Origin of the sequence: Sedimenticola selenatireducens DSM 17993, from assembly GCF_000428045.1 — a bacterium.
GTDB lineage: Bacteria > Pseudomonadota > Gammaproteobacteria > Chromatiales > Chromatiaceae > Sedimenticola > Sedimenticola selenatireducens.
Genome location: NZ_KE386616.1, coordinates 31,942 through 83,599, shown reverse-complemented (window position 1 = coordinate 83,599; position 51,658 = coordinate 31,942). Strand labels below are relative to the sequence as shown.

Here is a 51,658-nt window from a genome sequence, read left to right as displayed (position 1 = left end):
GTAGGTCGGGTTAGACCGTCAGGGCGTAACCCGACATCGGGGCATGCACAGCATAGATGGCCTGCAAGCGCTTCCCGGACCTAACACACTCTGGCTGCCAATTGTCCCCTGCCTGTCGGATTACGCTGCGCTAATCCGACCTACCGACTATAACGCCATAAAAAAATCCTTACTTTCCGGTTGTTGATATCCCCTCTGTTCCCCAGCAAACTACAGGGCACTGCAGTAAATCAGGAGTACCCCAAGGATGCGCACCTTCAGACTGGATGAGTACCGGATTGAGGATGAACCTTATTACCAGCCGACTGGTGATGAGATCGAGCTGTTTGAAGCGGCCTATCACAACCAGTTGCCGGTGCTACTGAAGGGACCGACCGGTTGCGGTAAGACCCGTTTCATGGAGTACATGGCATGGCGGCTCAAACGTCCGCTGATTACCGTCTCCTGCCATGATGATCTCACCGCCTCCGATCTGGTGGGACGCTACCTGATCAAGGGCGGTGAAACCACCTGGATAGACGGCCCCCTGACCCAGGCGGTCAAGGCGGGTGGCATCTGTTATCTGGATGAGATTGTCGAGGCGCGCAAGGACACCATGGTAGTGATCCATCCCCTGGCCGACGACCGGCGGGTATTACCGATCGAGAAGCTGGGCACGCTGATCGAGGCCGATCCGGAGTTTGCCATCGCCATCTCCTATAATCCCGGCTACCAGAGCGTGCTCAAGGATCTGAAACAGAGCACCCGACAGCGCTTTATCGCCCTGGAGTTCGACTATCCCGGGGCGGAACTGGAGACCGAGATCGTGGTTCGTGAATCGGGCCTGGAACGGCAACTGGCCGGGCGCCTGGTGAAATTCGCCGGCATGACCCGCAATCTCAAGGGCAGCGGCCTCGAAGAGGGAGCCAGCACCCGCCTGCTGGTGCACGCCGCCAAGCTGATGGCCGCCGGTGTCAACCCGGTCTCTGCCTGTCAGGGGGCAATTGCCCAGGCCCTGACCGACGACCCGGAGATGCTCGCCTCGGTGAATGAGCTCTCCTCCTCGCTATTCTGAGATGGCCTCCTCCGCCTCGCGCTCCCTGCCCGAAGTCCGGCAACTGCTCGATGAGCTGCTGGAGGTGGAGTTCTCCTTCCGCGACACCTCCGCGCCCGCGGCCGCCATCGCCAAACTCCCCGGCGTGCGTCAGGCACGCCTGATCAACTGGATTCAACGGATAGCCAGCACCCATGTTGAACTGGGCTATCAGGTCGCCTGCAAAGGGGTGGACGCCCAGGCACTGATGGAGCCGGATATCTTTGAGGCGTGGATATTTCACAGCATGGATTGTTACGATGCCGAGGGACTGCGCCCGGCGCTACTGGCCATCGAACAGTACCGGCAGTTTGCCGGGCAGCAGCAGGCACGAGCGCGCGGCGCCCTGCTGCAGGATCATGAAGGGGTGCTGAGCCATTTTCTGCAGGGGCTCTCGGGACGACCACTGAAACTCGCCCCATCGGACCGCATCTACACAGACACTGAAACCCTGTTCCTGCCGCCGCTGCTTTCACTGCTGCCGACCCCGGAACAGAACTTTCAACACTACAAGGTTACCTGCGCCCTGCTCTGGGCACAGATTCGCTTTGGCTCATTTCGTCCATTGCTGCAATTATCTTCACCAGAGCCGGAACTCCTGCAGCTCTATCACGCCATGGAGATGCTACGACTTGAAGCCTGTCTGCAACGTGCTTTACCTGGACTATTCAGAGCACTTGAGCAGATCAGACAGACGCTTGATGAGCCGCCGCTACCGGCGGAGTGGCAGCGGCTCCTGCCACAACTTTCGGCAGCGGACACCCGGGCAGAGGATGTAATTGCACTGGCGCTACAACAGCGTGGCCTGATCACCCCCTACACCCCATACAGTCATCAGGTCTCCCTGGAGCTGGACGCCGTGCAGGATTGCATGAACGCTCGAATTGAAAAAGAGAAGGCCCGGTTCAGAGTGTCCCTGAATACCCTGCTGGAAGAACTACAGCGCACCAGCCCAACAGAGCAGGAGTCCGAGCGCCGGTTCAGCAAACAACAGCGGGAAGACCCTGCTACACCGGAAGGTCTGAATATCCAAATCCTGCTGGATGACATGCCGGCGCCCCTGCCCGATCAGGTACAGGCGTTACAACGCTCCATTCTGCTCGATCTGGGTGATATTCCGGATGACTACCTGCAACCCGCCGGGCCTGGCGAGTACGACCCGGCCCTGCTTCAGGATCAGACCCGGGACGCGGACGATGTATGGCGCGGCAGCTATCACGAAGAGGGGGCACACCTCTATGATGAGTGGGACTTCCAGCGCCGTCACTACCGCAAACAGTGGTGCGCCGTCAGGGAGCGCGAGGTCACTCCACGCCATGACGACTTCACCGAACGCACCCTGGAGAAATACCACGGCCTGATCAAACATCTGCGCAAGACCTTTGAGGCGATGCGTCATGAAAACCGGCTGCTGAAACGCCAGCCCGAAGGGGACGATGTGGATATCGACGCCCTGGTGGAAGCGCTGTCGGACGCCCATCTCGGTTTCGAGATGACCGACCGGCTGCTGACCAGAATGCAGCGCAATGAGCGTAACATCGCCGTCATCTTCATGGTGGATATGAGCGGCTCCACCAAGGGCTGGATCAATGATGCCGAACGGGAATCCCTGCTGTTGCTGTGCGAGGCGCTGGAGAGTCTGGGCGACCGCTACGCCATCTATGGCTTCTCCGGTATGACCCGCAAGCGCTGCGAGCTGTTCCACATCAAGCACTTCGAGGAGCCCTACAATGAACTTGTCCAGGCACGCATCAGCGGTATCGAACCCCAGGACTACACCCGCATGGGCTTTGCTATCCGGCATCTGAGTAAAATACTGCAGACCACCGATGCCAGGACCCGTATTCTCATTACCCTCTCCGACGGCAAACCAGATGACTACGACAGCTACCGGGGGCAGTACGGCATTGAGGATACCCGACGCGCCCTGATCGAGGCACGTCGGGCCGGTATTCATCCCTACTGCATCACTATCGACGAAGAGGCGCGGGACTACCTGCCCCACCTCTACGGTCCCGCCGCCTACAGTGTGGTGGATGATGTGCGCACGCTGCCCGTGAAGGTTTCTGACATCTATCGAAGACTAACCACCTGACACCTGTTCTCCCACCAACGAGATTGACGGCCCGCCATCAGCCCGATATATTTGCGATTGGTTAATCACAAATCAATCCGCATGGGCAAGCCGACCGAGACCAGAAGAGCCGAGATCATCGAGGGCGCCCTGGCGGTTGCTGCCGAACGGGGCGTCAATACGGTCACTACCCAGGCCATCGCGGACCAGGTGGGCATTGCCCAGTCGACCATCTTTCGGCACTTCAAATCCCGCGACGAGATCTTCTCTGCCGCCGTTAACCGGACTGGCGCCACTATGCTGCAAACCCTGGAACCCTGCTTCAGTGGTGCCGGGTCGGCCGATCAGCGGCTTTGCAAGCTGATTCGGCTACAGCTTGAATATGTCAGTAATAACAAGGGATTACCAAGAATTCTTTTCTCGGACAGACTACATATAGAATCACCGGAACTGAAACAGAGTGTGCAGCGGGTAATGCGTAATTACACCTCCCGGGTCTCTCAGTTACTGCAGGAGGGCATGGATAACGACTGCTTCGACCGCTCGCTCGACCCGGACATCACGGCAAGCCACCTGGTCATGCTGATCCAGGGGTTGCTCATGCGCTGGTCGGTGTTTGATTTTGATTTCGATCTGGACTCGGAGTCACAGCCACTCTGGGAGTTCATCTCCCGGGCCGTCAGACCAAACTAAAATAGTTAACCAAATTGTGATTATGTAATCGCAAAAGGAGACAAAGATGTGCAAATTCTGCTGGGGCTCGCTCACCGCCCTGCTACTGGTCGCGGCCTTTTTTGGCTACAAATTCGTTTATCAGGGTGACACCGAGCCGATGAGCGACGGCCGGATCGCCATACAGTTGAACAGTAGCGAACGGGATCTGGTACTGGCAGAGATGCGTGCTTTCGTTGCCACGCTTCAGAGCATCACCCAGGGCATCGCCAGGAAGGATCTGGCGCAGGCTGCCGGCGCCGCACGTACCGCAGGCATGGCGGCACAAGGCGGCGTTCCGATATCACTGGCAGCAAAACTCCCCATGGAGTTCAAGAAACTGGGATTGGATACCCACCAGAAGTTTGACCAGCTTGCACTGGATGCCGAACAGATGGAAGACGGTAGCCACACCCTGACCCAGCTAAGTGAACTAATGCAGAACTGTGTCGGCTGCCACGCCACCTACCGCATAGCCATGGGCAACCCGCAGTAGAACTGCGCTGAGACAGAAAGGTACCAATCAATGACCGCCCCCCTTCTACTGCTGCTGCTCTTACTGTCCCTGATTCTGATCGGCTTCCTCTACCACAGAATACGGAAACAGCAGCAGATCAAACGGAAGAAAGAACAGGCCCGCCGCGAGGCCGAGCAAGGACTTGTCCCCTGCTTTACCTGTGGCATGAAGATACCCCGTGAGGGGGCGCTGGAGAAAAAGGGACGATACTTTTGCGGGATCAAAAAGGCGGAACGTACTGCCAACAATCAGGATTTCTCCTGATCATCTTCCAGTACAGGGTCATAATCCCAATCCCGCACACCCTGAATTATCAGATCAACATCCTTATCTGGAATTTGCAGCACTTGCAGCGCGATCGCGCCCAGACGCAAGCTCGCTTCAATAGCTTCCGGATAGGCGTGGGTAGCACCGGCATCAATAAGTTGGGTACTGGTCTCTAGATCACGTGCCCGCGCAATGACCGGTACTTGGGGGCAACTATTGCGCAGCACTGAGATTGCCCGTAATGCAGTAGATGGCTGATCAACGGTAATCACCACCAGTGAGGCATGTTCCACATGGGCAACAGCCAGCAGTTCAGGATCAGAAATATCACCATACACTACCGGATGGCCATCAGCCCGCCCCTGTGCCACCCGTTTTGGATCGGTATCAAAAGCCACAAACGAAACACCACTCGACTGCAGCAGCACGGCTATTGTATGTCCCACCCGCCCGTAACCACCGATCAGTACTTGCGGTTTGGATACCCCCAATAGTGAATCAGCTACACCTTGTGTCTTGCCAAGCTGAGGCCCGGCCAGCCTACCGGCAATGGCATGATTGAACTTGATCAGCAACGAACCCGCAACCATTGAAAAAAGAACAGAAGTAAGTGCTATCTGACCAATATGCACATCAATCACGCCGGCATCAATTGAAATCGCAAGAAGGGCAAAACCAAACTCACCGCCGACCGCCAATAATAGCGCCGTACGCCAAGTGGCCAAAATATCGATACCACTCTTACGCACCATCGCGGCGACGATCAAAATCTTGCTGATCAATATGAGCAGCATGCCCATCAAGGCCCAATGCCAAATACCCGGTATGGCTGTTGGGTCGATCATCATACCGATGCCAACAAAAAACAGCCCAAGCAGCACATCGCGAAATGGGCGTATGCTCGATTCCACCTGGTGCCGAAACTCTGTCTCACCCAGCATCATACCGGCAATAAAGGCGCCAAATGCCAACGACAGACCAAGACTGTTTGTTGCCCAGGCCGCAAGCAAGGCAACCAGCAGTACTGCCAGTGTGAATACCTCAGCCGTTCGATGTTTGGTAACCAGATGAAAAAACGGTCGTAGCAACCAGCGTCCAACAACAAATACCAGTACAAATGCCGTCAGCGCTTTTATTACGGCCCATCCAAGGGCACCTGCCAATACATCTATACCAACCGCCATGCCCAGCACGGGTATGACCACCAGAAAAGGGACAGCCGTGACATCCTGAAAAACGGACATGGCTAGTCCAAGCCTGCCGTGGGTGCTGTTTTCCTCGCCCTGCTCTGTCAATTGATTACCAATAATAGTGGATGATGACTGGGCAAACACCGCGCCTATCACAAACGCCACAGTGACCGGGAACCCAGCCAGCCAGACGACCGCACCGACCACCAGCGTGGTGAATACGACCTGCGCTGTCCCAAGTCCGAGAACCTGGTTGCGTAGACTGTGCAACTGGGGTAACGAGTAATTGAGGCCAATCGTGAACAGCAGGAATACCACACCAAACTCGGCCAGCGCTTTAAACTCCGGCACATGGACCACGGGCCCAATGGTATGCGGTCCGAGAATCAATCCTACCAGTAGGTACCCGAGGCTGGTTGGAATATGCAGACGTTGAAATGTGACGGCAACGGCAACCGCAACCCCCAGAAGCATGAGGATTTGTGCAAGATTATCCATCATGCTGAATACTCCTTAACAATAGAAAGCAGGTGCGATTCGGGCAGGACTCACCCGGTGGATGACACAATTGCGCACCAATGAGGATCACGAATATCGTTCCGTATCGAAAAGAGCTTCACCCAAGCAACATGAACGAACGCCTTTTTCAAGGATGGGTATCGCTATTCAATCCTCCAGTGTAACCGGTGTTTTAAACTCGGACGGTTTGATGGCAAGCACCGAACAATTGATCTGATTCAGGATCGTCTCGGCGGTGTTGCCCATGATGAACCCCGGGACACCCGTGCGCGCGACGGTTCCCATAACAATAACATCAGCCTTCAACTGTTCTGCCAGTTCAGGAATCTCTTTACGGGCCCCTCCCTTTATTAGATGGATCTGGGGATTGAGATATTCAGCAGCCCCCTTTCCCAATTGGCTGGTAACCTCGTGCACAACCCTATTCAATTTAATTTCACGCTGACGCCTGACTTGCTCTACATAGTTAATAATCTTTATTTCTGGTGTATGCATAAGCGCACCGCGCATAGCGCTCTCGCCGATTGCTTGCCAGGCATGCACAACATGCAACTCGGCAAAATCGGACAGCGCAAGTGAACACGCAATTTCAAGAATTTCCCGGTTCACCGCATCGCGTGAACTCAGTTCTGCCCGAGGATATCCGTCGTCGGTATCGACCGCCGCCAGAATGACGCGATAGGACTTTTTAATCTGAGGTTTGACCACCCAAACCGGACACGGACACTCACGTAACAGGTTCATATCATCACAGCCGAATAACCGATCAAACCAATCCAGCTTTTCGGGGACCTTGATGACCAGGTCGTGTCCGTTAGTGAGCACCTGGCGAATAGTTTCCATAAAACGGGTACCCTTCCGCACCGCTACTTTTATCGAAACCCGTTTGCGGTAAGGATCGACCAGCTCTTCCAACGCCTGCATGTCGGCAGCTACTATCGCGGACTGAAGATCAGCGGAAATAGGGCCTCCATCGGGCATACCAATACCGGCAGTAATGCGGTCAACCACATCAAGAACGGTGAGGCTGGCCTGATTATTCTCCGCCAGTGTGACAGCACGTTCCAGAGCAGCCGCGCAATCTTCTCTGATGTCCACTACACAAAGAATATCTTTAAATATATTCATGTCACTTATTCCATCAATCGGTATTGGTTAACTGGATTTGCCCGCGACTAAAAAAATCGACTGCAGCAAGATCACTGGCAGGATCTTCAGGCCAGTCTTCATGAATAAATAATCAGTCAAAACACATCAGAATCTTGACCCCCGCACAGATTGTTCTGGCATTGATTCAAAAAATATGGACGCGAATAATGTACCACAAACCATGATAGGATGCCCATCCAACGGTCACCAGCTCCAGGCCTTGGATGATTCCATCACCTGCCTTTTGGGCCACTCCAAAATCGGTAATAATGTCCCTGTGGCCCAGACCTAAAAACCCTGAAAGGAGCTGACTTGGAGACGCATGAGTTTTTTCTTTACCTGCTGGTCATTCTTCTGACGGCACGCATATTCGCAGAGTTGGCGACCCGTCTGCAGGCACCTTCCGTCATAGGTGAATTGTTCGCAGGCGTGGTGCTCGGACCCAGCATTCTGGGCTGGATTGAGCCGTTTGAAATCATCAAGCTGATGGCGGAAATCGGCATTATTCTGCTGCTGTTCGAGGTGGGACTGGAAACCGACGCCAAACGCCTGGTGCGGACCGGCACCAAATCCCTGGTGGTTGCCTTGATTGGTTTCGCATTGCCGCTGGCGTTGGGTTTTGCGCTGGGTTACTGGGTATTCGGCTTGTCGTCACTGGTGTCCCTGTTCATCGGCGGCACGCTCACTGCCACCAGCATCGGGATCACTATACGGGTACTGGCCGACCTCAAGCGACAACACGCTCCGGAGGGACAGATTGTGTTGGGGGCGGCGGTACTGGATGACGTATTGGGCGTGGTACTGCTGGCCCTACTCTACGAGTTCTCAATCGGAGGCGGTGTGAGCCTGATCAATGCCGGCAAGGTGTTGATATTTGTGGTGGCGTTTTTCGTACTGGCACCCATGGCCGCCAAGTTGATCTCACTGGTTATCCGGCGCTTCGACGCGGTTAGCGAGATCCCCGGTCTGCTGCCGACCACTATCGTATCGCTGGTGTTGTTCTTCGCCTGGCTGGCTCATGTTCTTGGGGCGCCGGAGTTACTTGGCGGCTTTGCCGCGGGACTGGCACTGTCGCGGCGCTTCTTTCTGCCTCTGGGCATTGTTCTGCACGAAGATGAGCGTTTTGCACACCGTATCGAGGAACAGATGAAACCGATTGTTCATCTGTTTACGCCGATATTCTTTGTGTTTGTGGGGCTTTCGCTCAATCTACGCGAGATCGATTGGGGTTCACCCTTTATCTGGATTTTTTCGCTTTCACTGTTCCTTGTGGCGATCACCGGCAAGCTCGCTGGCGCCCTGTTTATAAAGGAATCCTGGCCTGTACGTTGGGTAATCGGCATGGCGATGATACCGCGTGGCGAGGTCGGTCTGATCTTCGCCGAGTTAGGCAGGATCAGCGGTATATTCGATAATGAAGTCTATGCAGGCATGGTGATTGTGATAGCGCTCACGACACTGTTTCCGCCTCTGGTCATGGAGTGGTTCTACGGGCGTTACGGCGATCGCTTGCCGGCCTCTGCCCCCAGTTGACCGATATCTACTGAAATATTCAGACGACTTTCGGGAGCGGCCGCACGGACTCACCCGCCGCTGGCTGATTACCCATCCAGCGATCCATAACGGCACTCCTGGGCAGGCCACCAGCAACATGCGCTATTGTTCGGCACATATTTAGAATCCGGTCTAGACCAAGGACCAGGGCAGTTCCCTAAACCATCGCCACCCACACTTGTTCCCACCGGTGTACAAATAAATAAGGGCCTTTGGGGTTTGCAATGTGTTCGTATGCCCACTTTCCTGTCTGGCCCCGGTGGGGCTTCTAAGTTTTGTCAAATAGGCTTAACATGGACGCCTACAACACTACGGCGTATCGAGGATTGAGCTGGATATCCCATACGCTGTCCCGATTGGCGAGATTAACCCAACGCACTATCGGCGCCACGCTATTACCGCCACTGAGGCGGTGGGGTATTTGTGCGCGTGGACTTTAGTGAATAGAGCGCGTTGGATTATCTGGAATGAACCGATGAGCGAGAAAGTCTGATGGATAAACGACCAAGAATTATTCTGACATCTCAAGACCTGGACCGCCTGGAGGCGCTGCTTGATACGCTGCCGGCAGGCAGCTTTCCGGGCAAATCCGAGCTACAGGCGGAACTCGATCGCGCCGAGGTGGTTTCACCAGAGGCAGTATCGCCAGACGTGGTCACCATGAACAGCAAGGTGCGTTTTGCCCTGGAATCCGGAGAAGAGTTCTGTTTGACACTGGTGTATCCGAAGGACATGGATGGCAGCGCCGAACGTATCTCCATACTCGCACCAGTCGGCAGCGCGTTGCTGGGGCTGTCCGTGGGTGAACACATAGAATGGCCCCGACCGGGAGGTGGCATGATGAAGGTACAGCTCGTGGAAGTCATCTACCAGCCCGAAAGAGCCGGCGAATTTCATCGCTAGGAGACAATTCCAGCCTGACCATGGACCACATATCATTAGTTGGCGGCACTGAAGCATCTGTTGATCGGCGTCATGGTCCACCGGGCATCTTCTGCTTCAGCATATAACGTATACCCGACAGGCCGTACTTAGCCTGATTGCGGGTTGGCTCATCGTCTATGTACTGCGCGATTGACTATTTCAAACCAGTCTCGATGACTGGCTAAACAGGCAGGTGCGTCGCTATGAATGAAATTCGGAATATCCTCCTGGTTGTTGACGGAAAATACAATACTGAGGCATTGGTCGGCGAGGTTACCACTGTCGCCACTGACGCCGGTTCACAGGTCACGCTGCTGAGTGTTCTGGACACACCACCCGGCCATCATACGCTCACTGCAGAATCGGTTGATCTACACCAGTGGGTGGAAGAAGATCACCTGAAACAGATGAAAGAGATCGCCGCGAAACTCACCCAAGGCGGTGTCCAGGTAACAATGAAGCAGTGTAGTGGAAAACCCTACCAGGAGATCATTCGTGAAGCGGTCAGGGGGGATTATGACCTGATAATAAAACCCTCCGAGTATGAGAGCAGGGTTAAGAATATTCTCTTTGGGGGTACGGATATGCAGCTTTTCCGCATGTGCCCCAAGCCCATCTGGGCATTCAAACCGACCAGCAACACGGAGTTGCGAAAAATAATGGTAGCTGTCGATCTGCTGCCGGATGACCCGGAAAAAACCGCCCTTGCCGACAGGGTGCTCCAGTGGGGCAAGCACGTCTCCGGTCTGGTCGGCGCCCCGCTTGACGTGGTTCATATATGGGATCTCTATGGGGAAACGACACTACGCGGCAGGTCGGTTTCCGCCTATACAGTTGACAGGCTGGCGCAAAAGGAGGAGCAAAAGCATCGCCAGTGGCTGGATGATGCACTTGCAAAAAATGGCTTGGTGCAGGAAGAGGTACGGATACATTTCCATAAAGGAGATGCGGAAAAATTGATCCCTGATATAGCGAATACCATGGAAACGGATTTGTTAGTAATCGGCACCGTGGGTCGGACGGGGATACCCGGCTTTTTTATTGGTAATACCGCAGATTCCGTTCTACGCCAGATCTCCTGCTCAGTTCTTGCGATCAAGCCAGAAGGATTTTTGACCCCGGTCAAGCTGGATTAGTGGCTTCACCTAATGCCTGGCAGATGGACGGTCTCACTTCATGCAGTCGCGTACCCGCGATAACCGCCTGTCTAACTACAGCGACGGGTACGGGTTTAATTACATTACTTTGCTGATATACCCGAGCGAAGCCGACCGGGAGGCATCGCAACTCACAATATCCGTTTTACGGTCGTACTTGCGTCACTCACTCCGGGAAGCGAAATGATCTGTATTGTTGGTGGTTTACCGCATTCGTGAAAAACACAGAGCAGAACGACATCAAGATATCCTATTCGGGGTGTTGCTATTGACCACCCGGTCCTGGATAGTTGATAAGATAACCAGCTTGTTCAACCACCGGCAGATCAGACCGTACCCCGCCCAGACCGGCGGCAAGCCCCCGCACGACACAAAGAAGCCTGGAGCGAACCCGGTCTTGCAGCCGATTAATTTTCAAAAAAACAGACAACATCAAAAGAATTGACCGGATCATCGCCTTCTCTGCAATCCCATTGACCGGTATCATCAGGGTCTGTTTTCAAGAACCGGTGATTTTGTGCATCTGGATACTTTCATTTTTTCCGCCCTGTTGCTGCTGGCCGTCACATCGGTAGCGGTAACACTGTTCCGCCATCTGGGTCTGGGATCGATACTGGGGCTGCTGATCGCAGGGGTGGTGGTAGGGCCCCACTCGCCCGGCCCCTATGTCACGGCCCATGTAGAGGATGTGCGCCATTTCACCGAACTGGGGGTGGTGCTGCTGATGTTCGTCATCGGCCTGGAGATGCGCCCTACCCGGCTCTGGTCGATGCGGCGCTACCTGTTCGGCCTCGGTTCCCTGCAAATCCTGCTGGTGGGCCTGGCGATTACACTCTATGTCTCTATCGGTGTGAAGTCATGGCAAACCGCACTGCTGATCGGCCTTACCCTGTCACTCTCATCCACCGCCTTTGTGATGCAACTGCTGCAGGAACGGGGGGAACTGGCCAGTAAGCATGGCAGCGGCACCTTTGCCATCCTGCTGATGCAGGATCTGGCGGTGGTACCGCTGCTGGCCCTGGTGGCACTGCTGTCGAACAATACAGCGATCTCATCCAGCATACCGCTGTGGCAGCAGTTGCTGATTCTGGCCGGAATCTTTGCTGTGCTCTGGATATTCGGCCTGAAGATCGTGCCCATGGCACTGGAGTGGCTGGCGCGCCACGACAACCGGGAAGCCTTTCTGCTGGTTGTCTTGCTCGCCGTATTCTTTGCCGCCTGGATGATGCACCGGGCCGGACTCTCCATGGCGCTGGGCGCCTTTATCATGGGCATGCTGCTCTCCGGCTCCAGCTACAACATGCAGATACGCGCCTTCATCGAGCCCTACAAGGGCTTACTGATGAGTCTGTTCTTCGTCGCCGTGGGCATGTCCATTGATCTGGGAGCGCTGACCGAACGCCCGCTGCTGTTTATCGGGCATACAGTGGTTCTGATCAGTATCAAGCTGTTGGTGCTGTTCCCGCTGGCCATTGCCTTTGGCTACAGCCGGGGAGAAGCCACCCGTATTACCTTTCTGCTAGCCCAGGCCGGCGAATTCGGTTTTGTGCTGTTCGGCTCGGCACTGGCACTCAAGGTAATCGATGAGGAAATATTCATCATGTCAGTGGCGGTGATCTCCCTCAGCATGATGTTCACCCCACTGTTGATCCGTCTCGGTGATTGGCTGGCCCGGTATCTGGAGAAAAGCTCCCACGGATCGAGTGCACCCTCCAGGGAAGGGTTGGAACTTGAGGAGAGAAGTGTGCTGATTGGCGGCTATGGGCGCGTCGGTCACACAGTGGCGACGCTGTTACAAACCAGCGGTATACCCTTTATCGCCTTTGACACCAATCCGGCACACGTCAAGCGCGGGACGGCCAATGGACACCCGGTACTCTATGGCGACATCTCCGATCCCGAACTTCTGGCAGCCGCCCATGCGGAACGCTCATCCCTGGTGGTACTCACCATCGACCATGGTCCGACCGTGATGCGCGCGGTTTCCCACTTCCGAAACACCTATCCCCGCATACCGGTCATTGCCCGCGCCCGGGATCTGGAAGCCAGCGGCCAGCTGCTCAAGGCGGGGGCTACCCAGGCATTTCCCGAGGCGATTGAGGCCAGTCTCAGACTCGGTGCAGAGGCATTGAAAATGGTCGGTGCCTCCGAGGACAATGTGCAGTTGTTAATGGATGGAATCAGAAGCGGTGGATACCAGATGGTCCAGCAGGAGAAGAAGGTTAACCCGTCCCCCGGCAAGGTTGGGTAATGGTGAACCTAAAAACAGGGGTGGTTGATAGTGAACTACCCCAGGCTTGACTCAAGAGTCACGGCGCACTTTTTTTGACGTAATAATGGCGTAATCTCATCGGCCGGCAGCGGACGACTGCAGTAATAACCCTGAATCTCATCACACCCCTGGTCATGCAGAAAAAGGATCTGTTCCAGGGTCTCGACACCCTCGGCAATCACCTGGAGCCCCAGGGATTTGGCCAGCACAATCACAGCATTGGCAATGGCGGCATCTTCCTCATTATCCGGCAGATCGGAGACGAAGGCCCGGTCCACCTTGAGCTTGTCCAGAGGGAATCGTTTCAGGTAACTGAGTGATGAGTAGCCGGTTCCAAAATCATCGATGGCCAGGTAGACACCAAGCTCTTTCAGGGACGCCAGCAACTGGATGGAACTGTCGGCATCCTGCATCACCATGCTTTCGGTAATCTCCAGTTCCAGATTGGCTGCATCAACCCCGGATCGTTGCAGAACCGACGCGACCATCGCCACAATGTTACTGTTAAACTGACGCGCCGACAGATTGACCGCCATACGGAATTCGCTGTCTACCACATCGCCCCAGGCCCGGTATTGTAGACAGGCCTGCTCCAGCACCCATTCACCGATCTGATTGATCAGACCGCTCTCTTCGGCAATCGGAATAAAGCGAACCGGAGAGACAGCACCAAGCACCGAATGATGCCAGCGCAATAACGCCTCCACGCCGATGATCTTGCCATCCTCCAGCCGCACCTGGGGCTGGTAGTAGACCTCCAGCTCATTTCGCTCGATAGCGTAACGCAGACCGTTTTCCAGGAACAGCCGCTCATCGGCTCCGGCGTTCATCTCCGGCAGGAAAAACTGGTAGTTATTGCGGCCCCGCTCTTTTGCGCGGTACATGGCGATATCGGCATGCTTTATCAGCGAGGCGATGTCTGTACCGTCATTGGGATATATGCTGATTCCGATACTTGCACCAATAAAGGCTTCACTTCCTTCAAGACTGAACGAGCGACCCAGACGTTGAATCAGTTTCTGTGCAATATGGCTGGCCTGGACCTGATCGATATTTTCCAGGATGAGGGCAAACTCATCACCGCCGAGCCGGGCCACCGTGTCGCTCTCCCGGACGCACTCCTGCAATCTGCCGGCAACCTGTTTCAGCAGCAGATCACCCGCCTTGTGACCAAGACTGTCATTTACGGTTTTAAATCGGTCCAGATCAATATACATCAGGGAAACGCTGCTGTTGTTCCGCCGGGACTGACGCAAGGCCTGTTCCAGGCGATCTCCAAACAGACTACGGTTGGCCAACTGGGTCAACGAATCATAATAGGCAAGACGCGCAATACGCTGTTCCGCCTCTTTTTTCTCGGTAGTGTCATAGAATACACCGACATAATTGATCAATTGACCCTGATAATCATACACAGTGCTGATAGTCAGCCACTCCGTAAACAACTCCCCATTCTTGCGCCGGTCGATCATCTCACCCTGCCAATGACCGGTATCATTCAGACTGCGCCACATTTCACTGTAATAGTCAGCATCATGCCAGCCGGAGCTGAGTACTTTTGGTGTTTTACCGACGACCTCCTGCGCACTGTATCCCGTGATGCTGGTAAAAGCGGGATTGACTTCAAGAATTTTCAAATGCGGATCGGTGATCGTTATACCTTCGAGACTGTGTTCGAAAACGCTGGCCAACAGGCGCAAACGTTTCTCTGCCTGCTTGCGTTCGGTGATATCCAGGGCGGTTCCCCTGACAATTACAACATCACCCTCTCCATTACGGATAAACTCGCCTTCGCTCTGAACCACGCGTTCAGCGCCGTCTGACCGGATCAGCCGAAACTCGATATCAAATCTCGCCTGGCCGATTTTATGCTCATTGACCGCATTCATCACGGCAGCACGATCATCGGCATGAACATATTCCAGCAAAGCACTGTATGAGGGAGTAAACGCCTCGGGTGACAGGCCAAAGATGCGATACATCTGATCCGACCAGACAAACCTGTCCTTTTCGGTCTGCCACTCCCAGCCCCCCAGGCTTGCAATGCGTTGTGCATCAAGCAGGCTTTTCTCACGTTGACGAAGCGCCTCGGTTCGTTCCAGAACGCGCAACTCCAACTCTTCATTCAGATGAGCCAGTGCACGCTCCCTTTGTCCGACATCATTTGCTGCATGACGTAATGCATCTGCAAGTACTTCAAGCTCTATGCTGCCCGTATCGGGAATCTGGATATCATAATCACCGCTGGCGATCTGTCTGGCACTGTTGGCCAGGCTTTTCAACGGATGGGTAATTCGTTGCGAAAAATGCACGGTAAGCAACAGCACCACGAATCCGAGCGCACAGATGAGTAGAATGTTCTGCACCCGACTGCTTTTGTGGAAGGCGACTATCTGTTCATGAGGTATGGTGAGCATTAGTCCCAGATATCGACCTTCGTTCAGCGGATCAAAGGCAATACGCAGAAATTGCACTTTCCAGGTGTTATCTGCCGATGTGATATCCAGTTTATGCTCATTGATATATTGCTCCTCATTGAACAGACTCTTCAACGAAGGAAAGTCATCCTGCAGACGATAACGCCGCCCAGTATCAAATCCGAAGCGTTTATTGATATCAGGATGATAGAGATAATCCCCTTTCTCATTGGTCAGGTAAAAGCCCACACCATCCGGCAATTGTTGCTTTAGTCGAGCAAACAGGGAGTTCATCGTCCGGTTGATCACCAGCATGCCAAACAGCTCACCATTGCTATCAAATACCGGTTTGGCGATACGCAGGGTCGGCACATGTAAAGGGGTGATCTTCCCGAACTCCCGATTGAGATCCATATCAGACAGATAAAACTGATTCGGGGCGAGTTTAATCGTGGCCTGAAAATAGTCGCGCGCCTCCTTGGACTGCAACTGATCATCCGCTACCAGCATCACACCGTCACCATGCCGGTTCACCCGAACGATTTCCCGACCCCGATGGGCAATCCCAATAAAACGTATCTGTTCATACTCCGGATTTTTCTTGATAACGGCACTGAAGATCTGTCCAAGACGCGCCAGCCACATATCGACGGTGGAACTATCCACGGGGTCCACACCATTGGCCTGAACGCCACGTATGATACCCTGGACAGGTGGTGTCTCACTGATCAGGTCAATATCGCGTCGCAGATTCTCCAGTTGACGATATATATGATCACTGAGGAGCCGGGCGTCATTCTCCAGGGTGGATGATGCCTGCTGCATCGCATTCTGATACTGGGTCTGCTCATAGAGCATGGCAATCAATGCCGTCGCACCAAGCACCAGCGAGAGGATTACCAGGCTGAATTTGTTACCAAGACGGGAGAGCGGTTTCATTCGGTGAAATTTTGGGTGAACTTCTGCGTTGATTTTTTGTTGTGTCATGTAAGAACCACTTGCGAAGAAGTCATGGCCTGGAACTGCGGCCATTCACTTGGAAAGACCCGGTTAATTAGTCATCCAAGGATACAGCAGACGGATGGCGTTGCATAAGCGGTGACCGAGCCAATCCTGACCTCGTCCGGGAAATAATCATACTCAGCCGGTCTCATTCACAGTATCCGCACACCAGTCCCAGCGCAGCTCATCCTCATGACTGTCCAGGCAGCACGCCCGGCCGGCATCCTTGGCGCGGTACATCCTTGAATCCGCCAAGGCAAGCAGCTCCTTCCAGTGACGTATCTTGTCCTTGCGCAGCTCGGCCACGCCGATGCTCGCCGTCAACGGCGACCCATCCGGGCGTTTACCCAGCCCCGCTTGCATCAGCCTGCCAAGCACCACCCTGGCTTCGATGCAATCGGCTCCAGGAAAAATCAAAATAAACTCTTCCCCACCCCAGCGAATAACGGTATCGATTTTACGCAATGTCTCTCTGATCCTGTCACCGGTCTTCCGCAAGGCCATGTCGCCAGCCTGATGACCATGGGAGTCGTTGAGGGATTTGAAATGATCCAGATCGAAAAACGCCAGGGAGATATTTTCACCGCGAATCCTGGCCAGGCGAAATTGAAGCTCCATGGCTTCAATGCCTGCCCGGCGGGTCAGGGCACCGGTCAGCACGTCATAGCTCGCCTGACTGGTCAGGGAGATCATATAGCGAAGCTGGTTAAGTGAAGAAATCAGCGACACGCCCAGTATCAGGAGGAACAGCCAGACTGTTGAAATTGCCCCGTTCAACTCAACCGCGGTAACGGCAAATACGGAATAGAGTGTCAAAGCCAGCAGCGGCAGGGCGTAGAATCCAAACTCGATCAGGGTCAGCGGAAACAGGCTGAGGCCGGCAATAATAACAAATGGCAACAGGCGGTAAATATCGGCCGTTGCGCTCTGTATGCCGCTCAGCTCATATCCGGAAAGCATGGAATCGGCGACAAAGTAGAACATGTACGGCAGAAACAGCAGTGCTATCAACAATAGCCGCGCCCGCATCAGGCTGGCATCACGCCGGGTCTGCCAGGCAATAGCCAGAAAAACCGCTCCGGCAAAGAATCTCAATACTGCCAGTTCCACCCACAGGGGCCAGGGAAAAATCAGCCAGTCGACCAGCACCCAGGCCGGTGTCAGCACAGCAAATGTGGAGGCGAAAAAGAAGATGCGGTTAAGGAGCAACTCACCCCGGTGCTGCTGAATGGACAGGGTATGCCGATTACCACAAAGCAGCTCATACGCCTGATCCCAGGTGTGGACGCCAAATGCCGAGCAGATTGATTTAAGCGAATTGGCCAGAAATTTCATATTAGACAGGCAACCTTCCGTCCCTGAATCAGCCAACCAAGCCTTCAGGAGATATGGACACACATTCTCCTGGCGATTCTATTGGAAGAGTCGGCCTGTGAAATTGATCTGGATAAAGAAACCGCTTTCTCTGTATGAAGCCCCCTTCAGCGGCTGATCATGACAATCCCTTCAGGTTGATCTGTTCAGCCACCTCCCGCATGCCCAGGATGGTCTGGGTGATCAGCTCCCGCCTCTCCATTCCGAGCATGGCCGCCCCGCGATCGATAATGGCGCGATCCACCTTGGCCGCAAAACTTTTATCCTTCCACTTCTTGATAACCGATTTAGCCTCCAGATCCATAACGCTTTTTGAGGGACGCACCAGGGCGGTGGTGGTCACCAATCCAGTCAGTTCATCCGTGGCGTAAAGCACCTTTTCCATATCGCTGATGGGTTCAACATCGGTGCAGATACCCCAGCCATGACTGATCACGGCCCGTATATAGGATTCCGGCCACTGCTGTTCCCGCAGTATCTGTTCGGTTTTTATGCAGTGCTGCTCGGGAAATTGCTCGTAATCCAGATCATGTACCAATCCCACGATGCCCCACTGCTCCTCATCACCACCACGGTGACGGGCGAAATAGCGCATTACTGCTTCGACCGCCAGTCCATGTCTGATCAGGCTTTCGGTTTTGGTGTAGGTAGCCAACAACTGAAATGCCTCTTCCCTGCTCGGAATTCGCTCTTCCATCTTCACACTCCGGTTCCTGTTTACGCTCGATGGGTCTACTATTGCATTGACTCAATTGACCCATATCTTATCCGTCATGCAAACAAAGACCAAACCGACAGATATTATTCTGCACAATCAATCACGCACGCTCGAAGTGGTTTTTGACACCGGCGAGCGTTTCCATCTTCCCTGGGAGTATCTGCGGGTTTTCTCCCCGTCCAAGGAGGTGAGAGCCCGGTTCGGTAAAGACCGGATTCTGGTACTGGACAAGCAGGATGTGATACTCAAAGAGATCAAGCCGATCGGCAATTACGCCCTGAAACTCTATTTTGATGATGGCCACAACTCGGGGCTGTATGACTGGCGTTTTCTTTATGAGTTGGGTGTCAACCAGGCGCAGTACTGGCAGGAGCACCTCGACCGTGTAGCCAAACTGGATTAGGACCCGGACTGATAGACTAAATCACTCCCTGATGACTCCGGCCTGATTGAGCATACCCTGGGCTGCGCTGATACCACAGCGCTGATTCCCCGGCACCGCAACATCAATCTTTTGCGGTTTTTCCAAGTCCATACTATCCATGATGCGGATATAGCCCTCGCGGGTCTGATTGTTGCCCAGACGGGGATTGTGCCGTTTCTCTTCACCGATGGTGGAGGCGGTCATGCCGTTATAGTCATGGGCCGGATAAACCCGGATATTATCGGGCAGAACAAACAGCTTACCCATGATTGAGTCGTAGGCCTGCCCGGCATCACCGGACTGAAAATCGGTACGGCCGCTGCCACGAATCAGCAGCGTGTCACCGGTAAACACCCGATCAGCCGCCAGATAACAGATATCGGTATTGGTATGGCCCGGAGTATACAGCACCTTCAGGGTATTATCGCCAAACAGCACGTGGTCACCCTGTTTCAGCCAGACATCGGCACAGGAAACCTGCCCGTTCTCATGCACCGCGACATGGCAGTTGAAACGCTCCCGCAACATGCCGCCACCGGTGATGTGATCGGCATGGATATGGGTCTCCAGTGAATATCGAACAATCAATCCAAGCTCTTCTATTAATTGGATATCCCGCTCATACTGATCCAGCACCGGATCGATCATCACCGCCTCCAGGCTCTGCTTGTCCCAGAGCAGGTAACTGTAAGTGCTGGAAGTCTTATCAAAAAGCTGTCGCATCTGCATGGTTTGTCCTTCTCTCCCTTGCTGTTCCCTATAGGACTACAGATGATGCTGAATCGTTCGGGGATCAACCCACCGATTTTTGGGGTAATACAGGAACAGGGGCCGGCGTCACTCGTCACGCCGGCCCCATAAACCACGGTAAAAGCAGTCGCTACTGGCGAATCCCCTCAACAGAAAGAAACAGTTCCACCTCGCGTGAGGCCGGGCCCAGATCCATTGGTATCCCGAAATCCGCCAGGGTCAACCGGGTGGTTCCCTCAAAACCCCGGCGGTAGCCACCCCAGGGGTCCTTACCGGCACCAATCTGGGTGACATCGATAACAATCGGTTTGGTGATCCCGCGCAGGGTCAGATCGCCTTTCAATAATGCCGTGTTTTCGCCCGTCACTTCATAGCCGGTGCTGTTGAATGTCGCCGTCGTGAACTCATCAACCTTCAGGAAATCCTTGCCGCGCACATGTTTGTCCCGTTCGGCAAAATTGCTGTCCACGCTGGCGGGATTGACCGTTACTGAAACCGTTGATGCGGATGGATTGTTCTCGTCATAGTTGAAGCTCCCCTCAAACTCGTTAAAGCGTCCCAGCACCCAGCTGTAACCCAGATGGGAGATCTTGAACTGGACAAAGGCATGGGCCTTTTGGGTATCGATGACATAGCGCTCGGCCGATACCGGGGCGGCGAGTGCGATCCCGGCGATCGTCAGAAGTGAAACCAGCAGATGTTTTTTCATGTTGTCTCCTTGGAAATTGAATATGCGTGTCTTTGAATAAATCACTCTTATTATTACGAGCGCCGCGGCCTGCCGAGCATTCGCATCAGGGTAGCATCCCGATCAATGAAGTGATGCTTGAGCGCGGCCAGGCTGTGTACGCCGACCAGCGTCATCATGACGACCGCCAGCACCCAGTGAATCTCCCCTGCCACATCCTCCATATTGTCAATGGCCGGAAGCAGCGCCGGTAGCGTGAACCAGCCGAACACCTCGATACCGCGGCCGTCAGCAGTTGAGATGAGATAGCCGCTAATGGCAATGGCAAACAGCAGCAGGTAGAGCCCCCAATGGACCAGTTCAGCCGCGCGCCGCAGTATTCGGGGATCGTTGCCGACCGGCTCCGGCAGCGGACTGATGAGCCGCCAGAGTAATCGAAACAGCAGCAATACCACCATAACAATCCCAAGGCTGCGGTGCATATCCGGAGCCGCCTGATACCACGGATCGTAGTAATCGAGACTGGTCATGTAGAGGCCTAGCAGGAACAGACCAATGACCAGTAGCGCTATCAACCAGTGCAGTCCGATACTGATTACCCCATAAGCTTGTCGGGTGTTAGCAAACCTCATCCTCACTTCCTTTATCCCTTCGAGGCACACGCCCGATTCAGGCGGCATAACGGCCAATCTCTGCCTGGGCGCTTTCGATCCCCTGGCGACGCATTTCATCCCCCATATTGAGCCCTTCCGAATGGATAAAGTTCACCTGCTTAATGCCAAGGAAATTGAACAGGGTCTGCAGGTAGGGGGCCTGCTGATCAGTGCTGGCGCCACTGTGCATGCCACCGCGTGCGGTAATAATAAATACCGGTTTATCCGGCACCAGTCCGACCGCGCCCTTGTCCGTATAGGCGAAAGTGCGGCCAGCCATGACGATATGGTCGATGTAAGCCTTCAGCGTGGACGGGATGCCCAGGTTGTACATTGGCACACCCAGTACCACTGCATCCGCCGATAGGAATTCATCAATCAGCAGATTGATTCGATCCGCGATCCGCGTCATCTCGGGCGTATGTTGTTCCGGGGGACTCATCATGGCTGCCAACATGGCGTCATCCAGATGGGGCAGTGGTTTACTGACCAGGTCCCGTTCCATGACCTGATATTCGGGATGGTTGTCCACCCACTGACGGACAAACTGGGCGCTGAGTCTGCGTGAATCGGAGCCGGTCAGACGGGCACTGGTGTCGATGTGGAGTAGCCGTTTTCTGTTCATGTCACGCCCTCTCTTGGGAACTGGTCAACTTGGAGGAGAGCGTAGCATTGTCTCTATTTCATGATTAGATGGGTTTTTTCAAAAACTATGTTCCATATATGGAACAATAGCCCGAAATGGGGCGCAGTGAACCATAGGGACAGCACCTGATTAGTGGGGAAGATTGCTGAAATGCCGGTCCAGGAAAGTGATGAAGGCCCTGACCTTGGGGGTCAGATGCCGGGGTGACGGATAGACGGCATAAATCCCCCCCTCACGGACCCTCCAGTCATCCAGCACCGAGACCAGTTCGCCTGTGGCAATCAAGTCCTGGCAGTGCAGTTCCGGTAGCAGGCCAATACCTGCGCCCGTCAGGCAGACCCCACGAATGGCATTCAGGTTATTAATGCCAATTCGCCCGCTAATCTCCACCACCACCTCTCCTCGCGGCCGACTGAATTTGAGTGTTTCACTGCTGTGCTGCGCGGAGAACACGACGCAATCATGCTGCTTCAGATCCTCCGGGGAGCGGGGAATCCCCCTCTGTTTAAAATAGCCCGGTGTTGCGCAGACCAGCATCCGGTCGGTATAGAGCCGATGCGCCACCAGGGTGGAATCTTCCAGCACCCCGGCACGAATGGCCAGGTCAAACCCCTCACCCACCAGGTCCACGTAACGGTCGGAGATATCCACTTGCAATCGGATCTCCGGATACTGCTGCATAAACTCGCGGGTAACGGCCGACATAATGGAAATACCGATATCCACCGGCAGGGTGATACGCAACAGACCGCGCGGCTGCTCCTGACACTGGCTGATGGCGCGTTCCGCCTCCTCCGCCTCCGTCACCAGCCGGGCACAACGCTCGTAGTAGAGTGCACCCAGTTCCGTGGGCCGGACACTGCGTGTGGTTCGTTGCAGCAGACGTGCGCCCAACCGGCTTTCCAACTCACTGATCTTTCGGCTGACGGTCGATTTGGGCAGACCCAGGTTGGTTGCGGCGGCGGTAAAACCCTGCGCCTCCACCACTTTCACAAAGATCACCATTTCATTGAAATCCAGCATACATATCCGCCCTTCATCTGATACTGCCGTTTGGCAATACGGTAACGCATCCCGCAATTATTGCGCATTATTTTCGATTGCAACCGATGTTCCCATTTAACATCAGCTTGTATTGACTCACCGGGCAATGGCATAGTCCGGCTGATCTGCTGACAAATGGAAGGCATCAAACCTTGGACCCCAATCTCACCCGACGCCACCTGTTTCTCAGCATCCTGTTCCCCTTCGCGCTGGGTTATTACCTCTCCTATCTCGCCCGTGTAGTGAATGCGGTCCTGGCACCGGACCTGGTGGCGGAACTCTCACTGGGGGCCGACACCCTGGGACTGCTGACGGCATCCTATTTTTTTACCTTTGCCGCTGCCCAGCTTCCCCTGGGCATCCTGCTTGACCGCTACAGTCCACGAAAAATCGAATCCCTCCTGCTGCTGGTGGCTGCGGCGGGCGCACTGCTGTTCGCCCTGGGTGACAGTGCCGGCGATCTGATTATCGGACGAGGGTTAATCGGACTGGGCGTTTCGGCCTGCCTGATGGCCGCCTTCAAGACCTTCACCCTCTGGTTCGAGCCACAAAAACTGCCCTTGCTCAACGGGGTCATTCTCGCTTCCGGCGGCGTCGGGGCCATCACAGCCACAGCACCAGTCCAGGCCGCCCTCTCGATAACCGACTGGCGCGGTGTGTTCCTATTACTGGCCGCCCTGATGATTCTCTCATCGATTATCATTTTTCTGCTGGTACCGGACCATACCGAGGTCAGGCAACAGGAGACACTGAAAGCCCAATTGCAGGGCATGCGCGCCATATTTTCCGACCGATTCTTCTGGATGATCGCCCCCCTGACCATGCTGTCGCAGGCCACGTTCATCTCTATCCAGAGTCTCTGGGCCGGACCCTGGTTGCAGGACATTGGTGGACTGGAGCGTGCCGCCATGGCCGACAGCCTGTTTCTGGTGGCCACCGCCATGGTGGCCGGCTTCCTGGTGATGGGTACATTGGCAGAGCGGCTGTCGAGAATCGGCGTACCGCCCATCCTGCTCTCGGTCATCGGCATGCTGATCTTTCAAGGCATTCAGCTATTGATTATTATCGGTCCCTCACCCGCGTGGCTGTTTCCGGTCTGGATCGGCTTTGGATTCTTTGGCACCACCGGCATTGTGCAGTACGCGGTGCTTTCACAACACTATCCGCGCCACTTGGCCGGCAGGGTCAACACGGCGATGAACCTGCTGGTATTCGTCGCCATCTTTATTCTGCAGTACACCATCGGCGCCATTATCAATCTCTGGCCACAGACATCTCCCGGCCACTACCCCCAGATCGCCTACCAGGCGGCATTCGGTTTTGCGCTGCTGCTACAGGCATCCGCCATTATCTGGTTTGCCCGTGAGTATCGGCGCGGTCCGCGGCAAGATGACCCACACACGATGAGATCAACCTGACACGGTTGTGGCACCTTTTCGGCTGAATTAGGATAGACATGGATATTTAACCAATCAACAGCAGGGTTTTCGCCCGGGCGACTCAATGAAAACAAAACTTCGACTGCAGATCCGCTTTAATGACACAGTCATCGGACCGGGCAAGATCGCCCTGCTTCAGTCGGTGGCGGATAACGGCAGCATCTCCGGTGCCGGCAAGGCGTGTGGTATGACCTTCCGCCGTGCCTGGCAACTGATAGAGACCGTCCAGGAGGCGCTGGGTCAGTCACTGGTAAACACCACCGTTGGCGGCAAAGGCGGTGGCGGTGCATCGCTCACACCTTTTGCCGAGGCACTCATTGAGCATTACCGAAGACTGGAACGACAGGCGAATGAGTCGGCCGGGCCCCTGTTCAAACTGCTGAACGAGACAGAACAGAAAACCGCCGAATGATCAGATTGCAGTCTGCTGGATAAACTCCAGGGCGTTCTGGTCAGGATCACGGCAAAAAAGCGCCCTTCGCCCGGAGCGACTCAGACTGTAGTCAATGTCCATCCTGTCCAGGGCTTCGATCAACAGGTCCAGATTTTTCACCCGGCATGCCAAATGGCGGTCACGCCCGCCATGCGACGGCCTGCCGTTCAGCGGGTCGGGGTTAGGCAGTTCCAGGAGATGAATCTGTTGCTCTCCCACATTCAGCCAGGCACCCGGATAACCCAGATCGGGACGTGTATTATCAAGCGTAAGCCCCAATACCCCCTGGTAAAAATCAAGCGCCCGCGCCGTATCGGCCACGATCAGGCTGACGTGATGAAAACCTGTTACCAGACTCGACATCTCTGACACTCCTTACTTCTGCCATATCAGGCGATCTGTTTACAGTGGGTCTCGCGGGTAAACAGGATCAGCACCAGCGCCAGTGCAAGCCACGCCAGCATCAGGCTGAAGCCGTTGCGGTACGCCTCCAGGCCATAAATCCTTGCCCCGTTATCCATGCTCCCGGACCAGTTCCTATCCAGCAACCAGCCCACGGCCGGTTGCAGCAGCATGGGTCCGATCATCACCCCCATATTGACCAGTCCCGAAGCAGTTCCGGCAAGACGGGCAGGCGCGGACTCGCGGGCAAAGGCGAAGCCGATAATCATATTACCGCTAAAGAAACCGACCACAATCAACAGCAACACCAGCAGCCAGACCGGCAGGCCCGGTACCAGGACCACCACACACCAACCCGCCAGTTGAACCACGCAGCCCAGCAGATAAAGCGGTTTGCGATGCCCAAGATGATCCGACAGCCAGCCGAACACCGGCCCGCCAATCGCCCAGGAGACCAGTAGTGCCGAGCAGATGGCGGCGGCGGTCGTCTTCTCCAGCCCATAGTGGGTGGTGAGAAACGGCACGCCCCAGAGTCCGGCAAAGGTCAGCACACTGCCAACCCCGGCTCCCGGGATGAAATAGAGCAGCCAGGTATTGCGATACCCCAGCACTGCCCGGATACCGGCCATCACGCCCTTGTCTTGATGGCCGGCTTGATCATCATGGGCGATAGCATGACTGGCATAACCCTTCTCCGTCGGGTCATCCCGGACCAGCAGCCAGATAGCCAGGGCGACGATAAAGGCCACCACAGCAGAGACCAGCATCACCGGACGCCAGCCAAAGGCATCCACCAGCAAACGCAGCGGCACCCCGGCAAACACCGCGCCCACCACACCACAGAACAGTGCCATGCCGGAAGCCAGCGAATACTGCTTGGGCGGCAACCAGTGCCCCGCCAGCTTCAGCATGCCGACGAAGGCCACTGCCACCGAACCGCCAATCAACAGTCGGCCCAGATTGGCCCACAACGCATCCGGCGCCATGGCAAACAGCAGCGTCCCCAGGCCCGCAATGGACGCCCCGCTGGCCAGCAGGCGCCGGGGCCCCCAATGATCCGCCAGCAGCCCGGTCGGCACCTGCATGGCCACATAGCTGTAAAAATAGAACGCAGACAGATTACCCAACGCGGTCGCATTGAGTTGGAAATCAGTCATCAACTCGGTGGTCATTACGCCGGGAGCCACCCGCTGATAAAAACCGATCAGGTAGAGTGCGGCACCAAGGCCCCAGATCATCCAGGCCAGGCGCAGTGGTGGAAAGGCTACAGCGTTCATGAATTATCCCAGTTGACGTTTACGTCACTATAGCCTGAGTTGTGGGAGGAAAAAACCCGACGGATGCGGCTGCTATTGCACCACCATCATCACAACAGCGACCAATCGGTTACAAACGCAATTAATTTAACAGGAAACGGGCCGAAGACAGACCGCGGAGGCGAAAGGGAAACACTGTCCCCGGGAGCAGGCAGACCCTGTCTACCTGCCGTGGTCAGTTCAGTTATCCCGGTCCCAAACCTGGTAATCCCTTCTCTTTTTACAATGTTCAAAAACCTCGGGCGGACAATCCAGCCTGTCGCAGATAAATTCGCAACGTGCACTGTCCTTTGGAACATCGTTAATCAATGAGGCAAATAGATTACGCAGAAAGGCGCTGATTTTTGTGACCATCATTTGGATACTCTGCTTTTCAGGGTTACTTTTGGATGGGAACCGATAGCTATGGTCCATCCAGGCTTCCCTTGCCCAGGGCCTAAACGACAGGCTTACAATTAACGTAGCGCTAAAATATTTTAACTCTCCAAATACTACTTAACCGCCTATACCCCGTCAATGGCGTACTTGGCTGTTTTGCCCACGCCCCTTCCTGACACGTCGCAGATGAACTATTTCGGCAAAAAGTCCGCCGATAGCGCCCCAGAGCCCCCCCAGGATAATCACCACCACTGACTTGTCTCCAGCCAGTTGCTGCAGAACAGCGACCTGTGGCATCAGGTAGATCAGCAGTGACAACAGCAGTGCACCGGCAAGTCCCGTCACCATTCCATGCAGCAGCCGGCCGTCGCGCGCCTTCAGGCCAGTGAAGATACCCGGTGCGATCCAAAGTGCAGAGAGGGTGAGCAGTTGTGGCGCGGTCGCCTTCTGCACATCCAGCAGCAGGGCCAGGATAATCATGCCCAGAGAGATTGCCGTAAGCATCAGCGCACCCAGCAGCAGGGCGCGATAGTTCATGAAGGGAGGGGTGTCGGATGTCATAGTTGTTATTTGCTCATTGGCAACAGGTTTCCAGAAAACGCAGGCTACGGGTACCGTACCATGAGTAACTCTCCCCATCGATCAGGCCACATGCATATCCGAGTTCCAGCAGTTCATCCCGGTAACGCTGAAAGGGAAAAGGTTCGCTGGAGAACAGCAGCACCGTCTGCTGCGGGTTCAGGGCAGCAAGCTCAATCTCGGGATATTTTTCCGCATGGGGTGTCAGTAGCTCTCCCACCCCCATGCGACCCAGCATGGAGTGAATAAAAGTGCCCTCGCCTATCGCCATCCAGGGATCACGCCAGATCAGGTACTCCACCCGCGTCTGGATGGTCGGCGGCCGCCACCACTCGATAATGCCCGGCAGAGACCGGATAGCATACTGCTTCCCGGCAAGCCGACTGGCCTGCTCCCAACGTCGTGCAAACTTCCCCAGTGCGATATTGCCGATCCGCTCGGCCAGGCGTGAAAATTCCGGCCCAACATCCTCCACCCGGATAATATGCAGGGCGAGATAGGGATAAGGACAGCTCTCGGCCATCTCCCGGGTATTCTCCTCCTTGTCGAGGATCACCAGATCCGGCTGTAGATCGGCCATCGATCCCCAATCCACCCGCTTGGTCCCCCCCACCGCCGGAATCCGTCCGACCTCGGGTTCGGGGTGAATACAGAACCGGGAACGCCCCACGAGGTTGGCGTTGCAGTCGATCAGGGTTTCGGTAATGGACGGGATCAGCGAGATCAACCTCATCTTGCCGGCTTCACATTGATATGGTCGAAGGGACAGTGGCGACAGGCAGAACCACAGCAGTTACCCCGGCTGCGGTGATAGCATTCGGTAAACACCATCAGCCCGTCTTCCCAGTAGTAGTGCCGCCCCTCTACCAGCTGCTCCAGTGGCCAGGGGTCAGTCGCTTCCGTCTCGTTCTGTTCTCTCATAGCCTCAACCTGGCATCGTCAGTTGGACGGGTTCGAGTTGCGGGAGGGTCCTGCTTCAACGCCAGGGACTGGTGGCACTGGAAGGGATGCGCCGTTTGTCCCCTTCAATTTTCCGCCGTTCATTCTGCTCCCTGATCCGCTCCCCATAACCACCTGAAGTATCGCCGGCGGCCGGTGCGGACTTATCTGCAGCTGCTTCATTGAGCATCTGCTGTTCCCCCGGACGCAAGCCGCCGGGATAGAGATTTTGTGTCTCGCCACTCTGCCGGGCATTGGGTCCACAGCGGGTATCGGAATAGACCACCACACCATCCTGCTCACATTGATATGTGGCCGAATAGGCAGTTGGGGAGAGGGCCATCAGTCCAATAACGACGCCGATTCCGGCAAGCCGGAATTGTGCTGGGTTCCACATGATCCCTCCTGTTCTTTCTTTTCGCTTAATCCCTGTTAAGTATCAATATCGATCTGAATTAGAGCAGCCGACCCGCGGAGCCATCACAGCCGTCCCGCAAAAAGACCACTCCTTGTTCGACCGAATGTTATTTTTCCACCTTGTCTCTATCTTTAAGGATAGTCAGTTGCTGCATGAGTGCCGCAGTTCCGCTCCATCTACTGGGCCGTCCAGCCCGAATCGATGGTCAGGGAGGAACCGGTGATGGATGACGCCTGATCACTGGCCAGGAAGGCCACCAGATTGGCCACCTCTTCCGGCTCAATCAGTTTTTTGATCGCGGCATTCTTCAGCATGACATCGGTGACCACCTGGTCTTCGCGAATGCCCCGGGTGCGGGCCTGATCGGCGATCTGGTTCTCCACCAGGGGGGTCCGTACATAGGCCGGACAGATGGCGTTGACCGTGATACCAAACTCGCCCCCCTCCAGGGCCGCGGTTTTGGTCAGGCCGATCACCCCATGTTTGGCGGATATATAGCCGGCCTTGAAGGGCGAGGCCACCATGGCGTGAACCGAGGCGATATTGATCACCCGACCCCAGCCATTCTGTTTCATCATCGGCCAGGCGTAGCGCATCAGCAGGAAGGGGGCGGTGAGCATAACGCCGATCAGCTTGTTCCACTGCTCCACCGGAAACTCCTCAATCGGGGAGATATGCTGGAAGCCGGCATTGTTGACCAGGATATCGACGCTGCCGTGCAATTCAGCGGCCTGGGCGATGACGGAACGGCACTGCTCGGCATCGGACAGGTCCGCCTGCACGAAACTGGCACCGATCTGCTCGGCCGCCACGCTGCCGGTTTCCGGATTAAAGTCCGCAATCACCACCTTACAGCCAACGCTCGCCAGTTTCTCGGCAACCGCCCGCCCGATACCACTTGCCCCTCCGGTTACAACAGCCACTTTATTCTGCATCTGCTCATTCTCCTGATAAATATCGGCGCAACGCCCATCATTCAGGCAGAAATTATACCTCAGCGGGATGGCGATTAAGTGATGAAAAAGCAGGTAAATCGCAAAAAGGGAGGGAAATCGGTGGGCCGGGTGCGGCCCACCTCAGATCAGGTTTTCCCTGCTACCAATCAGCCTTTCCCTGAATGACCGCTCTCCTGGACCTTGTGCCGTTATCACTCTTGTGAAGCGGGTCGGACAACAGACCCTTGTGGGGTCTTACCTGGGAGACAACCTGGGTCAGGCTTGTTCAGTGAACTCAGTATAGGGAAAAAAGATGAGTGAGTGTATGCAAATATAGCCCATGATTGCTTGATATTTAGATTATTCAACTATTATTTTTATTAAATATAGTGATATTATCCATTTTATTCTAACATCACCCTAACCAAACCCTACTTTCCAAGCCCATGATGAAACTGGACCGTATAGACCGACGCATCCTCACGGAGATGCAACAGAATGGCCGGATCAGCAATCTGGAACTGGCGGAACGGGTCGGACTCTCCCCTACACCCTGCTCACGCCGGGTCAAGCAGTTGGAGGAAGCCGGTATTATCGCGAAACATGTCACCCTGCTCGACCCCGCGCGGCTGAACCTGAAGCTCACCGCACTGATCCAGATCAGCATGGACCGGCACACACCCGACCGCTTTGAGAATTTTCAGGCCAAGGTGGCGGAGTTTCCCGAGGTAATTGAATGCAGTCTGATCACGGGACAGGCCGCTGACTACCTGGTCAAGGTGGTGGTACCCGACATGGACGCCTACCAGGAGTTTCTACTGGGCAAGATCACCCGCATCGCCGGTGTCTCGGGGGTGCAGTCGAGCTTCGTCATGCAACAGATCATCCACAAGACTGAATTACCGCTCGATTACCTGACATAGTTTCAAGCATGACACAGAGTCATGCTGCCACTTCCAACTCCCCATCCATGGCGGACTCGACACCACTCTCGGTCAAATATTGTAAACAATTGTAATTCATCCCGTTTTCATCGCGATTTGGCTTCATTCCAAAAACCGTCAGGACTATAGTGGAGGCAGGGAGTTACCTGACCTCGACTGTTCGAGGCCAGCCCTTTCGAGAACGGCACTCAGCGAATTTACCAGAGGGCCAATAATTCAGGCACCGGCATCGCAGGATCGATAAAGAGCCACTACACGGAGCAGACAGAGATGACAAAACTGACACAGATCGAAGGTATCGGCGAAAAGTACGGCGCAAAACTTCAGGAAGCCGGCATCAGCACACAGGAAAAACTGCTCGAAGCTGGCAGTACCACTAAGGGCAGAAAAGCCTTGGCTGAAAAATCCGGCATCAGCGAAAAACTGATCCTCGGCTGGATCAATCGTGCCGACCTGGCACGGGTCAAGGGTATCGGGGAAGAGTATGCCGATCTGCTGGAGCTCGCCGGCGTCGATACGGTACCCGAACTGGCACAGAGAAATGCAGCGAATCTTCATGCCAAGATAAAAGAGGTTGCGGAAGCACGGGGCAATGTCGTGCGCCGTGTACCTTCGGCATCCGAGGTCGAAAAGTGGGTTGCACAGGCAAAAGAGCTGCCACGTGCAATCAACTATTGAACAGGGTCTGAAAAGACATCCACCGGGACGGGTAACATCTGTCCCGGTGAATCCCCATGCAAAATATGCGAAACGACAGCACCCGACCACCACAGCAGACCGACCCACAAAGCTTAGCTGCCCGGGCAACAGGATTGAGGTGATGGACTATATAACACGGGGAACACTCCGTTTAATCACCCGACTTGGTACCATCCTGGACTTCAGCACAGTGGCTGCGGCTCTGGCGGAGACTCTGGAATCTATCAATTTTGCGGAGCTTAACCGCATGCTCTCGCAGAACAACGAACTGCAACGCCTCACCCGCGCATGGCTTGGAGAGGTTGACGACCGGTCTTTTGCCGCGGAGCAGATCGAGCTGATTCTGGGTAGTGAGCGGCTCGAGATTTTTGCTGTCCAACTCGGGCTGGATAAAACCACGGCGACTGCTGCCCTTGCCGACGTGCTGTCCGAAATAGCGCTGGAATGCAGTGACAGCAATTCATCCGAAGACCAGCCGGACCCCGTTGAAACAGATGCTGTTTCAAATAGCCTCTCCATTTGATGCCGGCATCCTGCCACATTCACAACGGACTTGTCGGAACAGAGGATGACCGGTATGGTGTGCCCGACCCAACCGTCAGACAATAACTGCAAGGCAGAACCCCTGCCTGCAGTTATACCCGGCCTTTTTCATGCGAGCATCCACAACTATGAGTACCGAACAGGCGTTACTTGAGCGCAGTGAATCCAAATGTGAACTCTGCAGGGCAACGGAAAACCTCCAGCCCTACGAAATCCCACCCACTTCCGATGGCAGTGCCGATCAATCCCTGCTGCTCTGTGACACCTGTCGTGAACAGATAGAAGACCCGGAAAAGATCGACCCCAATCACTGGCGTTGCCTCAACGACAGCATGTGGAGCACGGTGCCGGCGGTGCAGGTGATGGCGTGGCGCATGCTCAAGCGCCTCAGCGCGGAGGGCTGGCCGCAGGATCTGCTGGATATGCTCTATCTGGACGAACAGACCCAGGCATGGGCGGAGGCTGCCGGTGATGGCAGCGACAACGACACTTCAGTGCAGCATCTGGACTGTAACGGCGCGCGGCTCGAAGCAGGCGATACCGTCACCCTGACCAAGGATCTCAACGTCAAGGGCGCCAATTTTACCGCCAAGCGCGGCACCGCCGTGCGCGGCATCTCGCTGGTGGCCGATAACCCGGGACAGATAGAAGGCCGGGTCAATGGCCAGCAGATTGTCATCCTGACCCAGTTCGTCAAGAAATCAGGCTGAGCCCCAATAATTTAGAAACCGCTACCCGAGCCTCAGCCGGTATTCTGCATACCGGCCGAAATCCCCGCCATGGTCACCATCAGCGCCTGCTCCAGGCGTTCCTTCGGTGTATTGCGGTCGCGATGGAGCAGTTCCGCCTGCAGATAGTGGAGCGGATCGATATAGGGGTTACGCACATTGATGGAGCGCCGGATCAGGGGAAAATCCGCCAGCAGTTTGCGCGTCTGTTTGATTTTCAGCACCATATCGAAAGTGCCGCTCAGGCGTTCCCGTAGCGTCTCGCCCAGGGCCTGTAACTCCTCCGGCACCAATCTGGCTGCGTAGTATTCCGCAATCACCGGATCACTCTTCGCCAGCACCATCTCCAGCATATCCACATAACTGGCGAAGAAGGGCCAGGCCGCGTACATCTCGTGCAGCCGGGCCAACTCACCGGACTCGATCGCCTGCCCCAGGGCGCTGTCTGATCCCAGCCAGGCCGGCAGCATGAGCCGGATCTGGGTCCAGGCGAACACCCAGGGAATCGCCCGCAGGCTCTCGACACCGCCGTCGGCACGACGCTTGGCCGGCCGCGATCCCAGCGGCAGCTTGCCCAGTTCATGTTCCGGTGTCGAGGCACGAAAGAACGGCACGAAGCGCGGATCATCCCGCACCACTGCCCGATATTCACGAAAGGCGTCCCGTGCCAGCGACTCCATCATGGCCCGCCACTCCGGGCGCGGTGCCGGTGACGGACAGAGGGTGGCGGCCAGCACGGCGCCGGTATAGCGTTCCAGATTGCGCTCGGCAATCTCCGGAATGCCGAATTTAAAGCGGATCACCTCGCCCTGCTCGGTCACCCGCAGGGTGTGGTCCACCGAACCGGGAGGCTGGGCCAGAATCGCCCGGTGGGTCGGGCCGCCACCGCGGCCGACCGTACCACCACGGCCATGAAACAGGGTCAGATGAACCCCCCGGGCACGACAGGTGGCGGTCAACGCCTCCTGGGCCTGGTACTGCGCCCAGACCGCCGCCAGCTGACCGGCGTCCTTGGAGGAGTCGGAGTAACCGATCATCACCTCCTGGTGTCCGTGGGTGTAGTCCCGGTACCAGTCGATGGAGAGCAGCTGATCAATGCAGTGATGGGCATCCTGCAGATCCGCCAGGGTTTCAAACAGCGGCACCACCCGCATGTCGTGCCCGACTCCCATCTCCCGCAGTAGCAGAATGACCGAGAGCACATCGGATGGCCGGCTGGCCATGGAGATGACATAGGAGCCCAAGGAATTGGGATCGGCCTGGGCGATCGCCCGGCAGGTCTCCAGCACCTCGCTGATCTCTTCATCGGGCTGCCAGTCCACCGGTATCAGTGGTCGTTTGCTCTGCAGCTCCTGTAACAGAAAGCGCTGTTTCTCCGCCTCGTCCCACGCCAGATAGGAGCCAAGATCGTAGAACCGGGTCAGGGCGTCGAATACGGCCGCGTGGCGGTCGGCGTTCTGCCGGATATCCAGCCGCACCAGGGTCACGCCGAAGCAGGCGATGCGGCGGATGATATCCTCCAGCAGACCACCGGCGATGATCTGCATACCGCACTCGATGAGGGAGCGATGACAAAGCATCAGCGGCTCCAGCAGATCTTCGGCGGTCATCAGCACCTCAGGCTTGAAGCCCTGCCCCGACAGCCCCTGTTGGATCAAGGTCTTGGTCTGATCCAGGCGGCGGCGCAGACCGGCCAACAGATACCGATAAGGTTCGGCCGCATCCCCAACCCGCTCCCGCAGTTCGTCATTACACTGATACATGGAGAGTTCCGAGCGCAGCTCATCCAGATCCCGGTCATACAGATCGGCAGCCATCCAGCGCGACAGCAGCAGCACCTCCCGGGTCACCGCAGCAGTGACATAGGGATTGCCATCCCGGTCCCCGCCCATCCAGGAGGAGAAACGAACCGGCGAACAGTCGAGTGGCAGCGGCTGGTTCAACACCGCCTGCATCGACTCATCCAGCTGCCGCAGGTAGTTCGGCACCGCCTGCCAGAGTGACCCCTCGATAACGGCAAACCCCCATTTCGCCTCGTCGATCGGCGTGGGGCGCTGCCGGCGAATCTCATTGGTGTGCCAGATCTGGCTGACCAGCTCATTCAGGCGGCGCTGGCGGTACTCCCCCCGCTCCAGTTTGCGCAGACAGTCGGTGATGGCGTTATATTTTTTGATCAGGGTGCGGCGGTTCACCTCGGTGGGGTGGGCGGTGAGTACCAGATCCACTTCCATGCGGCCGATCGCCTGCAGGATCTGCTCATCGGTGAGTCCATCCACCTGCAGCTGCTTCAGTTGCCGGGCAAAGGAGTCCTCCGCATCCAGTTCGCACACGTCCTGATGCAGTCGCACGCGATGAAACTCCTCGGCGATATTGGCCAGGTTGAGAAACTGGGTAAAGGCGCGCGCCACCGGCAGCATCTCGGCTTCACTCAGACCGGAGAGTTCCCGCAACAGCGCGTCATGATTGGAGCCGGTATCCTCCCGCCCCGCCTTGGCCAGATGGCGTATGCGCTCGATCTTCTGCAGAAACGCCGGTCCCAGATGGTTTTCGATGGTCTGCCCCAGACTCTCACCGAGCATACGTACATCGTCGCGTAATGATTCATCCAGATTGGTCATACTTCTTACTCCAACAAGGTTTCTGCAGCTACGCTTGCTGCCAGTCGGCCGGGGCGGCAAATCGTAACAGAAAGGGGGAGAGATAACGGGCACTCTCTTCGCTGTAGGCGCGCGGCGCATTATAGATGACCAGCCGGCGGCAGACGAACATTTCAGGTCGGCGACTGAAGGTGAGCGCGGCCACCTTGGCCCGGCTGTGGGCAAGCCCGGCATAGTCGACCCGCCCGGTCAGCCACAGGCCGGCAGCCGCCGCCAGATCAGTAATCCGGACCACCTCATGTGCCGGAATCAGCAGATAGAAGCGCCCGGCCTCACCCAATAACCGGGCTACAAGCCGCACCAGTTCATGGTGCGGCAGCAGATCGGCATGGCGGGCCAGGCGGCGCAGATTGACGCTGTTTTTACTGTGCTGCTCAAAAAACGGTGGGTTGCTGATGATCAGGTCATAACGTTGATCGCAGCATTCGGCATAGTCCTGTATCGACTGCCACACCAGTTCCAACCGCTCAGACCAGGGACTGGCGGAGAAATTGACGGCGGCGTCCCGACACGCCTGTTCGGTCAATTCCACGGCAGTGACATGGCCCGCCCCCAGCTGCATCAGCATCAGCGACAGCAGCCCGCTGCCGGCACCGATGTCCAGCACTCGCTCGCCGCCGGCAACCGGCGCCATGGCGCCAAACAGCGTGGCGTCAGTGCACACCTTCATGGCGGTCTCACCCTGCTGCACGCTGAATCGCTGAAAGCGGAAAATCGACACCGCGCACTCAGTCCGGCGGCGAGACGGGACGAAGAGTACCGGCCGGCAACTCCAGATCATACGCCTTGCCAAAGCCCGCCACATAGCGACCCGACTGTGGCGTCAGGGCAAACAGATGGAAGTCCGGCAGGCGGCGCAACAGGGCCACGGTATCGCCAAAACGCTGCTCCAGCCGAGACAGCATGGCGGCATGATTTGTATCGGTCTCGGGAACCTCACCCGCCCGGCACTGCAGGATCACCCGCTCCCGGGCGAACGGGTTGCGGGTTTCCGCCTCCGGACGGACAAACAGGATCGCGGCACTGCCCTGCTGCTGCAGATTGCCCGTATGCTCCGCCAGGTCACTGATAAAGATATAGAAACGGCCCGACGCATCCCGGACATAGGGGGCATAGCTGATTGCCGGCTGACCTGTGGCCGTCACGGTGGAGAGCAGCAGGGTCTGGTGCGAATCAATCAGAGCTTGAAGGTCCGCCTCTGCCTGTCGCAGATCGGTTGATTCGGGGGTGGTCATAAAGCACAGTCATCGGTTGAAAAACAGACGCCCATGCTGACACGAGGCGACGCGGAGATAAACCCCGTCCAACGCTTCAGTGCATGCGCGGTGAAGGGTCAGAGAGGATCAGGTCGGGCATGGAAAAGGGCGCCAGACGCTCGATAAAATCCACCATCTCCAGCACCGGGGAGCCACGGAAGAAGCGCGCCATCGGCCGGTCCATCCAGAGCCGGTCGGAATAGAGATATATATTGTGCGGGGTATCACCGGTACCATCCAGGTCCCGGTCGAATCCTTCGTAGGTGTCCCAGGCGTTGCCCCGCCAGTCGTTGTCCAGAGCGCTGGAGGCGGCACTCACGGCGATGGGTATGATATTGCCGGTAAAACGGTTGCCATGAATGATATGCCCGCCCTTTTCACCATAGAAGTACATCGCCACATCGTTGTAGGCAAAGTGGTTATTGGTGAGATAGATGATATTCTCCGGATCGGTGGGCGAGTTGGCGGTCAGGCCAACGGCACAGCGGACAATATCGTTGGCCTCCAGCCGCACCTGGGAACTCTCTTTCACCGCCAGCGCGGAACTGGTGGCATCCGGCATATTCAGCAGCCGGTTTTCCCGAATGACCACGCCGTTGGAGTAGATCAGCACAATACCCGTGGTGTTTCTGATCAGGGTATTTTCAGCTATTTCGTTATCGGGCGAAAAGATCAGCTCCATGCCGATGCGGCTGTTCTCGATGGTGTTGCCGATAAAGCGGTTATCCGACGAGTTGGTAAACACCACATCCCGGACCTGAGTGATGTGGTTACCTTCCATCAGGTTGTCGCTGCTGTACCAGACGCGAATGCCCTCCCCGCGCAGGCTGGGTTCCTCCGCACGCGACTCAATCCGATTGTTGCGGACCACATTGCCGTTGGCCTGGCGAATATGAATCCCGAACAACACGTCATCCATGCGGTTGTCCTCCACCAGCGCGTCATCCGCCGCCAGCAGCAGAGCGGCGTCCACCTGATCATGGGAATGGCCGGAGTTGGTCAGGTGCAGGCCACGGATTGTCACCCCGTCCGCCAGGACCGTAACCACGGTGCCGCCACCCTCACCATCCACCGTCACCTCGCCCCTGCCGTCAATAATGATCGGCCGTCGGATCACCACCGGACCGGCATAGCTCCCTGCCGGCAGGGTCAGCACGCCTCCCGGCGGTGTGATGTCGACAAACAATTGCAGTGGCGGCAGCGCATATCCCAGGGTGGATACCAGGCACCCCGCCAGCAAACAGAGCATCAGCCATAAGCGCTTCATGACAGGTATTGATCAACAGTTCCAGTGAGTTAAATCCGGGTTACGGGCACCACAATGATCAGCCGATCGCTGTGACGCGCATAATTCTGGCACAGAGTAGGGTTATTATGCGATGTTGTCTTTAAGAATAATCAATTTGGCTTGGTCGCGGGTGGCCGGTAGTTTCAAAACCGACAAGATGGCATGCCCGGTTCACACAGCCAACCCAGGCCTGATTATTGGGATCGGTAACGATCCAGACAACGGCCAGAGCCTCACTTTCGCTATCCTTTTCAGAGACGGAGACAAAAGCCATCTCACAGTCGTAGTCGATCTGGGTCAGGCATACCTATTTGCCTTTTCATATGATCCTCACCTCTGTAGTGGTTGTCGTGCACCATTATGCCTCGGTCAATGTGCATCTAATGCATTTTCGATAAGTCCTGCTTTTTCAGCAGGATCTAGTGGGCCATGCGGAAAGTTATGTGAATAACCATAAACAACGAAAAACTAAAAGGACTCAGAATTCGTGTTGCAGTGACGCGTCTACAGATCAATCAACGCTTTCAATATAAACTTTCGTTTCAGAATTAACCGCATAGCCCACTAGGTAATAAGCGTATTGCTAGCCAAGAAAACACAAACTGGATTTCAGCCTTGTTCGATAAAATACACCGCTTCTGCCGGGGCACTACTTAAACCAAGAGCACCGTTTAAAATGGCTTGATCAAAGTCAACCGAATAGTGTTGCCGGAAGGAGCTGGATTACTGCCAGCTTCAATAGCATATTCATTGTAATAGGCAGCTTTTAATACACCACCTATCGTAGTAGAAAAGTAAGAGCCCTCGACACCAATTGCATGCTTGCTGAATTTATTAGTTGTTGATCCCGTTCCCTTATCCTTGCTTACTTGCCACTGATCATAGCCAACCAGACCAAGCTCTACGTTATTATTGATTTTTTTGCCAATTCCCCATTCGAAAGAAATCTGGTCACCTGGTTCTAATCCGGCATCATCTTTTGAGTTTATCTCGTAACGCATCAGAGCTGACGCTGACAGGCTTTTATCTGCGTTCAAGTACGTGGTACCACCGCCGGTTAGCATTACTGATCGATATCCATTACCTGCAGAAGCCATCTCAGCACTGTTAGCCGTATCCAGCCAAATACCTGCTGCACCTACCGCATCCCAACGATCGCCATGCCACCCGAGCACGACCGGACCAATAAAAATATCTCCTACAGCAGTTTTTTCATCTGCATAACCAGCAGCACTAAAATTGAAATCTTTGTTTATTACAGGAATGATTACTTCCATTCCGTAATCAGCACCTAATAATTTAGTATTTGTAATATGCACAATACGGTTTGCTATGGCAGTAACCGTTCCATTGTTATTAGTTGGGATATCTGTATCTGTACCCGGTGCTTTCAATGCATCAATGTCATACTTTACTAAGTAGCCAAGATAATAATTACCTGGTGGAGGGACAGATGCCCCTTTTATACCTTCAATTCCAGGAACATAATGACCACCTGCACAGGCGCTCAGTGACAGACCAAAACATACTATACCTATTAATAATTTATTCATTGCTCCACTCCAACGTTATTTTAAAATACAAAACTCTCTGGTTTTGTTTAAGGCGGACCTAAACAAGTACTTCCAACACTTATCTGGCTACATAAACCAAAAATTTGATTCTCGATTTTCTTTAAATAAAACACCTCATAAAACTTGGTATACTTCACTATCTCATTGATTTATCTCTCCACTGAAGATTCGATCTAAAACGGTAACTGCTCTGTTTTAACCACGGCCCTGACTTAAACCTCGACTTGACAAGCACTCTGATCTCCTTCACCAGCCCCCTCGCGTAATAGCTCGCGCAGTTTATACTTCTGCATCTTTCCGGACGCCGTGCAGGGCATTTCATCAACGAGACGGATAATGCGCGGGCATTTGTAGATGGAGAGTGTCTGAATCAAGGCCTGACGGATCTTGTCAGCCAACATGTCATCATCCGTACCCCTTTGCTGGGGCACGACGAACAACGCGGAGCGGACCAGACTATCTTCATTTGAATAGCCAATAACGGCTGCAGCTTCTACCCCGGGCACTGTCAGCGCACAAGCTTCTATTTCCGCCGGGCTCACCCACTGCCCGGAGATCTTCAGCATCTCGTCACCACGTCCCAGGTGGTACCACCATCCATCTTCATCAACACGGAACATGTCACCGGTCTTGTACCAATGGCCATGAAAAGATTTACGGGATTGATCCTGGCGATTCCAGTAACGATCGGCGACTGAGGGCATGCGCACCCAAAGTTGTCCCGGTGTTTCAGTAGTGGAGATAGCCTGTTCTGACTCATCCATGAGCTTGATTTCCGCCCAGGGTACGGGCTTGCCACAACTCCCGGAACGAAACTGCTTGATGCTGTTGGTTACATAAAGGAACAGTGTCTCTGAAGTACCAATACCCTCAAGAATTGGGCGTCCTGTTGCCAGCCGCCATTGATCAAACAGCTTAACGGGTAGTTTTTCACCAGCAGAGACATAGACCCTTACAGATTTAAATGGCGCAGTATCCGCAACACCATCCCGCAACAGATTGCGATAAAGGGTAGGCACGCTAAAGACCAAGTCAGGCTGATGGCGGCGAATTAGCTCCGCAATTGCAGCTGCATCCGGCCACTGTTTGGTCAGGATAATCGTGGCACAGCTACGCAACCCTCCCAACAAGGAGTGGCCCAGGGCATAGGCAAAAAACAGTTTGGAAGTAGAGAATATCCTGTCACCAGGCTCAACTCCCAGATTTTCCCGCATATGCAGGTCGGCAATTATTACATCGTGATGCAGGTGCACCGCCGCCTTCGGGGTCCCTGTAGTGCCAGAGGTATAGACCCAGAAAGCCATATCATCGGGTGACACCTTGAGCGCCGGTGAGCGCGTTGCGCCACTTTCGACAAAGCTGCCCAGCGTTGGAAGATCGCCCTCATAGTCACCATCGACCACCACTTTCAGGGGGTGCTTTATTCTATCCGCGATCTGCAGGTAGATAGGTAGATAGGCAGCATCAATGACCAGCATGGTGCAGTTGCTGTCCTCGATAACAAACAGCAGATCCTTGGCTGCTGAACGCACATTAAAGGCAATCGAAACAGCCCCCATGTGCATAGCCCCTAGGTAAGCAGCCACAAAATCGGGGCTATCGTTAAGCATAAAGAGCACACGATTTTCCCGCACTACGCCCGCCGTACGCAGGGCATCCGAATACCGGTTAACGAGCAAATCCAACTCACCGTAAGTAAGAGATTTTGTATCCCCTATCAGGGCGGTCTGTTGCTCCAACCCCTTTGACAATGCAGGCCCAATCAACTCCTCGACCGCATTCATCGCACCCGAGGGAAAATATCTTTCAACCGTCTTTTCCATCACTTTTCACTTTATTATGGCGTGCAGACTCCTGCTTTGACCACAACAGCTGTGGCCACACATACAAACTGCACAGGGTTGATGTTTTCCGGGTTCTAGAATGGGAAGTGTCGCTTACCCATCTGAATGGTAATCCACTTGACTTCGGTCATTTCTTCCATCGAATATCGCCCTCCTTCGCGTCCAAAGCCACTTTTCTTGACACCTCCAAAGGGCACATGTGGCTCATCAAACACCGTGCAATCATTGATATGCACCATGCCTGCTTCGAGTCGAAGGGAGAGCTCCATTGCCTTTTGCAGATCGTTGGTAATAACCGCTGAAGAGAGTCCATACTCGCTGTCATTAGCGATATAGAGGGCCGCCTCATGATCATCCGCCTTGATGATCGAAACCACGGGACCAAAACTCTCCTCACGATAAATCTGCATGTCAGGGCCCACATCGGCCATAACGGTGGGCTGATAAAAATTGGATTCGCTGCTACCGCCAGTCAGCAGTCGCGCTCCCTTGTCAAGAGCATCTTGAACATGGCGATCGATTACCTGGCACTGCGCACCACGAATCAATGGGCCAATCACCGTATTCGGCTGACGCGGATCACCCACCTTGAGACTTTTCACCTTGGCGGCAAACTTGTCACAGAAGGCATCGTACACAGCCGCCTCAACAATCAGCTTCGAATTGGCCATACATACCTGACCCTGGTGCAGGAAGATACCGAAGCAGGCGGCATCCACGGCATAATCCAAATCTGCATCCGCCAGTACAATGAGTGGACTCTTGCCACCCAATTCCAACGTGATCTTCTTAAGCTGTTGAGCCGCTTGCACGGCAAGTTTCTTACCCACTACCGTTGATCCCGTAAAGGTAATCATCTTCACCCGGGGATCATCCACCAATCGTCCGCCCACCTCGGGGCCGCTTCCCGGAATTACATTCAGTACGCCTTTGGGCAATCCCGCTTGTTCAAATATCTCTGCAATCTTCAAACCCGTGACCGCCGTCTCCTCAGAGGGTTTAAGGACAAAGGCATTTCCCGCCGCAATGGCTAATGCCACTTTTTTACAAGCCAACAGGAAAGGAAAATTGAAGGGCGCAATACCCGCAATGACCCCCAGAGGACGGCGCACCGACATGGAGAAGATATCGGGCCCATCCGAGGGCATCGTCTCGCCAAAGATACGGCGTGCTTCACCAGCCGCACTTCGCAGCAGGTTGACCACAAACGAAGCCTCGAACATCGCCTTTCCAAAGGTCGAACCGGCCTCGTCAATCAACACATCGGCAATCTCGTGAATACGTGCCTGAAGGCAGTCCGCCGCCTTAATCAGGATCTCTTCACGCACCGCCGGTTGCGTCTTACCCCAAGCGACACTGGCCGCACTGGCCGCGGTAATCGCATGCTCCACATCTTTGGGACCGGCCTGATGGACGCGGGCAAAAACCTCTCCAGTGGACGGATTGATATCATCCAGCACTTCACCATCCTGCGTCTCCACCCATTCACCATTTATAAATAGTCTGTACTCTTGCATGGTTCATTCTCACTTTGATTGGATTCTTTTCCGCTTCGTTTTTAGGGCAGAGTGTTAAACATAAATACCCGACTTTCCCGGAGCAATAATGCCGTTAGGGTCCAATGCCCGTTTAAGCACCTGATTGACTTTGCGTTTTACTGGGCCGTATGTGTCGGCCACTTTGTCCATAAAAGCCGTGTTTGTGCGGTACATGCCATAGCCCTGCGCCGCGAACTCATCTATGAGTTCCCTGAAACAGGCATTGGCTTTACTGGTCTCCTCGGGATTCGTTCGGTCGTATAGGAGATCAATGACATGGTGCATATCGCGCCATCCGACAATGAACTCGCCGACATAATCAAATCCGTACTTGCCCAGGATGCGCTTGGCTAAATCCATCTGCTTCAAGGTCTCACTCCCGCGCGCCTGTGAGACCGGTGCAAACCAGAGTGACCCACCACCCCCACGCCAGTTATAAAGGCCGAACTCCTGCAGATTCATATCGCCGCGCATCAAGTCTCTGCGGTAGCGGAATGTGGGACTGTCTCCCACCTGCTCCTCTGTTAATAGCTCACCGCCAGAGGCCTCCACGGCACCCTTAATGATGTTCCAATTCACTTCGATTTGTTCCGGACTGCCGTAGAGGCCGGCATAGACGTTCCACGCACCCAGATTATGGGTCTTGCGGATCTCTCCCACCGCCTCTTCCGAAATCGAACCTTTGCCTTGGTAAAAATCACTCCGCCGAACGAACGCGCCGGCCTCCCAAAGCGTATGCGCAATGACCACCGCATTAGGGATGATCATGGCGATGCGCAGGGGGCGTAACGTTTCAACGATTTTGTCGATATCGACCTCATCTGGATAGCGAATGAGGAACGGCTTGAAGGCGGGCGGCGCAGGCATCAGCCACATCCCCATCTTGGTCACGATGCCATAATTTGACTGGGTAAAAATGCCATCCAGGCTGGGGCCATAACCCCACTTAAAAACCTGCCAGGTATTGGAGTTTGACATGGACCCCATGCCGGTTCGCAAGACATCGCCGTCCGGCATCACCACCTCCATACCGCACTGGAACAGAAAGTGTTCACCGTAAGGGGTATAACCCACCCCGCGATCGAGCGAATTACCCACTGGCCCGGCGATGGCGGAAGGGGCCGGACATGAGAGCCACAGGGGCAAATCATGTTCCCGGATATAATCGTGCAGCTGCTGATAGGTCACCCCGGGTTCGACCAGTGCGGTGCAGAGATCGGCATCGACTTCCAAAATGCGGTTCATCAGCCGCATATCGAGCACCACTTGGCCACGAGTAGCGGGGGCCGCGGAGCCGTAGCCGAGGTTGCGCCCGGTAGAAACCGGCCACACCGGCACCTTGTAGCGATTGCAGATAGCTACTATTTCCTGCACTTGTTCGACGCTTTTAGGCAGGATGGCGGCGGACGGCGTGTGCTGGGAGGTATCCACCGGCAACATGATTTTCATGTTGGGAGCCAACTCCTCAGGCTTGATCAGTACGTGCTCATCACCCAAAACACGACGAAACTCGGCAATAGCCTGGTCAAACTGCTGTTCGCTCACACCTTCCGGCAGAGCAATATATTTTGTTGTCATCTTCATCCTCCTCGGATGCAGTTAAGCGATCTGATGGCCCGGCGATTACACCTCAAACATAAAGGAGACAAGGCTCCCGCCCGGCGTTGCATCGGCGACCAATTGCATGTGTGGTTTTTTCTCAACGGGATAGGGCCGTCCTGCAGATGCCCCGACATTTCCCAGGGCCGCACCCACCAATTCCGGCCAGGAGCCGTGGGGCATCGACGGCCCTCGGGTACCCGACAGGCTTGCCATACTGCCCGTAGCGTGCAGCTGATTCAGCAACACATGCTCCCCGAGGACTCGCAAATTGCGGTATAAGATGTTGCCCAGGCGCTGGGTCTGTGGCGTGGTCGCGATCGCGTGACGAGGGCGATCATGCGCCCCTCCTCCCCACCTGTGCTGGCCGGTGTAGAGCACACGCCCACCAGCACTGCGCACCAGTTCATGCAGGAGTTCAAAGGCACCCTGTTCCATCATCCCCACCAGCTGCTGTCCGCTGTAGGTAGCGAGCAGGTGTTGTAGATGTGTAGGGCGATAGAGCTCGGCACGGCTGAGAGATAAACGGGTTAGCCCATCCGGGTTGGCCATTGCCAATCCTTGAGCAAACTCGGCCTCACGTGGAGCGCCATTCTTAAGCCACAGCTGTCTGGCTGAGGCAGAAACCGGACTGACATCAAGTGCAGCCGCCATAGCGCTGAACAGGCCACCGCTGGCCAAGGCCCCGCCACCGGCCAGCATGCCCTGTAAAAATCTGCGTCGCTTCAATTCCATCTCGCCCCCTATTTTTCAGCAACCTTGCCACTACGCATGAGGTTGTCTGTCAGCTTGCTGTTACCGATCAACAGCGCCAATTGATTCAACGTCTGGTCATTGACATCAGACAGTCGAAACGCAGGCATGGCCCGATTACCCTGTCGCACCATCTGATTGATGTAGGCAGTTGGGAGATTGCGTCCCTTGAGCTGCGGCCCGATTCCGGTTTCATGGCAATGGCCACAAACCTTTTGGTAAACCTGACCCGCCTCGCGCCATGAATCTGCATTGTAGGCACGAACAAGAGTACTAAAAAGTAAAAGGTTGCTCCCCAACAGGGTGATCAATAGCGCTGTCTGCCAGGCACGCTTGGTCTTCATACTGAACTCCTCATGGCTGTATTTCTTTATAAACGGGCAATGCCCCTCGGGCTCGACCACATAGGGCACTGCAAGTCAAAGGCCAACTCGCGCGATAAAGATATAATATCTAATTAATTCAGTATGTTAGTGATATTTTATCGGGAGTTTTACGCGTTTTTTACCAGGTCGCTATTTGTCTCAAAATAAGACACTTATGACTCCTCTCCGTGGGATCCGAGGTAAAACTGCCTTTTTTACAATGTCTATCAAGCCACTGTCTCGAATCGAGACAGTGGCTTGATATGAGACACTCTCAACCCGCCGCCGGGCCGCTGTTTTGGATTGCTCAGGATGACAGCTTGAAACGGGCGGCGGTTAACTTTATTGACCGCAGAAAAATAACCAGACAGGTTATTTTTAGCCCCATCCTCGACACAAAACTGACCGGGACAGGGGCTCAAATGTGTAGCAACGTGAGAGTCGTGGCCGCCTCTTTTCCGACAGGCATAAGGGGCTAGAAGGATCGATCACACAGAACGGTTGGCAGCCGACGTGGACGCCACCAGCCGTCTAAACGGACGCTTCGATCTGCTTGAGTATTCGGTATACTTTGGAACGTGAAATCCCCAGACACCTGGAAAGTGCACTGAGATTTCCATCTAACTGCTCGGCAGCCCATTTCACATAAGTATGTTCCAACTCTGCCAACGGGATAACCTCTTCAAACGGGGCGGTGTTTGCGACAGCTGCCTGTTCCTGCTGCTGATTCAGCATGGCCGCTACCATAGCATCCTCTACCAGATCGCCCACATTCAATACCATAATTCGCTCGACTACATTGCGTAGCTCGCGGGTATTGCCTGGCCAGGGGTAGGCCATTAACCGAGCCATTGCCTCAGCGGTGAACTTCAGCGACAGTGCGGACAGGCTCTTGCCCCGTTCCATAAAATGCTCGACCAGCAGGGGCACATCATCGCGCCGTTCGCTCAAGGATGGGACTTTGATATTGATTACATTAAGCCTATAGAACAGGTCCTGCCGGAAGCGTCCCTCGGCGACAGCCTTCTCAAGATCAACATTGGTGGCCGCAATAATACGGGCATTGGTGTGGAGCTCCTTGGTCCCACCAACCGGGCGATACTCACCAGTCTCCAGTACCCGCAACAGTTTGGCCTGACTGGATTCTGGCAGCTCACCGATCTCATCAAGAAACAAAATACCGTCCCGCGCGGTATAAAACAGACCCTCCTTATCAGCCACAGCCCCAGTGAATGAGCCCTTTTTATGGCCAAACAATTCACTATCCAGCAGATTTTCCTGTAAAAGACTGCAGTTTATCGGCACAAACGGATTGCAATTTGCGTTGCTCAATTGATGCAGGGCGCGGGCAATTACCTCTTTGCCAGCACCACTCGGTCCAGTAATCAGCACCGATACCGGGACCCCCAAGGAAGCGATCTTTTGCACTACTTGCATTAAATTCAGCCAAGGTTCACTCTGCCCCACCGGCAAAGACCAACTGCGCTCGCGCAGATGATTCACCTCGGCGGAGAGACCGGCACAGCACTGGGTCAGTCGCTGCTTCTCCAGCGCCCTCTCCACCACCGCCTCCAGTTCACTGAGCTTGTAGGGCTTCGACAGATAGTCGTACGCCCCATGTTTCATGGCCGCAATGGCAGTTTCTATATTGCTATAGCCGGTGACGATCACTACCTCTATCCGTCCATCCAGCTCTTTGAGCCGTTGTAACAGCTCAATACCATCCATCCCAGGCAGATTGATATCCACCAACGCCAGGTCTACTCGGGCACGCTCAGCATGCTCCAGAGCCCGCACACCATCTTCAGCTTCGATTATATTGTAGTTGCGCCGCTGCAAACGGCTGCAAAGGAGTTCCCTGAACCGCGGCTCATCATCAACAATCAAAATGTTTTTACGATTATCCACAGTATAACTTACCCCTGCTCAGGCGAAGAGAAATACGCCTAAACATTACTATTATAAGGTCTACCATTATCCAGGTGTCACAGGCGATAGCCTATCTGCCGTTCTGGAATCTATTTTCATCACTCGGGACAAAGGGCGTACTTACTCGAAACCGAGCCCCACCTCCAGGGCGTGCAACATAACTGATATTTCCCTGCAGTTCTCCCACGATACCATAACAAATTGAAAGCCCTAATCCACTTCCGGCCCCTGGTCCCTTTGTGGTAAAAAACGGATCGAATATCTGACTGGCAATATCCGGTGCCAGCCCGGGGCCCTCGTCATCCACCTCCAGGATCATCGTCTCTTGTTCACGATATAACCGAACCCAGATTCGCCCCTTACCGTTCATCGCATCACAGGCATTTTTCAACAGATTCAGCATCACTTGACCATACAGGTTGGGATCGGTGTCAACCATCATCGACTCCTCCTCAGTCTCCACCAACACCTCAATCCCCTTGGCCTGTTTGCCCTCGATAAAGAATTCGACCGATTCCCGCACAAGCTGATCCATATAGGTCGGCTGCAACAACACTTTTTGCTGCTTGGCAAATGAGAGGAGGTTCCCGGTGATATATTTACAGCGATAAGCCTGCTCCTGAATCGTATTCAGCCCTCGCCGAAATATTTCTATTTCAGGCAGCCCAGCGGCGGCGGGCAGATCCTTCATCAGATCCAGGATCTCCTCCGCATATCCCGAAATCAGACCGATCGGATTATTTATCTCATGTGCAATCCCGGAGGCAAACTCACCCAGGGCGGCCAACCGTGAGGATTGTGCAAGCCGACGCTCCAGTTCGCGTCGGATAGTGATATCCCGGGCAACCCCTACCACACCAATCACCTTACCATTTTCTATCAGCGGCTCATTACTCACCTCGACAATACGCACTTGCCCCTCGCGACCCGGCAGGGATAACTCAAATGGCTCTGTCCGTTCTCCGCTCAAACAGAGTCTGAGTTCCTGATTAATACGGTCAGCGGCCGAAGGAGGAACAAATTCGGCAAAATTCTTGCCTATGGCCTCTTCCTCGGTGGTTTCCATACGTCTGGCCATGGTGGCATTTACCAGAATAAAACAGCCTTCATGATCCGTCACATAGAGGGCGTCACTGATCAAGTCATAAATTTGTTCCTCGCGGTGCTCAAGCCGGCTCGCATATTCGGACAAACGCCGTTCGCGGGCCTTCTGCGCGGCCATATCTACCGCCAACCCCTGGTAACCGATCAACACATCCTTCACCACTATGGGCTTTATCAGCAGTTGGGCAGGAAACTCCTCTTCATTACCATCGATAAAAGTCACGTCCAGCCGGTTGGTTTTGCGTTCTCTTGATAATTGGCGGATAAAATTAATTATTTTTCGATGCTCGAAGGGTGCCAGAAGATCACTCAGCACGACATTTGGAACATCACTAATGGAAATCCCCAGGCGCGCACGGCCTGAACTGTTAAGTTCAGTCAGCCGTCCATCCGTATCCATATTAAATGCAATATCAGGTAAGTTTTTCAGCAACTCACGGTAACGTTGCTCCGAGGCCTCTAAAGCTTGCGTCCGTTCCTTAACCTTCTGCTCCAGCAGATTAATGTGAGCATGAATATTCAGCGGCTTGAAATATTTATGTATCTCGCCCCATTCGGGACCGCACTCATCTGCCGGCATCAGAGACCAGGTACAGCAGTTATCGCCACGCCCCTCACACTTATGTTCCACACAGATCATTGAGGTATTGAATACTACGGAAGAGTAACCAGAGGCATAACCTGCCAATGTCCAGCACACAGACTCTTGATCCGGGCCATACAGATGCAGATGTTGCTCTGCCTCATAAGAACCTAACCAAGTGCCAGACATATGGTATTTCCCTGTCTCAGCATTGACTTCCAGTTTCTCTGGTATTACCTGAGCAATGCCGGCAATCATATGTAGACGAGGCCCAGCCATGACAAACTCTGATAATCCTTTAGGGCGAAATTCAGTCTCAAGAGTTTCAGCATCTTCTTGGCCACAACTAAAACCGTAACGGGTGAGAATTACCTTGGCAATATCCCGTCCTAAGGTTTGAATCAACTCATGCCGCAGAACACCCATGGCATTTGTGTTGACCAAAATGGCACGCCGCCCACAAAAGGTGATAGCACCCTGTTGGGAATCAAACTCGACCATATTCTCAAATTGAGCGACATCTTCACGCATGCTTTTTTATTCCTCTTGCAATGTGCATCTGACTTGGATCGGTGATACAGAAATTACTAACGCACCATTTAATACCACACGAATTTTATTTGCTAGTGTAGGTCGTCAAACAGTTTGTAACTTATTCAGCGTTTCTCTTCCACGCTTTACTTTCTCCAGAATATCACTACGTTGACTTGGTCAAGATGTAGGACGCTGGTACCTTATTATGCTTTTCAATGAATGTCATGACTGACTCTTGATGTTCTTTAACACTACTGAACACACCCGCCTTAACTGCTTAGCGTTAATTCACGAAAGAATCTCTCCATCATGTTTAACCGCGATACGCTGGTCGACATAAAACGTATGTAAAAACGTTTGTGGCATCTCAACCAGCCTTTCACCTTTGGGTATTTATGCGTTGCGTAATTATCACAAATAATGTGAATGTCCGGCTTTCTTTAGTGCTAAAACTTGGTATCGTTTATGTTCGATCAGCTGGCTGTAGCTCATAAGTGCTTCATCTCTTGGTCGGGAGAAGCGCTGACTCTACCAGCTGGCCTCCCGATTACCAATTGCGCTTATTATCCGAAACCGCGTTGGCAAGTAAGTTGACCAACGGAATTTACTGTATTGCCCTCTCAGAAAATGCTGTGTGTGGCAACGTACAGACGCAACGGTGAGATACGCCCATCATGACTGTTCCGGCTGCTCGCAAATGTGCGGGCCGAGGAAATAAGCAGAGGTTATTATGGACAAACCACGTCAACAGGATTCACTTTACAGTGGGAAAAACAGTGAGAAAAAGGGTACCCAACAGGAGCAAAAGCCTGTAACGAAATTTAATGCGCCGTTTTCAAAAGTTTCAGATTCAGATTCAGATGACAAGGACAGCCCATTAACTGCTGCCAAGCATGACGACAGACCTGCAAGTCAAAAAACGCAACAAGTACAGCCGCAACAGCAAAAACCGCAGCAGCAGAAACCACCGCAGGCCGTCCCTGGAAAAGATGCCAAAAAAGGCAAATAAAGCGGGTTAGCCCGTGTTTCCGCAATAAGCCGGTGTATAGGGAAAGGCAATAGACCAGGCCTACTCCTCCGGTGACAGTGAAAGATTCCCGATTGGCAATATCGCCAGTCGGGAACTGAGCGGTAGAATTGTGATAACCCGAGATATTTTAAAAAACAACTGGAAGCGGTTTAAAGCCAAAGTGAAGGTCACAACGGGATTAAGATCACCGGCGCTCTCACCTCCTGCTGAAGCCATGCCAAACGACGGCGGACTCAGAAAAGCAGGCGTGGCAATCCATCATTCAACCAAACCACGTTCGCCCCTAACAATCGATCGTCACCCGCCCTGATATAATTTTGCAGCGAGGATATTCGTCCGATGGTTAATTTATTAGTGATAAGTCGCAATATTTTGTCATTCCTGCAAACTCCCTAATCCAAGGAAACAGCACGGTTAACATTATGGATACCGGCGATAGGCTGTAATAAGTTTCGCGAACCCGATTGTTGGCGAAACCCATCACATCATGCCGGGGTACCTTATTTTTAATCACTCAGGCATTTGACCACCCTGGCGATAACCTTGCGGCCCCCCCATCATCCCGGGACCACCCTGGGGATAACCTTGCGGACCCCCCATCATCCCGGGACCACCCTGGGGATAACCTTGCGGACCCCCCATCATCCCGGGACCACCCTGGCGATAACCTTGCGGACCCCCCATCATCCCGGGACCACCCTGGGGATAGCCTTGCCGGCCACCCATCAT

48 protein-coding genes are annotated in these 51,658 nt (G+C 54.6%); 17 read left to right on the top strand and 31 right to left on the bottom strand.

Features of this window, described 5'->3' with window-relative positions; translation table 11 throughout:
* Window positions 1-247 precede the first annotated feature (247 nt).
* From A3GO_RS0120495 to A3GO_RS0120475, 5 genes are all read left to right on the top strand, one after another.
* Window positions 248-1,054: a CbbQ/NirQ/NorQ/GpvN family protein gene (locus A3GO_RS0120495; protein WP_029134984.1), complete on the top strand. Its 807-nt coding sequence runs from the start codon at window positions 248-250 to the stop codon at window positions 1,052-1,054.
* Window positions 1,029-3,167, top strand: a complete 2,139-nt coding sequence (locus A3GO_RS0120490) for a nitric oxide reductase activation protein (protein WP_245621807.1) — start codon at window positions 1,029-1,031, stop codon at window positions 3,165-3,167. Before A3GO_RS0120495 ends, A3GO_RS0120490 begins: the two co-directional genes overlap by 26 nt.
* An 81-nt stretch (window positions 3,168-3,248) precedes the next feature.
* Window positions 3,249-3,839 (top strand): TetR/AcrR family transcriptional regulator, encoded by a 591-nt coding sequence (locus tag A3GO_RS0120485; RefSeq protein WP_029134982.1) that lies wholly within the window; start codon window positions 3,249-3,251, stop codon window positions 3,837-3,839.
* Window positions 3,840-3,885: 46 nt separating this feature from the next.
* Entirely contained in the window at window positions 3,886-4,353 is a 468-nt protein-coding gene (locus tag A3GO_RS0120480) for a cytochrome c (protein ID WP_029134981.1), read from the top strand.
* 30 nt (window positions 4,354-4,383) lie between these two features.
* Window positions 4,384-4,638 (top strand): hypothetical protein, encoded by a 255-nt coding sequence (locus A3GO_RS0120475; protein WP_029134980.1) that lies wholly within the window; start codon window positions 4,384-4,386, stop codon window positions 4,636-4,638.
* Here the strand turns inward: A3GO_RS0120475 and A3GO_RS0120470 are convergent.
* Both A3GO_RS0120470 and A3GO_RS0120465 read right to left on the bottom strand, forming a co-directional pair.
* A complete protein-coding gene (locus A3GO_RS0120470) occupies window positions 4,623-6,332 on the bottom strand; it encodes a cation:proton antiporter domain-containing protein (RefSeq protein WP_037376204.1) in 1,710 nt (569 codons plus the stop codon). The genes A3GO_RS0120475 and A3GO_RS0120470 overlap by 16 nt on opposite strands.
* Window positions 6,333-6,497: 165 nt before the next feature.
* Window positions 6,498-7,478: a universal stress protein gene (locus tag A3GO_RS0120465; protein ID WP_029134978.1), complete on the bottom strand. Its 981-nt coding sequence runs from the start codon at window positions 7,476-7,478 to the stop codon at window positions 6,498-6,500.
* A 333-nt stretch (window positions 7,479-7,811) separates the two neighbouring features.
* On the opposite strand from A3GO_RS0120465, the gene A3GO_RS0120460 reads away from it, so the two are divergent.
* The 3 genes from A3GO_RS0120460 (at window position 7,812) to A3GO_RS0120450 (ending at window position 11,113) form a co-directional block, all read left to right on the top strand.
* A complete protein-coding gene (locus tag A3GO_RS0120460) occupies window positions 7,812-9,032 on the top strand; it encodes a cation:proton antiporter (RefSeq protein ID WP_029134977.1) in 1,221 nt (406 codons plus the stop codon).
* A 513-nt stretch (window positions 9,033-9,545) separates the two neighbouring features.
* Window positions 9,546-9,956, top strand: a complete 411-nt coding sequence (gene rnk / locus A3GO_RS0120455) for a nucleoside diphosphate kinase regulator (protein WP_029134976.1) — start codon at window positions 9,546-9,548, stop codon at window positions 9,954-9,956.
* Between the two features lie 224 nt (window positions 9,957-10,180).
* On the top strand, window positions 10,181-11,113 hold the full coding sequence (locus A3GO_RS0120450) for a universal stress protein (protein ID WP_029134975.1): 933 nt from the start codon (window positions 10,181-10,183) through the stop codon (window positions 11,111-11,113).
* Window positions 11,114-11,399: 286 nt separating this feature from the next.
* Here the strand turns inward: A3GO_RS0120450 and A3GO_RS26305 are convergent, their stop codons facing one another.
* Entirely contained in the window at window positions 11,400-11,621 is a 222-nt protein-coding gene (locus tag A3GO_RS26305; protein WP_157606892.1) for a hypothetical protein, read from the bottom strand.
* A gap of 30 nt (window positions 11,622-11,651) precedes the next feature.
* Here A3GO_RS26305 and A3GO_RS0120445 point away from each other — a divergent pair, with 30 nt between their 5' ends.
* Complete coding sequence (locus A3GO_RS0120445; RefSeq protein WP_029134974.1) at window positions 11,652-13,385, top strand: cation:proton antiporter domain-containing protein; 1,734 nt, start codon at window positions 11,652-11,654, stop codon at window positions 13,383-13,385.
* A gap of 35 nt (window positions 13,386-13,420) precedes the next feature.
* On the opposite strand, the gene A3GO_RS25535 is transcribed toward A3GO_RS0120445, so the two are convergent.
* The 3 genes from A3GO_RS25535 to A3GO_RS0120430 form a co-directional block, all read right to left on the bottom strand.
* Window positions 13,421-16,810, bottom strand: coding sequence for a bifunctional diguanylate cyclase/phosphodiesterase (locus A3GO_RS25535; protein ID WP_169720432.1), 3,390 nt, complete (start codon window positions 16,808-16,810; stop codon window positions 13,421-13,423).
* 153 nt (window positions 16,811-16,963) lie between these two features.
* The gene (locus A3GO_RS24850) at window positions 16,964-18,160 is read right to left on the bottom strand and encodes a GGDEF domain-containing protein (protein WP_051302728.1); all 1,197 of its coding nucleotides are present in this window, start codon (window positions 18,158-18,160) and stop codon (window positions 16,964-16,966) included.
* 157 nt (window positions 18,161-18,317) lie between these two features.
* Window positions 18,318-18,896: a hydrolase gene (locus A3GO_RS0120430; RefSeq protein ID WP_029134973.1), complete on the bottom strand. Its 579-nt coding sequence runs from the start codon at window positions 18,894-18,896 to the stop codon at window positions 18,318-18,320.
* A 76-nt stretch (window positions 18,897-18,972) separates the two neighbouring features.
* On the opposite strand from A3GO_RS0120430, the gene A3GO_RS0120425 reads away from it, so the two are divergent.
* Window positions 18,973-19,320 (top strand): gamma-butyrobetaine hydroxylase family protein, encoded by a 348-nt coding sequence (locus A3GO_RS0120425; RefSeq protein ID WP_037376202.1) that lies wholly within the window; start codon window positions 18,973-18,975, stop codon window positions 19,318-19,320.
* A gap of 21 nt (window positions 19,321-19,341) precedes the next feature.
* Here the strand turns inward: A3GO_RS0120425 and A3GO_RS0120420 are convergent, their stop codons facing one another.
* From A3GO_RS0120420 to A3GO_RS0120400, 5 genes are all read right to left on the bottom strand, one after another.
* Window positions 19,342-20,070 (bottom strand): MBL fold metallo-hydrolase, encoded by a 729-nt coding sequence (locus A3GO_RS0120420; protein ID WP_029134971.1) that lies wholly within the window; start codon window positions 20,068-20,070, stop codon window positions 19,342-19,344.
* A gap of 151 nt (window positions 20,071-20,221) precedes the next feature.
* A complete protein-coding gene (locus A3GO_RS0120415; RefSeq protein ID WP_029134970.1) occupies window positions 20,222-20,800 on the bottom strand; it encodes a YceI family protein in 579 nt (192 codons plus the stop codon).
* Window positions 20,801-20,853: 53 nt separating this feature from the next.
* The gene (locus tag A3GO_RS0120410) at window positions 20,854-21,411 is read right to left on the bottom strand and encodes a cytochrome b (protein WP_029134969.1); all 558 of its coding nucleotides are present in this window, start codon (window positions 21,409-21,411) and stop codon (window positions 20,854-20,856) included.
* Window positions 21,412-21,448: 37 nt separating this feature from the next.
* Window positions 21,449-22,057, bottom strand: coding sequence for an FMN-dependent NADH-azoreductase (locus A3GO_RS0120405; RefSeq protein ID WP_029134968.1), 609 nt, complete (start codon window positions 22,055-22,057; stop codon window positions 21,449-21,451).
* A gap of 150 nt (window positions 22,058-22,207) precedes the next feature.
* Window positions 22,208-23,101, bottom strand: coding sequence for a LysR family transcriptional regulator (locus A3GO_RS0120400; protein ID WP_051302725.1), 894 nt, complete (start codon window positions 23,099-23,101; stop codon window positions 22,208-22,210).
* 173 nt (window positions 23,102-23,274) lie between these two features.
* Here A3GO_RS0120400 and A3GO_RS24845 point away from each other — a divergent pair, with 173 nt between their 5' ends.
* Together A3GO_RS24845 and A3GO_RS0120390 are read left to right on the top strand one after the other, a co-directional pair.
* Window positions 23,275-24,540, top strand: coding sequence for an MFS transporter (locus A3GO_RS24845; protein ID WP_051302723.1), 1,266 nt, complete (start codon window positions 23,275-23,277; stop codon window positions 24,538-24,540).
* A gap of 85 nt (window positions 24,541-24,625) precedes the next feature.
* Window positions 24,626-24,973: a winged helix-turn-helix domain-containing protein gene (locus A3GO_RS0120390; protein WP_029134966.1), complete on the top strand. Its 348-nt coding sequence runs from the start codon at window positions 24,626-24,628 to the stop codon at window positions 24,971-24,973.
* Here the strand turns inward: A3GO_RS0120390 and A3GO_RS0120385 are convergent, their stop codons facing one another.
* The 7 genes from A3GO_RS0120385 to A3GO_RS0120355 all read right to left on the bottom strand — a co-directional run bounded on the left by A3GO_RS0120385 (window position 24,974) and on the right by A3GO_RS0120355 (window position 29,961).
* Window positions 24,974-25,357, bottom strand: a complete 384-nt coding sequence (locus A3GO_RS0120385) for a VOC family protein (RefSeq protein ID WP_029134965.1) — start codon at window positions 25,355-25,357, stop codon at window positions 24,974-24,976. It abuts the gene before it with no gap.
* Between the two features lie 26 nt (window positions 25,358-25,383).
* The gene (locus tag A3GO_RS0120380; RefSeq protein ID WP_029134964.1) at window positions 25,384-26,673 is read right to left on the bottom strand and encodes an MFS transporter; all 1,290 of its coding nucleotides are present in this window, start codon (window positions 26,671-26,673) and stop codon (window positions 25,384-25,386) included.
* 552 nt (window positions 26,674-27,225) lie between these two features.
* The gene (locus A3GO_RS0120375) at window positions 27,226-27,651 is read right to left on the bottom strand and encodes a hypothetical protein (RefSeq protein ID WP_029134963.1); all 426 of its coding nucleotides are present in this window, start codon (window positions 27,649-27,651) and stop codon (window positions 27,226-27,228) included.
* Between the two features lie 13 nt (window positions 27,652-27,664).
* Window positions 27,665-28,402, bottom strand: coding sequence for a helical backbone metal receptor (locus A3GO_RS0120370; protein ID WP_051302721.1), 738 nt, complete (start codon window positions 28,400-28,402; stop codon window positions 27,665-27,667).
* Window positions 28,399-28,590 (bottom strand): DUF5522 domain-containing protein, encoded by a 192-nt coding sequence (locus A3GO_RS24840; protein WP_037376201.1) that lies wholly within the window; start codon window positions 28,588-28,590, stop codon window positions 28,399-28,401. Before A3GO_RS24840 ends, A3GO_RS0120370 begins: the two co-directional genes overlap by 4 nt.
* Window positions 28,591-28,645: 55 nt before the next feature.
* Window positions 28,646-29,005: a DUF4124 domain-containing protein gene (locus tag A3GO_RS0120360; RefSeq protein WP_029134961.1), complete on the bottom strand. Its 360-nt coding sequence runs from the start codon at window positions 29,003-29,005 to the stop codon at window positions 28,646-28,648.
* A 197-nt stretch (window positions 29,006-29,202) separates the two neighbouring features.
* The gene (locus tag A3GO_RS0120355) at window positions 29,203-29,961 is read right to left on the bottom strand and encodes a 3-hydroxybutyrate dehydrogenase (RefSeq protein ID WP_029134960.1); all 759 of its coding nucleotides are present in this window, start codon (window positions 29,959-29,961) and stop codon (window positions 29,203-29,205) included.
* Between the two features lie 449 nt (window positions 29,962-30,410).
* On the opposite strand from A3GO_RS0120355, the gene A3GO_RS0120350 reads away from it, so the two are divergent.
* From A3GO_RS0120350 to A3GO_RS0120335, 4 genes are all read left to right on the top strand, one after another.
* The gene (locus A3GO_RS0120350; RefSeq protein ID WP_029134959.1) at window positions 30,411-30,884 is read left to right on the top strand and encodes an Lrp/AsnC family transcriptional regulator; all 474 of its coding nucleotides are present in this window, start codon (window positions 30,411-30,413) and stop codon (window positions 30,882-30,884) included.
* 291 nt (window positions 30,885-31,175) lie between these two features.
* On the top strand, window positions 31,176-31,583 hold the full coding sequence (locus A3GO_RS0120345) for a DUF4332 domain-containing protein (protein WP_029134958.1): 408 nt from the start codon (window positions 31,176-31,178) through the stop codon (window positions 31,581-31,583).
* Window positions 31,584-31,725: 142 nt separating this feature from the next.
* Window positions 31,726-32,127, top strand: coding sequence for a hypothetical protein (locus A3GO_RS0120340; RefSeq protein ID WP_029134957.1), 402 nt, complete (start codon window positions 31,726-31,728; stop codon window positions 32,125-32,127).
* 148 nt (window positions 32,128-32,275) lie between these two features.
* A complete protein-coding gene (locus tag A3GO_RS0120335; protein ID WP_029134956.1) occupies window positions 32,276-32,857 on the top strand; it encodes a PhnA domain-containing protein in 582 nt (193 codons plus the stop codon).
* 32 nt (window positions 32,858-32,889) lie between these two features.
* Here the strand turns inward: A3GO_RS0120335 and ppc are convergent, their stop codons facing one another.
* From ppc to A3GO_RS0120275, 12 genes are all read right to left on the bottom strand, one after another.
* On the bottom strand, window positions 32,890-35,493 hold the full coding sequence (gene ppc, locus A3GO_RS0120330) for a phosphoenolpyruvate carboxylase (RefSeq protein WP_029134955.1): 2,604 nt from the start codon (window positions 35,491-35,493) through the stop codon (window positions 32,890-32,892).
* Between the two features lie 28 nt (window positions 35,494-35,521).
* Window positions 35,522-36,253: a tRNA1(Val) (adenine(37)-N6)-methyltransferase gene (locus tag A3GO_RS0120325; protein WP_029134954.1), complete on the bottom strand. Its 732-nt coding sequence runs from the start codon at window positions 36,251-36,253 to the stop codon at window positions 35,522-35,524.
* A 7-nt stretch (window positions 36,254-36,260) separates the two neighbouring features.
* Window positions 36,261-36,767: a HugZ family pyridoxamine 5'-phosphate oxidase gene (locus tag A3GO_RS0120320; protein ID WP_029134953.1), complete on the bottom strand. Its 507-nt coding sequence runs from the start codon at window positions 36,765-36,767 to the stop codon at window positions 36,261-36,263.
* A 76-nt stretch (window positions 36,768-36,843) separates the two neighbouring features.
* The gene (gene nosD / locus A3GO_RS0120315; protein WP_029134952.1) at window positions 36,844-38,055 is read right to left on the bottom strand and encodes a nitrous oxide reductase family maturation protein NosD; all 1,212 of its coding nucleotides are present in this window, start codon (window positions 38,053-38,055) and stop codon (window positions 36,844-36,846) included.
* Between the two features lie 692 nt (window positions 38,056-38,747).
* The gene (locus A3GO_RS0120310) at window positions 38,748-39,629 is read right to left on the bottom strand and encodes a SphA family protein (protein ID WP_037376199.1); all 882 of its coding nucleotides are present in this window, start codon (window positions 39,627-39,629) and stop codon (window positions 38,748-38,750) included.
* Between the two features lie 233 nt (window positions 39,630-39,862).
* Window positions 39,863-41,473: a benzoate-CoA ligase family protein gene (locus A3GO_RS24835; RefSeq protein ID WP_051302719.1), complete on the bottom strand. Its 1,611-nt coding sequence runs from the start codon at window positions 41,471-41,473 to the stop codon at window positions 39,863-39,865.
* 95 nt (window positions 41,474-41,568) lie between these two features.
* Window positions 41,569-43,011 (bottom strand): aldehyde dehydrogenase family protein, encoded by a 1,443-nt coding sequence (locus tag A3GO_RS0120300; protein ID WP_029134950.1) that lies wholly within the window; start codon window positions 43,009-43,011, stop codon window positions 41,569-41,571.
* A gap of 54 nt (window positions 43,012-43,065) precedes the next feature.
* Window positions 43,066-44,616: an FAD-binding oxidoreductase gene (locus A3GO_RS0120295; protein WP_335340067.1), complete on the bottom strand. Its 1,551-nt coding sequence runs from the start codon at window positions 44,614-44,616 to the stop codon at window positions 43,066-43,068.
* Between the two features lie 39 nt (window positions 44,617-44,655).
* Window positions 44,656-45,366 carry a hypothetical protein gene (locus A3GO_RS0120290; protein ID WP_029134948.1) on the bottom strand — a complete coding sequence of 237 codons (711 nt, stop codon included), beginning with the start codon at window positions 45,364-45,366 and terminating at the stop codon, window positions 44,656-44,658.
* 8 nt (window positions 45,367-45,374) lie between these two features.
* Complete coding sequence (locus tag A3GO_RS24830; protein WP_084610296.1) at window positions 45,375-45,728, bottom strand: c-type cytochrome; 354 nt, start codon at window positions 45,726-45,728, stop codon at window positions 45,375-45,377.
* Between the two features lie 552 nt (window positions 45,729-46,280).
* Window positions 46,281-47,657 carry a sigma-54-dependent transcriptional regulator gene (locus A3GO_RS0120280; RefSeq protein WP_029134947.1) on the bottom strand — a complete coding sequence of 459 codons (1,377 nt, stop codon included), beginning with the start codon at window positions 47,655-47,657 and terminating at the stop codon, window positions 46,281-46,283.
* A 91-nt stretch (window positions 47,658-47,748) separates the two neighbouring features.
* Window positions 47,749-49,896, bottom strand: a complete 2,148-nt coding sequence (locus tag A3GO_RS0120275; protein WP_029134946.1) for a XylR N-terminal domain-containing protein — start codon at window positions 49,894-49,896, stop codon at window positions 47,749-47,751.
* 733 nt (window positions 49,897-50,629) lie between these two features.
* On the opposite strand from A3GO_RS0120275, the gene A3GO_RS0120270 reads away from it, so the two are divergent.
* A complete protein-coding gene (locus A3GO_RS0120270; RefSeq protein WP_029134945.1) occupies window positions 50,630-50,908 on the top strand; it encodes a hypothetical protein in 279 nt (92 codons plus the stop codon).
* A 531-nt stretch (window positions 50,909-51,439) separates the two neighbouring features.
* Here A3GO_RS0120270 and A3GO_RS26410 read toward each other — a convergent pair.
* Window positions 51,440-51,658, bottom strand: a 219-nt coding sequence (locus A3GO_RS26410) for a hypothetical protein (protein ID WP_029134944.1), incomplete at its 5' end; no start/stop codon positions are given.

Excerpts from the sequence above, each read along its gene's own strand:
- A3GO_RS0120495 (WP_029134984.1), top strand. The coding sequence starts at position 248 with ATGCGCACCTTCAGACTGGATGAGTACCGGATTGAGGATGAACCTTAT.
- A3GO_RS0120490 (WP_245621807.1), top strand. The coding sequence starts at position 1,029 with ATGAGCTCTCCTCCTCGCTATTCTGAGATGGCCTCCTCCGCCTCGCGC.
- A3GO_RS0120485 (WP_029134982.1), top strand. The coding sequence starts at position 3,249 with ATGGGCAAGCCGACCGAGACCAGAAGAGCCGAGATCATCGAGGGCGCC.
- A3GO_RS0120480 (WP_029134981.1), top strand. The coding sequence starts at position 3,886 with ATGTGCAAATTCTGCTGGGGCTCGCTCACCGCCCTGCTACTGGTCGCG.
- A3GO_RS0120475 (WP_029134980.1), top strand. The coding sequence starts at position 4,384 with ATGACCGCCCCCCTTCTACTGCTGCTGCTCTTACTGTCCCTGATTCTG.
- A3GO_RS0120470 (WP_037376204.1), bottom strand. The coding sequence starts at position 6,332 with ATGATGGATAATCTTGCACAAATCCTCATGCTTCTGGGGGTTGCGGTT.
- A3GO_RS0120465 (WP_029134978.1), bottom strand. The coding sequence starts at position 7,478 with ATGAATATATTTAAAGATATTCTTTGTGTAGTGGACATCAGAGAAGAT.
- rnk (WP_029134976.1), top strand. The coding sequence starts at position 9,546 with ATGGATAAACGACCAAGAATTATTCTGACATCTCAAGACCTGGACCGC.
- A3GO_RS0120450 (WP_029134975.1), top strand. The coding sequence starts at position 10,181 with ATGAATGAAATTCGGAATATCCTCCTGGTTGTTGACGGAAAATACAAT.
- A3GO_RS26305 (WP_157606892.1), bottom strand. The coding sequence starts at position 11,621 with ATGATACCGGTCAATGGGATTGCAGAGAAGGCGATGATCCGGTCAATT.
- A3GO_RS25535 (WP_169720432.1), bottom strand. The coding sequence starts at position 16,810 with ATGACACAACAAAAAATCAACGCAGAAGTTCACCCAAAATTTCACCGA.
- A3GO_RS24850 (WP_051302728.1), bottom strand. The coding sequence starts at position 18,160 with ATGAAATTTCTGGCCAATTCGCTTAAATCAATCTGCTCGGCATTTGGC.
- A3GO_RS0120430 (WP_029134973.1), bottom strand. The coding sequence starts at position 18,896 with ATGGAAGAGCGAATTCCGAGCAGGGAAGAGGCATTTCAGTTGTTGGCT.
- A3GO_RS0120425 (WP_037376202.1), top strand. The coding sequence starts at position 18,973 with ATGCAAACAAAGACCAAACCGACAGATATTATTCTGCACAATCAATCA.
- A3GO_RS0120420 (WP_029134971.1), bottom strand. The coding sequence starts at position 20,070 with ATGCAGATGCGACAGCTTTTTGATAAGACTTCCAGCACTTACAGTTAC.
- A3GO_RS0120415 (WP_029134970.1), bottom strand. The coding sequence starts at position 20,800 with ATGAAAAAACATCTGCTGGTTTCACTTCTGACGATCGCCGGGATCGCA.
- A3GO_RS0120410 (WP_029134969.1), bottom strand. The coding sequence starts at position 21,411 with ATGAGGTTTGCTAACACCCGACAAGCTTATGGGGTAATCAGTATCGGA.
- A3GO_RS0120405 (WP_029134968.1), bottom strand. The coding sequence starts at position 22,057 with ATGAACAGAAAACGGCTACTCCACATCGACACCAGTGCCCGTCTGACC.
- A3GO_RS0120400 (WP_051302725.1), bottom strand. The coding sequence starts at position 23,101 with ATGCTGGATTTCAATGAAATGGTGATCTTTGTGAAAGTGGTGGAGGCG.
- A3GO_RS0120390 (WP_029134966.1), top strand. The coding sequence starts at position 24,626 with ATGAAAACAAAACTTCGACTGCAGATCCGCTTTAATGACACAGTCATC.
- A3GO_RS0120385 (WP_029134965.1), bottom strand. The coding sequence starts at position 25,357 with ATGTCGAGTCTGGTAACAGGTTTTCATCACGTCAGCCTGATCGTGGCC.
- A3GO_RS0120380 (WP_029134964.1), bottom strand. The coding sequence starts at position 26,673 with ATGAACGCTGTAGCCTTTCCACCACTGCGCCTGGCCTGGATGATCTGG.
- A3GO_RS0120375 (WP_029134963.1), bottom strand. The coding sequence starts at position 27,651 with ATGACATCCGACACCCCTCCCTTCATGAACTATCGCGCCCTGCTGCTG.
- A3GO_RS0120370 (WP_051302721.1), bottom strand. The coding sequence starts at position 28,402 with ATGAGGTTGATCTCGCTGATCCCGTCCATTACCGAAACCCTGATCGAC.
- A3GO_RS24840 (WP_037376201.1), bottom strand. The coding sequence starts at position 28,590 with ATGAGAGAACAGAACGAGACGGAAGCGACTGACCCCTGGCCACTGGAG.
- A3GO_RS0120360 (WP_029134961.1), bottom strand. The coding sequence starts at position 29,005 with ATGTGGAACCCAGCACAATTCCGGCTTGCCGGAATCGGCGTCGTTATT.
- A3GO_RS0120355 (WP_029134960.1), bottom strand. The coding sequence starts at position 29,961 with ATGCAGAATAAAGTGGCTGTTGTAACCGGAGGGGCAAGTGGTATCGGG.
- A3GO_RS0120350 (WP_029134959.1), top strand. The coding sequence starts at position 30,411 with ATGAAACTGGACCGTATAGACCGACGCATCCTCACGGAGATGCAACAG.
- A3GO_RS0120345 (WP_029134958.1), top strand. The coding sequence starts at position 31,176 with ATGACAAAACTGACACAGATCGAAGGTATCGGCGAAAAGTACGGCGCA.
- A3GO_RS0120340 (WP_029134957.1), top strand. The coding sequence starts at position 31,726 with ATGGACTATATAACACGGGGAACACTCCGTTTAATCACCCGACTTGGT.
- A3GO_RS0120335 (WP_029134956.1), top strand. The coding sequence starts at position 32,276 with ATGAGTACCGAACAGGCGTTACTTGAGCGCAGTGAATCCAAATGTGAA.
- ppc (WP_029134955.1), bottom strand. The coding sequence starts at position 35,493 with ATGACCAATCTGGATGAATCATTACGCGACGATGTACGTATGCTCGGT.
- A3GO_RS0120320 (WP_029134953.1), bottom strand. The coding sequence starts at position 36,767 with ATGACCACCCCCGAATCAACCGATCTGCGACAGGCAGAGGCGGACCTT.
- nosD (WP_029134952.1), bottom strand. The coding sequence starts at position 38,055 with ATGAAGCGCTTATGGCTGATGCTCTGTTTGCTGGCGGGGTGCCTGGTA.
- A3GO_RS0120310 (WP_037376199.1), bottom strand. The coding sequence starts at position 39,629 with ATGAATAAATTATTAATAGGTATAGTATGTTTTGGTCTGTCACTGAGC.
- A3GO_RS24835 (WP_051302719.1), bottom strand. The coding sequence starts at position 41,473 with ATGGAAAAGACGGTTGAAAGATATTTTCCCTCGGGTGCGATGAATGCG.
- A3GO_RS0120300 (WP_029134950.1), bottom strand. The coding sequence starts at position 43,011 with ATGCAAGAGTACAGACTATTTATAAATGGTGAATGGGTGGAGACGCAG.
- A3GO_RS0120295 (WP_335340067.1), bottom strand. The coding sequence starts at position 44,616 with ATGAAGATGACAACAAAATATATTGCTCTGCCGGAAGGTGTGAGCGAA.
- A3GO_RS0120290 (WP_029134948.1), bottom strand. The coding sequence starts at position 45,366 with ATGGAATTGAAGCGACGCAGATTTTTACAGGGCATGCTGGCCGGTGGC.
- A3GO_RS24830 (WP_084610296.1), bottom strand. The coding sequence starts at position 45,728 with ATGAAGACCAAGCGTGCCTGGCAGACAGCGCTATTGATCACCCTGTTG.
- A3GO_RS0120275 (WP_029134946.1), bottom strand. The coding sequence starts at position 49,896 with ATGCGTGAAGATGTCGCTCAATTTGAGAATATGGTCGAGTTTGATTCC.
- A3GO_RS0120270 (WP_029134945.1), top strand. The coding sequence starts at position 50,630 with ATGGACAAACCACGTCAACAGGATTCACTTTACAGTGGGAAAAACAGT.